Source organism: Thioflexithrix psekupsensis (assembly GCF_002149925.1).
In the GTDB taxonomy this organism is placed as follows: Bacteria; Pseudomonadota; Gammaproteobacteria; order Beggiatoales; family Beggiatoaceae; genus Thioflexithrix; species Thioflexithrix psekupsensis.
Genome location: NZ_MSLT01000012.1, coordinates 115,344 through 173,014, shown reverse-complemented (window position 1 = coordinate 173,014; position 57,671 = coordinate 115,344). Strand labels below are relative to the sequence as shown.

The window sequence follows — 57,671 nt, the reverse complement described above, 5'->3', positions numbered from 1 at the left end:
ACTTCTTTAATATAATTGACCCGTTTTATGCCGCGCATATTGGCAATCATGTCTTCAACCGCGCTGACGGTGCGGCCGCGAAACATGTCCACCGCAGCCGCAGCCACCGCATCTAAATAAGATTGGGTAAAATAAGGCACATTATGCGATACGCCCAGTAATAGACCACTGCTTAAATCCACCACCGCACAGCCTAAAGCTGAATCTACATCTTTGACAATGTCAGTACAAATTTGATTAATGCTCATGATCGCTCCATGTTTTATTATACGCCTATTAAAAACCACAAAAAATTTATCAACAAACACTTTAATTTTAGCGAATGTTTTTTTTACAACGCAAATTCTATTCCGTTACAAAAAGCCGCTTAACATCTTTTCACGACCTATGGCATTGTACATGGATTTTCCTTAAAACGTTAGCATTTAGCATGTAAGGCGATCATGAGCGCGCTAATGACTAAAAAGCGGTTCAGATCGAGATTATTTCTGTTTGGGTGCTTAATTTAGCCAAAAAATTTTAGGACTGAACTTTTTTGCTGCTATGCACAAAAGCAAGTCCACATCAGAGAAGACCAGCCAATAATGCTGACAACTTGCTGATCAAACACAATTAAAACTTGACAGCGTGTCCAAATTGGGCTATAAATTGTGCAATGCAACAAAAAATCCAGTCCAACCCACACCCGTCTTTCAAACATAACCTTCCACTCTTTTAGGAGCGATCTATGGAAATGCAATTCGTGCAATGGTCTCGTCTCAATCAGACCGTCGCTGAGTCGGTAAAAAAGACCAGTACCGTCAATAAAAACTTGATGATGAGCCTCAGCCAGCAACAAATGGACATCATGGGAATTTACATGGAAGGCGGCATCAAACAGATGCAAACCCTTACCCGGCCGCCACGCGATCTCCAAAGCACATTAACCACACAAACGGAATTGTTACAAGAATTTAACAAAAAATTGTTAAATAATTTTCGCGTGACTTTTGAAATTGTCATGGATGCCCGCCAAGAGATGAGCAAGTTATATCAAAAAAACTTGCAATCCCTGCGCAACCAATGGACACGCCCCGAAGCAGAACGTGAGACAATAGCCTTAGAACAGATGGCTACACCCGCGCCCATTGTTGCTGTTGCTGCCGCTGCCGAAACAGTCGCACAAGCAGAACAAGCGGTCATCGACATGACTCCAGCAGTCGTCACCACAGTGACAGAAGAAGTCACCACGGCGGTTGTTGAAACCGTCACCACGGCTGAAGCCACTGTCAGCACTGCGCCTGTTGAGATTCAAAGTGAAATTCAAGTTGAACCCGCTAAAACAATAGCAGAAAAAGCCACCGCCCCAGCGCGCCCTGCATCCACACGCGGTCGTGCCAGAAAAACTCGTTAAAATTCATTAACTTGATAATTTCTGAAAATTTCCCACGTCCAAAAGAAAAGGGACAACCCAAAACAGGTTGTCCCTTTTTGTTACTCCCCTGTGATTATTTCACGGCGCGATTTTCGATCAAATCCTGTACAACAGTTGGATCAGCCAGCGTAGAAGTATCACCTAACGCATCGATCTCGTTGGCAGCGATCTTACGCAGAATCCGACGCATGATCTTACCAGAGCGGGTCTTAGGCAGACCGGGTGCCCATTGAATCACGTCAGGGCTGGCAATGGGGCCGATTTCTTTACGTACCAATTGCACCAATTCTTTACGTAAGGCTTCGCTGGGTTCAACGCCAACCATCAGTGTGACATAAGCATAAATGCCTTGTCCCTTAATATCATGCGGATAACCGACTACAGCCGCTTCAGCAACAGACTCATGCAGCACTAATGCGCTTTCTACTTCAGCTGTTCCCATCCGATGACCTGACACGTTGATCACGTCATCCACACGACCTGTAATCCAGTAATAACCGTCTTCATCTCGACGTGCGCCGTCACCTGTGAAATAAGTGCCGGGATAGGTTTTCAAATAAGTGTCGATAAAGCGTTGGTGATCGCCATAAATGGTGCGCATTTGGCTTGGCCACGCACGGGTAATTACCAAGTTACCTTCTGTCGCGCCTTCCAACACTTCGCCTTCATTGCTGACCAACGCAGGGACAACGCCGAAGAAAGGACGAGTGGCTGAACCGGGTTTTAACTTAGTCGCACCGGGTAATGGCGTAATCAAAATGCCACCGGTTTCCGTTTGCCACCACGTATCCACGATAGGACAACGGCCTTCACCGACCACATTATAATACCATTCCCACGCTTCAGGATTAATGGGTTCGCCCACACTACCTAACAAACGCAAGCTGCTACGGCTGGTTTTCTTCACCAATTCTTCACCTTGTCCCATCAACGAACGAATCGCGGTGGGTGCGGTGTAGAAAATATTAACTTGATGTTTATCAACCACTTGCCAGAAACGGCCAGCATCAGGATAAGTCGGAACGCCTTCAAACATTAACGTGGTTGCGCCATTCGCCAGCGGTCCGTAAACAATGTAAGAATGCCCCGTCACCCAACCCACATCCGCAGTACACCAATAAACATCACCGTCATGGTAGTCAAAAATGTACTTGTGCGTCATGGCGGTGAATAACAAATAACCCCCGGTGCTGTGTAAAACACCTTTGGGTTTACCGGTAGAACCTGAAGTGTACAGTGTAAACAAGGGGTCTTCGGCATCCATTTCTTCCGCAGGACAATCCGGTGAAGCCGCAGCCAATTGCTCGTGATACCACACATCACGCCCTTCTTTCCATGCCACATTGCCGCCAGTGCGTTTAACGACAATAGAAGTACGAACATTGGGGCAGCTTTCTAAGGCTTTATCCACATTGGCTTTCAAGGGAACACGGCGGCCACCGCGCATACTTTCATCAGAAGTGATCACCACTTGGCAATCGGAATCTTGGATACGATCCCGCAATGCGTCAGGAGAAAAACCACCAAAGACGACAGAATGGATCGCCCCAATCCGAGTACACGCCAACATGGACGCAGCCGCTTCAGGAATCATGGGCAGATAAATACAAACTCGATCTCCGCGTTTAACGCCCAAGTTTTTCAGGGCATTGGCTAAACGAGAAACTTCTTCGTGCAATTGGCGGTAGGTGATGTGTTTGGCTTCATCGGGAGAGTCGCCTTCCCAAATGATAGCGGTTTGATCGCCGCGAGTTTCCAAATGGCGATCTAAACAGTTGTAGGAAACATTGACCTTTGCGCCTTCAAACCAACGAATTCGACCTTCAAAATAGTCGTTGTCTTGAACTTTGTCCCATTTTTTGAACCAAGTCACGAATTTTTCGGCTTGTTCTGCCCAGAAACCCTCTGGATCGTTGACCGAACGGGCGTACATTTCCAGATATTGATCATTGTTGATCAATGCCCGTGCGGCTGCGTCGGGGAGGATATCATAGACTTTGCTCATAGGTTTGCGCTCCTTTGTTCTAACTTACTGTTTTCCTTGAGTAAGCGGGTGGATAAGTGATTGGGGTTTGTATTCAGGAATTGATGTTATTTCAAGCGTGGCCTCAACGGTTGAGACTGCTGTCGCACCTAATTGTCATCATTGTTTTTTTTTATCGTTTAGGTGTGTACATTCTAAGGGCTGTTGTTGATACTGTAAAGTTGTAAAGTGAAAATACTGCCTATTTTTTTGCAAACGTCCTAAAATCGGGTAGCCCATCACGCCACAGCAAGAATAAAAGAAATCCCCCACGCTGTAAAGACTGACCGCGATTGAGCCTCTCATGCGCTGGCTGTTCTCACATTTCTTGTCACCATTGGGACTGATCGATAATTCCCTGTAAATAACGCGCTACGCTCGATTGCAAAGATTGCCATAACGTTTGGCTTGGTGACATCCATGCGATTTGTCCCGTTTCTCCGGCGGTAAAAACAGGTAAATGGGGAGTGGTTTTAAATTCAGCAATGGCCACAAAACGGGGTTGTAAATGTTCGTATAATTCTTGTGGATTATTGCCTTGATTTTCTGTTGGTTCTGCGCGCCGTTTCACAGCCAATTGGCCGCCGCCTAAAGCGGTTAATGCAGGATAATCAATGGTGGAGCTGGCGGTGGGTTTAATTTGCACCAAATGCGCTTGCCATTGTTGATGCGGATCGCTGTCGCGCATAAAATGAATCAAAGCCCCTTCTTGACCGCGGAATGCGTCAATATCTTGCTGCGCAATAGACAGCATAATGTGAAAACGATTGGCCTCTGCAATGCTGAATAATTCAGTGCCGCGAGTTAAATAACGCTGCAAATTGTCCTCTAACCGTCCCATTAACACCTGTCCATCGTGTGGCGCGTGCAACATTAAGGCTTTTATTTGCTGTTCTAATTCGCGCATTTTACGCTGCAATTCCACTAATTTTTCTGCTTCAGCTTGATATTCAGCTAAATGCTGTTGTTGCAATAACTGTTGTTGCTTTAATTCAATAATTTTAATTTGCTGATGTAAATCATCATAATTCGTTTTTAAATCAGGATTTTCCAAGATTAATAATAAATCACCTTGTTTAACCGTCTGTCCTGTTTGTACTAAAATTTCGCGTAACGTGCCTGAGGTATCCACACGGATCACCGTTTCCTGCGCATAATCCACCACCGCAGGCACAATCAAACGCGGCGACCAATGGGTATGCAGGAAAAGAAAAATAACCGCGCCAGCGATGCCAAAAATAAAAAAAAGGCGCGTTAAAATAGCAGTGCGTTGCGGTAATTGCGGCCATTGCAGCGCAAAACGCAACAACGGCAATATCACCATCGCAACTGCGGCCAATACCGCTAAAATAAAGCCCGCACCATGCCATAATAAATGTGCCAATACCACTAAAGTAATGGTCACCAACCATCGCCAAATTAACGCACTGATTCCATAAAAACGAATAAACCATGCTCGCGTTTGATGTTGCAAAGGATCGGGAATATTTCGCCCTTGCACATAACGTTGATTTAAATAAATAACATATTTTTGTCCTAAGGTATATAAATTAGGAATATTCACCATATCCGTGAGAATATAATAACCATCAAAACGCATTAAAGGATTAGCATTAAATAATAACGTAGCAATACTGGCAATAACAATGACATTATAAGCTAAAAAATTAAGCTGTCCTGTTTCAGTATAAACCCATATCCACGCCGCCATTGCCGCTAAAAATAATTCAATATACATCCCCGCAAAAGACACATGAATTCGCTGCCAACGAGACGTTAATTTCCAACTTGAGGTGGCATTGACATAACCCCCAATAGGCGCAAATAAAATCAACATAATGCCTGCTTGATGAATATAACCCCCATAGTTTTTACAGACTAAACCATGAAATAATTCATGTAATGTTTTAATGATTAACCATGCCGCAATTAAATAAGCTGCATTATGAATGGATAATAACTGATCGGCCGCTTGGGTAAAGCGATCAAAATGACTGGCCATTTGCCACAATCCTGTAATGACCACCAACAGCCAAATCACAAAAAATTTCCAACCTAATAACGGACGTAAATAAGGCAGTAAATAAGCCAATAAACGATCTGGACTGCCTAAAGGAATTTTGATAAATAGCCAGTTTAATGCTTGCGCTAAAACTTGGAATTTATCTTTTTTCGCATCAGACAATTGCCATGTGTCGTTTATTTTTATATAAACCAATTGGTTTTGAATTAACCAATGCACTAATAATGGTAATTGTTGTGGGTCTAAATTACCTAGATGTTGAGCGATTAATAACTCCCCATCTTTTTCGCCATCTAAAGCCTGTAATAATTGATATTCGTCTAATCCAATACGAAAGTAAGTGGCATTTACAGGGTCTTCTAATAAATAACAGGCTTGATTGCCATAACTTTGTAAAGAAAATTGTAAATCTTTACGCAGTTTTAATAAAGGCAATTTAACTTGAGACATTTATTGTATCCACCATGACCCATTAAACGGATTTAAATGAGCCATTTTTAATACAGAATCCATATAATAACGGTGATTTAAAAAGTATAATGGTAAAAATATAGCTTCTTGTTCGATTAGAAAATGTTCTGCATATTGATATAATTCATAGCGTTGCGGCGACGCAGATAAAGATAAAGAGCGTTGCATTAAGGCAATAATATTAGTATATTTATCCGTCATTAATGGAGACAATAACGCCGTATTTAACACATCATATAACCAACTGTGCGCATCGGGATAATCGCCGCACCACGTCAGTTGTAATAAATCACTCTCCCAATTGCCTTGAGCAATATGCTGCAAATAATCCGCAGTGGCATAAGGTTTTAATTCTAGCGTTAAATTCAAATGATATTTTAATGAGTGCGCAATGGTTTCTGCAATTTTTATCGATTCTGCTTCATCTGGTAATAATAAAGTTATCACTGGCCATTTATCTTCCAATTGTAACTCGGTATTAACTTTATCTAACCATAATTGAGCCGCTTCTGGGTCAAAAGAAATGCCAAAAGGTTCAGGTATTTTTTCTGTTTCGCCCAATAATAACGGTGGCGTAAAATGAAACGCAGGGCTATGTGGTTTATTCAGTAAATCTAATGCCAATTGTCGATCAATACTGGCACTGATCGCTTTACGAATTAAGGCTTGATCCATCGGGAATTTTTGGATATTAAACAAATAAGAAACCGTACAGAATTGAGGAATATAATGCTGGGTTAAAGAATAAGACATAGATTGATCAGTATTTGTATTGGTCTTGGCTAATATCATTAAGTCAATTTCTGGATTAACCCATTGTAATGTTAAATGAGGAATTTTGGCTTGCATCGGGTTAAAAAAATTATTATTAGGCGTTAAATTAATCACTCCCTCTGCAATATGACTCAATTGATAAGGGCCACTGGTCGGTAATTGTTTAATGTCGTTTAAAGGAGTTGCTTCTGTTTTTAATAAAACAGCAGGCAATGGCATATAAGGCATTAAGCTGGTTAAAGTTAAAAAATAAGGCGTAGGTTGCATTAAAGTAAACATTAATGTTTCTTGATCTAATGCCCGCACACCCAATTGGGTAAAATCTTCTAATTCTCCTTGATGAATCGCTTGAGCATTTTTTAATGGATAAAGCCAATGAACAAAAGGCATTTTATTTTCAGGTTTTAAATGAAAATGCAAAGTATCTACCATATCTTGTGCAGTGATTGGTTCTCCATTATTCCAGCGTAATTGCGGACGCAAATGGAAAATATAATGTAAGCCGTTATTGCTGATTGACCAACGTTGGGCTAATGCAGGTTCTATTTGATAAGTTTCTGGATTTAATTGGGTCAAGCCTGAGAATAAATAAGCCGTTAATTGTAAATCACTTTCTATCGTGGCTTGACTGGGATTAAATGTGGTTAATGGCGCAGTCAATGGCAAACGGATTTGTTGCAGTTCTGTGTCTGCTAATTCAGCCATCGAAGCCTGATTAAATAAATATAAAATCAGTCCTAATAAAATACATAAAATAAAATAGATAATATTGTTTTTTTTCATGAGAATAAACCTTTTTAATTGAGACCTAATTCCCCTCCTAAAGGAGAGGAATTAAGGGCAAATGTTCTACTCCGTTGCCACCGCGTGCGTGGGTATTGTAATCCATTCACTCCACGAGCCGACATACAAACGCGCCCCACCCAAGCCCGCAATCTCCATCGCCAACAGATTATGACAAGCCGTAACCCCTGAACCACACATGCAAATCACTTGCGAAGCATCATGCCCATCCAAAATTTCAGTAAAACGCTGGCGCAACAAATCAGGCGATAAAAATTTTTGTTGTGCATCCAAATTGCCACCACAAGGCACACTCTGCGCACCAGGAATATGACCTGCAATCGGATCAAGCGTTTCTTGCTGACCGCGAAAACGCTCCGCCGACCGAGCATCAAGCAGACAATATTGCTTGAAATCTAAGGCTTCAATCGCCGCCATATCAACCCATTGATGCGCATCAGGTTGTGCAGCAAACACCCGCCCTTCGCGCGCAACAACTTCATCTGTCAACGCGTAACCCGCCGCCTGCCACGCGGGCAATCCCCCATCCAATAACGCCACCGCAGGATGTCCAAGCCAGCGCAACAACCACCACAGCCGCGCCGCAAAAAATCCCCCGTCAGCATCGTAAGCAATCACTTGTGTGTGGCGATCAATCCCCAATTGACCTAACTTGTGAGCCAGCGTTTGCGCGTCAGGCAACGGATGCCGACCTGTTGTCGCCGTTTTGGGGGCAGATAAATCTTGATTTAAATCCAAATAATGCGCAAAGGGAATATGCGCCGTGCGATATAAACGCTCCCCTTCTTTTGCATCGGTCAAACTAAAACGACAATCGATAATCACCCAATTGGGATCGGATAAATGATCGGCTAAAATTTCGCTGGAAATAATGGTATTATAAATCATAATGATAAGCGTTGAATATTAATAAGAATAAAGTATCTAAACCCAGAAAATACATCACGAGTTTAACAACAATATTGCGAAATGTCGATAGTTTTCATTAACAGAAAGGAATCACACCGTGACAAAAGAAACCATTGTCAGTGCAGTGGCACTGGGTAAACAAGTCCACGCCCCAGAAGGAATTTTAACATTACTGAATGCCGTTAATTTATCTATTGATGCGCATGAAGCCGTGGCGATTTTGGGCGCGTCAGGTTCGGGTAAATCCACTTTATTGGGTTTATTAGCAGGATTAGATCAACCGACGCAAGGTTATGTGTCTTTGTTTGGACAAAATATCACCGAATTAAACGAAGATCAACGAGCGCAATTACGTGCAGGCCGCGTAGGTTTTGTTTTTCAATCTTTTCATTTATTACCTGCATTAACGGCTTTAGAAAATGTCATGTTACCGATGGAATTAGCGGGCATTGATGGCGTGAAAAATAAAGCCATTTCAATTTTAGAGCAAGTGGGTTTAATCTCGCGTTTAAAACACCTTCCCTCACAATTATCAGGAGGAGAACAACAGCGGGTGGCTTTGGCGCGGGCTTTTGCGGCACAACCCAGCGTGTTATTTGCCGATGAGCCAACGGGCAATTTAGATCAACAAACGGGACAGAAAATTATTGATTTATTATTTTCTTTAAAACAAGAACAAGGCACGACTTTAATTTTAGTGACGCATGATGCTAAATTAGCCCAGCATTGTGATCGTCGTTGTTATTTAAATCAAGGTCAATTGCAGGAGGCCGAATGAACGCATGGCAAATGGCGTGGCAACACTTTTATCGGGATTGGCGCAATACTGAATTGCGCGTGCTGGTCTTGGCCTTAATGATTGCGGTTTCTGCGGTGACTGCGGTGGGCTTTTTTACCGATAAAATTTATCAGTTAATTGAACAACAAGGTGCGGAATTATTAGCGGCTGATTTTGTCGTTATTTCTGCCCAAGATTTTCCTGATGAATGGTCAGAACAAGCCCAAATAGAAGGATTAATGACAGCTAAAACATTGTCTTTTCCTAGTGTGATTTTACATGAAGATGACACGGTTTTAACGGCGATTAAAGCGGTGAGTGAACATTATCCTTTACGCGGACAATTACGTTATGCGATTTCATTGGATGCGGCTGATGCCATTACGGATCAATTACCGCAAAAAGGAGAAATTTGGTTAGAATCTCGTTTATTGCATCAATTTGGGATTGAAATAGGAGATCAATTAAGTATTGGTACGCAATCATTTAAGGTGTCTGGTATTTTAACTTATGAACCTGATCGCGGTGGTTTTTTTAGTCAATTTGCACCACGAGTATTAATGAATTTATCGGATGTGGTTAAAACAGGATTAATTGGCGAAGGCAGTCGGGTGCAATATCGTTTATTAATTGCAGGGCAAGAACAAGCCTTAGAAAAATATCGCCAATGGCTAACACCACAATTAAATTCTGCCCAACGAATTGAAGATTTAAACGATGCGCAACCTGAATTGCGCAGTGCAATTGAGCGGGCAGATCGTTTTTTAAGTTTAGCGGCTTTGGTGGCGGTGATTTTAGCGGGCGCGGCGATTGCGGTGGCTGCGCAGCAATTTGCCCGTAAACAGGTCGATGCCAGTGCCATTATGCGTTGTTTGGGGGCAACACAAGGGTTTCTTTTGCGGTTATATTTATACCGTTTATTACTTTTAGGGATATTGGGTGGCTTATTAGGTTGTTTATTGGGTTTATTGGCACAAATGGGATTGGTGCATTTATTAACGCAATTCTTAAATCGTCCAGAATTACCTTCACCTTCTGTTTATCCGCTTATTTTAGGATTAATGACGGGATTTATTACTTTATTTGGTTTTGCATTGCCGCCGTTATTAAAAATCCATTCGGTATCTCCATTACGGGTTTTACGACAAGATATAACAGTGACACCGCCGCAAGTTTGGCAAGTTTTAGGCTTGGCTATTTTAGCCATGAGTGTGCTGATGTTATGGCAGGCGGGAGAATGGAGATTAGCCCTTACTTTTATTATAGGCACTTTGGCTACATTAGCATTATTATTACTGGTAGCGAGTTTATTGGTTTTCAGTTTGAAACATCTGCGAGAAAGCACGCACATTAGCTGGAGATTTGGTTTGGCTAATTTATCTCGGCGAGCGCGTTCTAGCAGTGTGCAATTAACGGCTTTTGGTTTGGGAATGATGGCGTTATTATTATTAGCCATTGTGCGGATTGATTTATTAAACGCATGGCAAGGGCGATTGTCTGAAGAAGCACCTAATTATTTTGCGGTTAATATTCAGCCTGAATCTTTATCTGATTTTGATCAATTTTTAACGCAATCTGAAATTAAACATACGGGATTATTTCCAATGGTCGTTGGGCGATTTGTGGCGATTAATGGGCGCGAATTAGATGTGAATGATTATGATAATCCTCGCGCCAAACGCATGTTATTGCGCACTTTTAATTTATCCAGCCACGCCACTTTACCCGCGGATAATCAAGTGGTTGCAGGAGAATTTTGGTCAGCAGGTGCGACACAAGAATTATCAGTAGAACAAGGGTTTGCACGATTATTTGATTTAAAATTAGGCGACACGTTGTCTTTTCTCGTTGGGGGACAATCGGTGACGGCGACCATTACCAGTTTACGCACGGTAGAATGGGAGTCTTTTAATGTGAATTTTTTTGTTTTAGGCACGCCTGATTTAACCGAGAATTTACCGCGGACTTATGTCACCAGTTTTCATTTGCCCAATGAGCGAGAATGGTCAGTTCATTTGGTGCGGCAATTCCCTTCTATTACTTTGTTTGATTTAAAAGCATTAATGCAGCAAGTGCGCGGAGTCATTGATAAAGCCAGTTTAGCGATACAATATGTGTTTTTATTTACGTTAATAGCGGGAATTATTGTGTTATATGCGGCGATTGCGGCCACGCATGAAGAGCGGTTGTATGAAAGTGCGTTACTGCGCACATTAGGCGCGACGCGAGGGCAGATTTTAGCGGCTTTATTGGCTGAATTTATGACCTTAGGGGGGTTGGCGGGATTGTTAGCGGCGAGTGCCTCGGGATTGATTAGTTATGTGTTGGCTATTTATGTGTTTGAATTAAGTTATCATTTTAATCCTACATTATGGCTTATTGGCATATTCGGCGGGATGTTTGGAATTGGTTTAGCGGGATTATTAGGCACTTATGGCGTGTTGAAACATCCACCATTACGTTATTTACGCTTGAGTTAGTTTCATTTTTTTTATCCAAAAATAGAGACGCGAAAATGCGTCTCTATACTAATGAAATCTAAAAAAGATGTTAAACTCACCGATTTAAGAAGCATAAAATGGAGAAAGGCATGTTATACTCAAGCAGTTTAAATGAAAAAGCCCGCGTAGCGACATTCGGAAGCTACGCGGGCGGGGTCGGATCAGGGATTTGCTGCCACCTTGGACTTGATCCACGCAAAGGCTTCCTGAACATCATAATTTCCACTGTGAGAAACAAGATAGGGCATTGCGTAACTCACGTCCCTGACGGATGCGTCATTTTTAATGGCGTAGTATAAAAGGCTTTGCATCGCAAAGGAGGTGTCACGGTCAATCATGCCATGACGCACATACCAATAAGGTGCTGTATCAGCCACGGTATTGAGGTAAGACAGCGGATTGATGAGCTTGAGCTGGGTTGCCAAATTATTGTTAGAATTCAACAAGTATTGCGTCCAACTCACCCCCGTATCATCAATGCCGGAGCCATCGCCCGTGATGCTGTTGTTGGCCCAAGTCCATTCGTTAAAGTTGGAGTATTGCACGCTGGCAGAGCCAAACAAGTTCGTTTCGCCCGAAATGGCAGTGTTCCCGGTGACACCCACCGCGTCAAAGGCAACGACCGATTTCAAGGACTGGATCGTTGCCACAAACGCAAGGAACTTGGCGTAATCGATATTAGTCACCGTAGCACTGGTGCCGCTGCCACTGAGTGTCAGCCAGTCGTTAACGATGTTTTTCGTGCTGGGTGCAACGCCCGGACGACCACCGACTCTTAATGAAAAATTCCCGCCTAGCGTCGGAACTGCGGTGCCCTTGGCGATCTGACGCTCAATTTCAGCCTTGAGCAAGGCTTGCGTGGCACCTTTTAAGCTGCTGTCGTTTAATGCCATGCCATTCTCCAGTGTCAGGGCCAGATTATTGAGATAGGCCGGAAAAATGGTTTTCAAAGCAAATGAGGCGTTTACTTGCGGGCCGGCAGAGTAAGCCACGTTGTTCAAGGAGGGCGTGTTGCTGTCCGTGCGCGTCGCGTTATATTCCCACTCGTAACCCGCATCGGCATTACCCAGATTGTTGATCGGGCAGTAAGCAACGGCGGCAAAGACATCATCTTTGAGGGTGCTGGTGGCTGTGGCACCGGAGCCTGCTATACCGGCGGCACCAATTTCGGCTAGGAACGGTAAAAAGTCCACACTATTGCCGCTAGCCGAGACGACAGCCGTCAAGCCACCACCCCCGCTGGTGCCAGTGACAATAATGCGCTCTGCTGAACCCGGCATCGCGCTGTCGTTGAGGCGTAAATAGCGAATTGCTGCTTTGGCATCGACCACTGGCGCAGGGGCTTTTCCCGTCCAAGTGCCGTCTTCGGCGCGCGCCCCCCGGCTACGGGTGCCGACGTTGATCATGACGTAACCCGCCTTCAACGCGGCACCCACGTTGTCGCTGTCGCCTGTACTGGTAAATGCCTTGCCTTCTGTGACCGAAGTTGTCACCGGGCTGGCCATCCAGCCGCTGTTGCCCACAAGGAAATACAGTGGTGCCTTCTGATCGCTGACCAAGGCATCTGATACCGAGACGATCATAGTTTGCATGGAGTAGGGGTCGGTGAGTGTCTGGGCACCACCAGACATGCCTAAGGTCGTTGCGGATTTGACCGGTTTGGCGACATAAACAATTTTGTACTGACGTAGTTTGGTGGCTATGCCATCGATCGTCACGTTGATGGTCGTGTAGTTGGCGGCATCAAATTTCAGGGCGGCGTTTTCCGCGTCAACTGTCGTGTCAACGACCGGAGTGGAGGCAGTCTCCTCGCTTGAGTCGTTACAACCAGCAATGAGTCCTGCGGTAAGCAGCGCAGTAATGGTGCAGCGTTTGAAGTGACATTGCATAGGGTTTTCTCGATCTTTACTGTGGATTATGGTTGATTGCATGTGTGCTGTGACGGCACATGGCTCTTTAAGCCCGCATCGTTCACCGCTGATTGATACGCTCAAATCTCAGCGCATCTTACGTCTGCCTATCCACTTGTACAAGTCTTTTTTGCTAGGCTCAGTAATTCTCAATTTAAACCCTACCAAGTAACTCAAGAATTACACCTAGAGAGTGCTTCAAGCATAAAACCCGTTAAATTCCGCAATATCCACATTTCTACCGCCCCCCTGCCCCCTCCTGCTAGGAGGGGGAGAAAGAGGAAATTTTTTAAGTGCTTGTTTTTGTTTTTATTCTAACTCCCCCTCCTAGCAGGAGGGGGGTTGGGGGGCGGTAGAAATGTAAAAACTCTGAACGCTTTTAATACCTGAATATTTTTATTTAACGACTTATATTCCTGTTAAATTAAATCACGGCGTGTCTGCCCATAAATCGCCATTCCCAACAATAACATCGCCATCGTCAACAGCAACAAGGGTAACTCCCCTAAACGCACATAAGGCGTAACGCCTTGTAAAGGTTGCACTTCTCCCGTTAAAGCATACACTTCAAATTGCGGAGAACGCGCAATAACCTGTCCTGAAGGCGCAATAATCGCCGAAATTCCCGTATTCGTTGCCCGCAACAAATAACGCCCCATTTCTAAAGCGCGCATTTGAGCAATTTCTAAATGTTGATGCGGTGCAATTGAATTTCCAAACCACGCATCATTACTGACATTAACCAAAACACTTGCCTCTGGCAATGCCGTACGAATTCGCTCGCCAAAAGCCGCCTCATAACAAATAGAAACACCTATCATTTGCCCTGCGGCGGTTAAATTTTCTTGATAAAAGTCTCCCGCTGAAAAAGAAGACATGGGCAGTTTTAAAAAATCTAACCATTTATCAAACCAATTCATTAATGGAATATATTCCCCAAATGGCACTAAATGATTTTTATGATAAAAATTAGGTGCATCACTTAAACTTAAAACACTATTATAATAAAGTCCTTGTTCATCCACATAAGGCATTCCTAATAAAAAATCAGTTTGATATAAAGCCCGTTCTTGCATTAATATATCTAAAATTTTTTGAGTAAATTGAAAATGATAAAAAGTGGTAATTGCTGTTTCTGGCCAAATCACCACATCTGCACTGCGATGTTGTTGAGTTAATTTTAAATAACGTTCAATGGTTTCTAATTGATAGGCTTGATTCCATTTAAATTCCTGTGGAATATTACCTTGAATTAAAGCCACCGAAAAAGGCGAATCAGAAGATTTATACCAGATTTGTTGCGTTAAAATCCAACCGCCGCCCCACACGCCTGTAAATAATAAAATAGCCAACAACGTTTCTTCCATTTTCCACTGATTGGCTCTGACCATATACGCCAATAAACCTGCGGTAAAAGCCACGGCTATACTGACCCCATAAATACCAAAAATCGGCGCAAATCCACGCAAGGGCGTTTCAATTTGACTATAACCTAAACTTAACCAAGGAAAACCTGTCAATAACCAGCTTCTTATCCATTCAAATAAGACCCAAAGACTGGGTAATAATAATAAATATTTACCGTAATGAATATCGGGAAAAAACCGCGCAACAAACCATCCCAAAATAGCAGGATATAAAGCCAAAAAAGCCACAAAAGCGACCGTTAATAATATCGCAGAAATCATGGGCATATCTGAAAAATCAGAAAAACTCACATAAACCCAAGAAACCCCCACCCCAAAAAATCCCACCCCAAATAACCACCCCCGCCAAAAACAACGCGCAGGCGTAACATTTTGCCAAATAACGAATAACATAGCAGGCGCAATAATCGCTAAGAAAAACCACGAAAACGGCGCAAAAGCAAATGGTAATATTGCTCCTGCGATGAGGGCTAAAAAATCACCTAAAATAGAATATGTTGTTCTCGTATTCACAGCGTTATTTCAACCTAAAAAATAGAATAGGGATAGGGTGTTAAAACGACTTATTTCTTGCTAAGAAACAACGGACTTGCAGTAAATCTTCTTCGGTATCAACACCTATACTGCTTTGTGCTTGTGCCAATTCCACATAAATGCGGCCATCGTGAAATAAAACCCGTAATTGTTCTAAAGATTCTTGCTGTTCTAAGGTGCAAATTGGTAATTGAGTATAAAGCTGTAAATAATCAAATCGATAAGCATAAATACCTAAATGGCGCACATGTCCTGTATTAATTTTTTCTTCTTTACACATCGCCTTATCCCAAGAAAAATCAGACCGCACCCAAGCAATCGGCGCACGGCTAAAATAAAGTGCAAAACCTTCTGCATTTAATACGATTTTAACAATATGCGGATTAAAAAGCATAGCCCATTGCTCAATGGGTTCGCCTAATGTGGCCATATTGGCTTCCGTTTTTTTCGCTAATGCAACAGCCACTTGTTGAATTAATTGTGGTGCAATTAAAGGCTCATCACCTTGCACATTAACAATTAAAGTGTCTGGCATTGCACCCGCTAAATAAGCCGCTTCAGCCACGCGATCTGTGCCTGAAATGTGTTGGTGATGAGTTAAATAAACTTCAGCCCCAAATGCTTTGGCGACTTTCTCAATTCGATCATCATCTGTGGCAATAATGACCCGCGCCGCACCACTGGCAATAGCTTGTTGATAAACATGCCAAATCATGGGTTTACCATGAATATCTAATAAAGGCTTACCGGGCAAACGAGTTGAGCCATAACGCGCTGGAATAATAACCCAAAAATCAGGAAGTAAGGTATTGATAATTGGCTGATCCATCGCTAATTTTTCCTTAATAAAGCGTTTTAGTGTGAAGTAAAAACATTGCAAAGTGATGAAGGGTGACTTGAAAAAAATGATGACGGATTATAAAGTATTTTTTCCTAAAATTAAATTTTAATCCCCACTTGTTGTACACTAAAAGCTGTGTTAGACTTTTGGTTATACACTTCTAAGTTTCTCGCATGGGATTATTTTAAGTCGTGCAACACATTAAACCATTAGCAGCCTTATTGATGGCTTATTTTATACTGATTATTTGGCGTGATATTTATGCGTTTTCTTGCGTTATTTTAATTATTCCCATGATTGTCATGAGTATAATGATGATTGGTTTATTTCAATTTGCTGCAAAGAAAAGATGGTGTTTAGCCACTTGTTATTTTCAACCTTCCTCATTATTGTATCAAATCTTTACGGGAAAAATTTTTGTTTTTATTCGTGCTATTTTAACGGCTTTATTTTTGACTGTCGTTTTATTAGTACAAATGGTGTTGTGGGAATGGAAAATTTTGGTTATTCTATTGATGAATCTATTTCTACTATATGGGCTTTATCACTTTATTTTAAGCAGTTTAAAACTTTCTATTCACCCCCAAATGCGTTTTGTCATTGCGAAGAATTGGACAGTGTCTATCAATTTATTAATGATGATTTTTGTATTGGCGGGAGTTCAATATTATTCTTTTATTCCTGATTATTTAGACCCTTCTTTAGCAAAAACCTTGAATAATGCCACAGTGCATTTAGTTTCTGAATGTGATATGGTGCGTTATCTGTTGCAAATGGGAGCGGAAAAAGATGCGTTTTCATGGTGGTTAATGGTGACAGGTAATGAATGGATTTCTGATCAGGTGATTAGTGGGATAGTTTGGACACTTTTTTTATTAAGTGGTGGCGTTGCTGTGTGGGGATATAATCGTTATTTAATTGAAGTGGCTGATTTGTTTTTGGTAAAGGAGGAAAACAGTGAAATCACAAGCCATCACAACCACTAAACATTCCGTTTTCTGGTGGTCTTTTTTATTGCTCTGGTTATTGTAGCCACTTTTTATGGCGTAATTAAATACCAGATGACACCGCGAGTCTCGGTAGCAAACAATACGGTTATTTTATCGGATAAATTGGCTGCTATTGTCGAAAGCAATTTTCCCCATTTCTCCAAAAAAATTGATCACGCGCTGACTGAAGAAGCAGCGACAGAATTAGATGAGAGTGTTGATCGAGAAATTGATGCGGTTTTTGAAGCCGTTTATGTTCAAATTCCTAAATTTGCTGATTTTCATTATTCCCTAACGGGAGAATATACCCAATTGTTATCTATGGTGACTCATGATACCGATAAGAAAGCCTTAGAAATTTTATTTAATGAAGCGAATTTTGATGAACGCTTAAATCAAGCATTTGCTAACGTGGGTGATGATGCCAATGTGATTGTAACAAAGGCGTTAGAAAAAATTGATCATCAGGCTAAAGCAGATTTTGGTTTTACTCAAGATGAAATGGGTTTAATTAATCAAACCTTGCGCATCACGCAAGCAGATGTGTTGAAACGTTTTGATTTTTCAGTAAATTCTGTGCGTTTTGCGGGCGTAGGCGTGGGCGCGTGGTGGCGATTGGCGCGGTGGGTGCGCAAGCCGCTCGCTTAATTGGTCAACGAACCAGCGGCAAAATTGTCACCAAATTGGTCGCTCGCACCGCCGCCAAAGCCACAGGAATCGGCAGTGGGGCTGCCACAGGTGCGGCAGCAGGAGCAGCCGCGGGTTCAGTCGTTCCCGTCGCAGGCACCGCGATAGGCGCAGCGGTCGGCGGAATCATCGGCGCAGTGGCAGGTTGGTTAATTACCGATCAAGTGGTTTTGAAATTAGATGAGTTATTAAACCGCAGTGAATTTGAAATCGAAATTCGTACCGCAATTGATGAGCAGAAAGTTTTATTAAAACAAACCGTAAAAGCTCAATACCGTTCGCAATTTCAAAACATCGCTGAACAACATAAAAATACTTTTAAAACTGGAATCACCACCAGAGAATTAATGAGCAGTGGCAAAACGGTTTAATTAAAACGCTTACGCCATTTTTCTTAAAAATAAGGACAGTCTATGGACAGCAGTGCAATTGATGAATTACATACCATTGCCGACTTTGTGCGTTGGGCAGCGAGTCGTTTTAACGAGGCACATTTGTATTTTGGTCACGGAACAGACAATGCGGTGGATGAAGCCGTTGCTTTGGTTTTGCAAACTTTACATTTAGGTCAAGAATTACCGCCTCTATTATGGCAAGGACGTTTGACTTATCGAGAAAAAACGCAATTGTTAAATCAGTTGCAATTACGCTTAGAAAAACGCATTCCTGTCCCTTATTTAACGCAACAAGCTTGGTTTGCACAATTGCCTTTTTACGTGGATCAGCGGGTGTTAATTCCCCGTTCTCCCATTGCAGAATTAATTGAAGCGCGTTATGCACCTTGGCTGGAAATAGAACAGGTTAATCGCGTGTTAGATTTGTGTTGTGGTAGTGGTTGCATTGGCATTGCGACGGCGATTAAATCTTTTCCCGAAGCGGAAGTTGATTTAGTCGATATTTCTCCCGACGCATTAGCGGTGGCGCAAAAAAATATTGATGAGTATCAATTAAACGATAAAGTGCATATTGTACAATCGGATTTATTCACCGAATTAGCGGGCATTCATTACGATTTAATTGTGACTAATCCGCCTTATGTGGATGCGCAGGCTTTAGAAGAAATGCCTGAGGAATATCATCATGAGCCGGTATTGGGTTTGGCTGCGGGGGAGGATGGTTTGTCCTTTGCGCACCAAATTTTAGCCCAAGCCAAACGCCATCTCACGCCGCATGGCATTCTGGTGGTAGAGGTCGGAGCCAGTGCGCCGGCTTTGATTGCGGCTTATCCTGATTTGCCTTTTTTATGGTTAGAATTTGCTCGCGGGGGAGAGGGAGTTTTTTTACTCACTTATGATCAATTACCTGATTGATTAAATTGGATTTAAAAGCAATTATAATGCGCCACCACAACTGCTGCCTTGTCCTGCGGTGCAGGCGTAACAATGTTCGGCGACACGAATGGTTTGATTGTGGTTTATTTTTTCTGTCCATTCGCTCAAATGTAATGGTTTATTATCGCTAGAAAGTATGGGCAATTGTAGCATTTGATTAAAATCACAATCATAAATATAACCCCGCCAATCTACGCTTAATAAACGACGACACATGACTTTATCCAAATTATCCGAACAATAATTATTGCGTAATAATTCGAGATAATTATTAAATTGTCGCGTCGAAATTAACCAACTGCCAAAACGTTGAATGGGCATATTGCATAAGGTGAATAATTGATTAAAAATAATCCCATATTTTTCTTGTAAAAAAAGACGATAATCACTTTCCAATTGAGTTTGGGATGGCGGAAGAGTGGCATCGGCGGGATTAAACACCAAATTTAAAATAAGTCCCGTATCGGCTTGACCATATCCCAGCGCGTTTAAACGGCGTAAACCCGCAATACTGCGGGAAAAAACTCCGTTACCTCGTTGTTTGTCCACATTTTCTTCTAAATAACAAGGCAGTGAAGCCACAATTTCAACGCGATGTTCGGCTAAAAAATCGGCTAAAGACAATTGATCAGGTTCGCTTAATACCGTCAAATTACAACGATCAATAATTCGCAAGGATAACGCTCGTCCAAATTTAACCAATTGACGAAAATGGGCATTTAATTCAGGCGCGCCCCCCGTTAAATCTAAGCAACGAATGTGAGTATTTTGACGCAAGAAATTCATGATCACTTGTGCTGTGTCTGCGTCCATTTTTTCGGGGCGTTTTGGCCCTGCATTCACGTGGCAATGCTGACATTGTTGATTGCATAAATAACCCATATTAACTTGTAATGTTTCTACATGTTCACGCTGAATAATGGGGAAATCACTGGGTTGTAATAATGGTAAGGTAGAAAGCATGAATTTGAAATTCCTGTGTGATTTTTTATTGGAATTAATTTTATTCTTTGGCCTTGAGTGTGAATAATTTCGCATAACGTTGTGCGGCTAAGAAAATATCGCGCTGCCCAAAAACACCATAAACCACCGCCACTGCATCTACTCCAGTTTCTAATACGCTGGGGGCATTTTCTGGCGTAATGCCACCAATCGCCACAATTGGACAAGAAAATAACGCTCTGGCTTGACGTAATAAAGTGAGAGGCGCAGTCACCGCTCTGGGTTTAATTCGAGAGGGGAAAACGCTGCCAAAAGCGATATAATTCGCGCCATCGCTAATGGCACGCTCGGCTAAAGATAATTGATTATAACAAGACGCGCCAATAATAACTTTATCGCCTAACATTTCTCTGGCAGTTAAAATACGGCTATCTTCTTGTCCTAAATGCACCCCATCTGCGCCTATTTGTTTGGCTAATGAAACATCATCATTGATAATTAAAGGAACTCCGTAATGACGGCATAATTTAAGTAAAGATTGGGCTTGTTCTAATTTACGTAATTTATTGGTGTTTTTATCTCGATATTGCACCACCCGCGCTCCACCAATAATGGCTTGTTCTACATTATAAGCAAAACAGTGGTCGGGAATTAAAGTCCCATCCGTAACCGCATAAAGTCCTTGAATAGATAATGACATATAATACATCTCGCATTGGGTTGAAATTTTTCATGGTGACAACCATTGACAATATAACAGAATCGCTTTGTCCTCTCGTTTAATTTTTTCAAGGGCTTGTTCGTTTTCTCTCTCGCTTTTGCAACACTGTCTCATTCCTGTCTAAAACTGTTACATAAACGTGACATGTTTCGCTATGCTTTATTGAAAATAAAGATAAATGATAAAATAATTCGTTTTATCTTAATGAAAAATAAAGTCTTTTTCCAAACTTATAAAAATAGAATTGGAATTGCTCAGGCCGAACCGTTTTGTCGGTTGTTGCTGGGGTAAATTCATTTCTATCATACAGTTGCCATCACAACCTAAAGCAAATTTTTATTTTTCTTAGGCTAAAAAATACCACCAAAGTTTGGAGAATGCTTATGACCTCTGTTTTCTGGAAAAAAACTCACTTATCGGTCGCTGTGGGCAGCGTTTGTTTGGCGTTGAGTTCGGTCAGTCAGGCGGTTGTCCTGGTGGGCGGGGACAATGGTTGGGAAGTCAGTTTTGATGGAAATGTCAATAGCTTCTTAGTGTTAGAGCGTCCCGATGCCAAACCAGACAATGTTGTCGGCGGCACCATCAGCGGTGATCAAGATTCGGCACGGGTGCGGACGGGATTATTACCCGCCGTTTTCGCGTTCAACGTCCGTTCACCGATTGTTAATGGATTACGTGGCAGTGCGCGCATTGGTTTCTACCCCCAAGTACAAAATGCAAAAACAAAAAATCAGTTCGGTTCTCAAGTCGATTTTCGGGAAGCCTTTTTTAAGGTGGAAGGGGAATTTGGTGATGTATTGATGGGGCGTGCGTTAAGCCTATTTCAAGGTAAAAACTTGTTGACGGACATGACCTTATTTGGTTTGGGCGTGCAAGGTGGCGTGGATGGCGGCGGCACGACATTGGGACGCATCGGTTATGGTTATGTGTATCCGCAATTTAATGCAGGTATTCGCTACACCACACCTGATTACAGTGGTTTTAAATTGAGCGCGGGGATTTTTGATCCCAGTAAGATTGCGGGCGATGTGTCTGCGACAGAGACTGATATGCCGCGTTTTGAAGCGGAATTGTCTTATGGCGCACCCCTCGGTAATGGGCGTATTTTGGGCTGGGTGAGCGCAATGACGCAAAGTGCTGATTTCGCTACGGGTGGTGATTCTGTGCGCTCTTCAGGGATTGCTGGGGGGATTTCTTACGATTTAGACATGGGACTGGGTTTTGTGTTGTCTGGTTACGTGGGCAAAGGCTTAGGTTCTACGTTGATGTTAGATTCGGATTCGTTGGACAGCGTGGGCGAGGAGCGGGATAACCACGGCTTTTTGGCACAAGCCACTTATACCATGGGTAAGACAAAGTTGGGCTTGAGTTACGGAGAAAGTGATACAAAAGAAACCCGCGCCGATCAATTGGTGCGTTTAAGCACAGGCGCACGTCAAATTGAAAAACAAAGCTCGGTGACTCTGGGTCTTTATCACGATGTAAATGCGTGGTTGAAGATTGCGGCTGAATATAACTATTCTAAAAATGAGTGGTATGGCAGCGGCGGTGCCCAAGATTCTAATGCCCTCGGATTGGGTGCGTTTTTCTTGTGGTAATCGAAGGCATCTTGCTTTTTTGGAATTGGTTATGACGTAGAGAGACCATAGGGTGTCTTTCGTGGGGGCAAAGCCTGTCGGTTTGCTCCCATCGTTTTGTGCGGCAAATCCAGCCATTACAAATGCCGTGGGGCTGTTTTTGGATCGCGGCCTTTGCTTTCTGTTTGGGAATCGGGATCGACCAAAGGCGTTTGTACTTTATCAATCACTTTATATTGCCGCGTGTCCCAAAAATCTTCTCGTTGATAACGGTTCATATAGGCTTCGACTAATTGACCATTAGCCGATAGTTCTTTGTCTAATAAACCAAATATTTTATCGATAATTTCAAAAATTCGCGCCTGTTCTTCGGGTAAATAGCGTTGTAATGGAAAATAATCTTCTTCTTGTTGGGGAGCGGGATTTTCTGTATTTTCATCAGTGTGGCGCGGACTTCTCTCTTCTAACCAGTGCATTTTTCTTGCAATATCCAGTAATTGTTCGGCTTGTGCTTGCTGTTGTTGTGTGCCGCGAGTCATGACTTCGTGTAACAAAATGCGCACCGCTTGCGTTTCGCCTTCGTTCGCCAAGCAACTGCGAATGTGTGCCAATTGTTGCTCAATAAAGTCATAAGGGGGGATGGGGGGCTGTGAAAAACCACGCGCCGATTCAGACTTTTTTGTGGGTAATTCTCCCCATACGGCACTCGACATTTTAGGCGGTGCATTATTTTCGGGAGAAAATGATTTTACGGTATCAATAGGATAATGAGGGGCGGGAGGAGAAGGATTTTTTGCCCGTCTCAATAACAGCAGAATTAGCATAAACAATAACACCACAATAATCAGTAATAATCCTAAAATAGTCACTATAATCCATAAAGGTAATTGCGGCATACTGTTTTTTAATTCGCTCACCCACGCAGATTGTTCTAACCATGTTAAGTATGACATTTCTGGCTTAGGAAGTTCTACAAAAACAGGTGACGGGGGAGGAGTCGGAGGAATCGGCGGCGGGGGCTGCACTTCGGTTGTCACTGTCGTTTGTTCTACGCGATGAGGCGGCGGGAGGGAAAGAATCGGACTCAATGGCGGCCGTTGTTCTTGGCGTTGGGAAATGGTTTCAGGAACAGCAGCAGGCGGAGTCGCTACGGGACGAGTTTCTGTAACCACAGTTTCTACGCGTTCAACGGCAGCGACAGATGTTGAGCGGGGACATTGTATTTCTTCGCCACTTTTGCGAGCGGCACGCCATTGTTCGGTTTGTTCTGAGAATTGCCGCCGGGCTTCTGCGGCGGTTAATTTTTGTATTTCTTGAATCGTGGGGATACGCAACAATTCTCCCGTCTTCAATGGAGAATTTGAATTGCATTCAACACTAAACGCATGAGGATTAACCGCTAAAATCGCTTGCATGGTTTGGTAACGAGACACGGTATCATTGGGACGTAGTTTTAACGCAATATCCCATAATAACTCACCACTTTTGATAGGCCCGTAAATTTCGATAGAATCGGTGGCGAGGGGTTGTGCCAGTAAATAAGGCAGTTGTAACAAGCCCACTATCAATACCAAGTACATGGATAATTTTCTGCTGCACATCATTATTTGCCTGATTCATTTAGAATTTTGTTTAAGCGGGTTGATTCGGTTTAATAAGCCATCGCGCTTGGCTAAATGATACGCATATTAACACAAGTCTTTCAATATGAAAAAAATGAACAAAATAATACATAAAATAAAGGCACACTCATCTCTGAAATGTGCCTTTATCTTTGGGCAAATATGGCCTGTTATTTAAACGTGATTATTCGATTAAATAAACCGCTTGAGTTTCGCCCGTGGGATAAGTAATGACGATGTCTTCAATACGGTCTCCATTGAGGTCATCGGTGGTAGAAAACTCCACACCGGCTCGCTCTGCTTTACCGCCAACCGTCACTTCGTAATCCAAAACGCCCACCAATACCCGTGTTCCTAAGGTGAAAGTCACTAAACCATCTTGTTGCAACTCGATTTGTTTGGCGTTGCTGCCTTTAATCGAGAGATTCATTAACAGCTCAGGATAAGCGGCCATAGGATACACATATTGTTTACGTTTTTTCCCCTTGCGGTCAACAAACACATAACCCGACAAGCGACGGTTCAAAATGTAAGGCGAAGCCACCGAAAAACCCCCTACACTCATCTCAGCCGTCACCACTTCTGATCCCAAAGCCGCTCGCGCACAAGCTCGTTTTGATTTGTGTTGGGTCATTTTGACGGCCAGTTGTCCCGTTATGTTGAAGGTCAGATCGCTCAAGCCGTTTTGTTCCAACGCCATCACAAAACTGGTTCCATGTTGTGGGGTGGCATAAGTAACAATACGTTGTCCGCGAGTGGTGATAAAAATTACCCGACCATCCGTCGTCATTGAAACACCCGCCGGCGCATTTTCTTCGGCTTGTTCCACCTCAACAGGAACAACCGCGTACACATTATCCCCTTGATCCACTTCGATGTGTCCGTCGTCCACATTTTGCGTAATATTTTCACCGGGGAACATCACTTTGATGTCTTCTAATACCGGCGGCGCATCTTCAACAATGCTCGTTTGGGTCAAATCCACCGCATCAAAAGTAACGTTCATGCCTTTGACTCGTTTAGCTTTTTTGATTTTTGGGAAGGCGGGAGTTAATTTCAATTTCACTGGGATGTCTTTCTTATGACGGAATTTCACTCCCGGACCAACCACCAAACGCGCACTCACATCGAATTTGACATTGACAATCACCGTGTGCGCCACACGAACAGTACCTTTAATCACACGATTTTCGATAACCACCGGTTTATCTGGCGTACCAATGACCGTGACATCTTCCACTGGCACTTCTGGATCGCTGGGTAACTCTGTCACCACCGGTAAATCAACCGCCATACGTTCGCCATAACTCAACGCCGTTAATGCGGCCGTTTGATCGACGGCAAAGAAACTTTGTACCAATTCGCCATTTAGCTGATAAACGCGCACTTCGCGCCCACCCGCTAAACTCACAATAATTTCCGCAATCCCATCTCCAGATACATCGCCCACAGTCAGCAATAAGCCTTTTAAATCAGGAAGTTGGCAACCTGCATTGGCATTTTCGGAGTCATCATCAGTCGATTCACTGGCACAAGCTCCCAAAGTGCTACCACTGGCTAAATGTGCAGGAACGGCATTTTGAGACACTTCAAGTGTTTTACGACCTTTATGGCAAATTAAGGCTTTTTCTGTCTTATCTGCTTTTTCCTCGCCATCTTCTTTGTCGTCGTCTTTATCGCCGTTGTCATCCTTATCATCTTTATCATCGTCGTCATCATCGTCATCGCGTCCATCTCGAATGGCACGGCGATTGGTGACAGCGATATTCTCTAAGTCACTGAAAGCAGAGAACTCTCCTAATAATTCTCCATTCATCTGATAAGCGGCAACCTGATAAGTTTCGCTGGTTTCTGCTAAACCAAGCACAATAGCCATTTGATCCGCCTGCGTCACACGACCAACCGCCACCACCACACCCGGTGCTTTATCGCCATTCGCTAACGCACGGAAAGAAGTCAATAATTTTCCTTCGGCATCATACACATAGACATTGTCCTCTGTGCCAGAAACGGCTTTAGTCACAATCAATTCCGCCTGCCCATCACCCGTCAAATCGCCCACCGCAAAATGAAACGGAGTCGCTTCTTGGAAAACAGGCACCGCACGAATGGCTTTACCATCGGCTTGATACAAATACAAGCGTGAGCCGGGACTTTGTTGTGCGACAATAATTTCTGTTTTGCCGTCTCCATCTAAGTCACCAAATTGCGTGTTTGCGCCTTTGTCGTTGCTGTTGGTGGCAATAGAGACAAAATGTTTCCCTTTGGCATTGAACAAATAAACGTCGTTACCTTTAGCCAATTGGCTCACAGCCACATCGCTGGATTGGTCTTGATCAAAATCAGCCGCACTCAGAACAATCCCCTGACTGTCAAAACCCGGATCAAAGCGGTAAATGGGTTCTCCCACTTCAGTCATGAAAGAGACCCGGTTATTAGTTTTACAAACATGCGCCCCAGTCACAATAACCCGCTCACCTGCAATCGTACCACCGGCCACTGTGCGCAATACGGTTGATAACACAGGATTTTCATCGTCTAAGGTAATTTGTTGCGTTTCAAAGACATAACCTGCTTTTTCGCCGGTTAAAGGATAAGTTCCCGCGCTTAAACCCACCAATTGATAATAGCCATTGGCATCACTGGTGGTTTTCCATTCGCCCAGAGACACTTCTACATCACTTAAAAATTGATTGGCTTCATTCAGCACTTGGCCTTCTACAATGAATTCTAAGGTGATTTGGGTGCCGGGTTGACCGGGGTCATCCACGATTACGGGAGGGGAGGGAAGGGTGTTTGAATGCCCGACGGCATCAATGGGTATTGGTTCTGCGTTAGGTGCAGGTTCTGTGGTATCTTGCGCCATTGAGCAGTGCATACTCAAAGCCAGAAAACACAGCAACGGGGCGTTAAGAGAAAAATATCTCGCCATAAGCGTTCAGTGCTTCCCCTCTGCCAACGCACGGCATCGCCGAGATCGTCGAACAGAGACGATTCACATGCCTCCTGATTTAATTACAGTTGAGTTGTAGCCTGATTATTTGTGTTAAGAAAAATCTACACAATGTCTAAACAATATACCGTACTTTTAAGAAGAGCAAGCAGAACAGCCTGACCCAACCCCCTCATTTAAAATTAAATAAATGGATTTGTGCAAATTTGTGCAAAAAAGACTTTACAAAATAGTGAAACTCACCTAGAATGCAACTTTCCTTATGCCGGGGTGGCGAAACTGGTAGACGCGCCAGACTCAAAATCTGGTGGTGGTGACACCGTGTCGGTTCGACTCCGACCCTCGGTACCAATCTTATACCTTCCGTAATTCCAAATCTGTTCCCTTTCTGGTCAAACCTAAAGACATCGGCGTTGCCTACCCATGAAATTGTTATGACAGTCGTTAATAACAACCGTTAATGAGAGTGTGGCAACGGATAAAAGGTTGGTATTTTGCGGCGATTCGGTCGATAATACTGGTCTAGTCACCTGATGCCCACAGCCTGTTAAATTATTTTTCCGGAAACGGCGTATGTTTATTGAATATACCTTTACCATAGACGATGGAAAGGTGTTACATTATCGCGTTGAATTCGACCGAACACGTGAACACCTTCTTGATCCCGCGTCCTATCCTGATTGGACAGTTTTAGAATTTCACCAATGTCCCAATTGCCCGTTGGACAAAACCACGTTTTCCCATTGCCCTGTGGCAATTGATGCTTATGAAATTCTGCAAGGTTTTGCCGATGTCATCTCGTGCAACGAGGTAGATATTCACGTCAAAACGCCTGAGCGAGAATATTTTAAACGTGCCGATGCCCAAACGGGTTTGCGCGCTATTATTGGTTTTGTCATGGCCAGTAGTGCTTGTCCTATTTTGGCACAAATGCGCGGCATGGCATTTTTTCACCTGCCTTTTGCATCTATGGATGAAACCGTTTTTCGCGTCACATCCTCTTATCTATTACACCAATATTATCGCCATAAAAAAACAGGCGAATTCGATCTTAACTTTGACGGCTTAAAACAACGCTTTAAAGAAATGCAAACGGTGAATTATCATTTTTTAGAGCGAATTCGTGCTGCCAGCGAGGCGGATTCTAATTTGAATGTATTGGCGACTTTATTCACCATTTCTTCTATGCTTTCATTGTCATTGGAACGCCATTTGCGCGAAATTGAACATCTTTTTGATTAAAAAATGGGATTGTGCGGTAAGAAATTGGCTTTAGCACGGCCTTTTTTGCACACCGCACCTTGCTTTTTTTTGACTAAAACCCAGTGATTATGAGAATATGAGAAGATGAGTCACACTGTTAATAAGCGGCATCTTTGCGCGTGCTATCGGGATTAATTCATTTAATTAATCGGGTTTCATTTGCTATCCTTCGGTAAGCCAAACAATGTTTGATCAAGGGAAAATGTTTATTGAATACACCTTCAGCATGGATGATGGCAAGGTGTTGAATTATAAGATTAATTTTGAAAGACCCCGTGCGGATATTTTGGATCGAGAAGATTATCCCACTTGGACAGAATTGGATTTTCACCAATGTGCCAATTGTCCTTTGCGTCCAGAGGATTATTCGCATTGTCCGGTGGCGATTGATGCCAAAGAGATTATTTTGGGTTTTCGGGAGATTTTATCGTGCAGCGTGGCGGATGTGCGCGTATTAACGCCCGAACGGGAATATTTTAAACGCTGTGATGCGCAAACCGGTCTACGGGCTTTAATTGGATTTGTCATGGCCACCAGTGCCTGTCCGATTTTGTCGCGGATGCGCGGCATGGCGCATTATCATTTGCCATTTGCTTCGATTGAAGAAATTGTTTTTCGCGCCACCACTTCTTATTTATTAACCCAATATTTCGTACATCAAGACGGGCGAGAAGCCGATTTAGAATTAACAGGCTTAAAACGTCATTATGAAGAATTGCAAACGGTTAATTACGATTTTCTGCAACGCATTCGTGCTGCCAGTGAGGCGGATTCGACTTTAGATGTGTTGTCTACTTTATTTTCCATTTCTTCATTTTTATCTGGCAATTTAGAGCAGCATTTAAAGAAATTAAAACCTTTATTTGCCGAATCTCCTAAAGTAGATGTCTGAAGCGCGTCGTAATCAATATGATCGACACCACTGTTTAGAACAGGGACAACGCGCCGAAGACCAATTTATCGCGCTGATACAACAACGCGGTTGGCAGGTGCAGCGCGCATCAGAACATGCAGATAAGCATGAGCATTGGGATTGTGTGATAGAAAAGCCGCCGCGCCGTTTCAAGGTGGATGTCAAAGCCATGAAGCGCATTCGGCGACAAGATGTCACCGTACAAGATCAATGGTTGTGGATAGAACTGCACGGCGTGCGTCCCAGTGATCGCGGCTGGTTGTATGCAGGACAGGCTGATTTGTTGGCGATTGAACAACAGACACATTTTTTACTGCTGAAACGGCTTGATTTAATTGATTTTGTGGATCAATTCGTGGATCGTCAGAAACAAGTTGCCACTGCGGATCAAGCGCGGTATTGTGTTTACTCTCGCCCCGGCCGTGTCGATCAATTGACTTTGATAGAAATTAAACAATTATGTCGCTATTTGCAAGAAAACAAATCAGAAGAAAATAAACCTGCTTATTATCTTCTTGAAAAAATGATAAATCCATAGCGTCGGAATCTCAGAATTAACGCGGTTTAGTCGATTCTTTACGCAATCTCCAGCGTTCTAAGGCTTCGGCTAAGGCATCTAATTTAATCGGTTTAGACACATAATCATCCATTCCTGCGGCCAAACATTTTTCTCGATCTCCGCGCAGTGCGTGTGCGGTCATGGCGATAATGTAAGGGCGTTGATCGGGGGGCCAGCGTTTATGAATATGTTTTGTGGTTTCTATGCCGTCTAATTCAGGCATTTGAATGTCCATAAATACCACATCATAAGCGTGATGTTCAATGGCTTCTAATGCCATTTGTCCATTATCGACAATATCCACTTCATGTCCCAATCGCCGCAAAATTAATTGCGCCACTTTTTGATTGGTTTTATTATCTTCCACTAATAGTAAACGCACATCAGGCAATAATGAATCATTGACTTCTTCTTCAGGCTCATTGAATGGTTCGGATAAGTGCAGCGGTTTCACCACCACTGTAAAGTGAAAAGTAGAGCCAATTCCTACCTGACTTGTCACCCATAATGTGCCGCCCATTAATTGGCTTAATTGCCGACATAAAGCCAATCCAATTCCCGTCCCGCCATAACGTCGTGTTGATGAGGTATCGACTTGGCTAAAAGATTGAAATAAACTGCCTAAACGTTCGGGTGGAATGCCCACGCCTGTATCTTGCACAGTGACATATAATTCTAAACGAGAACTGTCTAAAACGCGGCTAATCACTTTTAAACGAATTTCTCCACTATCAGTAAATTTCACTGCATTATCTAATAAGTGCGATAACACTTGTTGAAAACGGTTGGGATCGCCTGCGATTCGGGTGGGCGTTTGTTCGTCAAAAGATAAAGATAAATCAATCGGTTTATTTTTTAATTTGCTGGCTGTTTTTTCTAAGCAATTTTCGATTAATTCATATAGTTCAAATTCTTTAACGTCTAATTTTAACGCGCCTGATTCGAGTTTAGAAAAATCTAAAATATCGTTAATTAATTTTAAAAACGCATCACCACTGACATGAATGGTTTCGACCAATTCGCGTTGTTCATGAGACAAGGAGGTTTCTAATAACAATTGGCTCATGCCAATGACCGCATTCATGGGCGTGCGAATTTCATGGCTAACATTGGCTAAAAAGTCACTTTTAACGCGGCTGGCCGCTTCGGCTTCTTCTTTGGCGTAAAGCAATTGGGCTTGCGTTTGTTCAATATTATTAAACACCCAAAATCCCAATAAAATAATCACCATCACCGCAATAATGCCAAGCACTAAAAGCCAAAAAATGGCTTGTTGATAAGTTTCTGTGGCATTTTGTTCTGCAAGACGGGTTTGTTCGCGTTGATAAGCGAGAAATTCATCTAATGAATTTAAAATCATCTTCTGCATGGGCAGAATGATGTCATAAGATTTTTCTGCTTCGTGATTTTTGCCTTGCAAACGGTGATGAATAAACAATAACACATGATCCAAAGCCCGCATTGCAAATTGAGTGGCACGAGTTAATTGTGCGGTTTCTATATCGCTTAATGGTTGGCGTTCTAATTGTTCAGAGGCATCTAAAAATATATCGGTTAATTGTTCAAAACGATCATAGGCTTTTCGTTGTTGTGTGGTGTCGGATAATAACTGTATCTCGTATAATTTTTGCAGCCATTCTTGCGCCGCATTGTACATGCGTGTGGCTAATTCAATTTTGACATTATTGTGTTTAACAATTTGTTCTAAATGCGCGTTAATGGTCTGCAAACGAAACCACGCCATAACGCTCAGTGCCAGTACCAAAAAAAGGACACTAATGACGGTAAGCGTAATAATATGTTTATTGTGAAGGCGTTTTTTCATTAATAAGCAAAGAAGGGTATGAATTAAATCTTATTTTAACGGCAGCGAACGCGATAAATTTTTTGTGGTAATGATTTGCCTTTTAAATTAGTGGGAGGCATGGCTTCGGCGTGATGGGCGGTGGGGAGATGTTGCACCATCTGATACACGCTATCAGAAATAATGACTTCTCCCGATCCCGCTAAATTGACCAAACGAGAAGCCACATTTACGCTATCGCCAATAATGGTATAATTCATGTAGCTGGGAGAACCCACATTACCCACAATCATATCGCCTTTATTAATGCCAATACCTAAACCGACTTTAACGTGATAAGTATTTAACCATTCTTGTTCTAATGCAATAAATTCTTGCTGCATTTCTGTGGCCGCTGCTAAAGCGCGACAGGCATCGTCGTCCTGCGCAAATGGCACGCCGAAACCAATTAATAAGCAATCTCCCGCCATATTAAACACCGTTCCATCATAGCGATAAGCCACTTCAGTCAGCATGGTAAAAAACGCATTTAATAATGCCACCACTTCTTTCGGTTTTAACATTTCTGACATCGCGGTAAAGCCACGCAAATCAGCAAACATCACCGCGGCTTCTTGACGAGTTTGTAAATCGACGAGAAATGTTTCTGCGGCTTGTTCGGGATGCTGCAAAATTTCATCGACTAAATTGGGAGAAACATAGCGTTTAAATAAATTCTTTAAATAAGTTTGTCGCTCTTCTTCTAAACGCATTCGGGTATTTTGATAACGAATTAAAGAACGCACCCGTGCCATTAATTCTTCTCGATTAATGGGCTTGGAAAGAAACTCATCCGCACCCGCTTGTAAACCATGAATGCGATCATGTTGTCCATCTAAGGAAGTAATTAAAACCACAGGCGTTAATGCACTGTGAGGATTTTGCTTAATGCGCTGGCACACTTCAAAACCATTCATTTCAGGCATCATCACATCGGATAAAACCAAAGTTGGATTTTCTGAAGACAATAATGACAAGGCATCTTTGCCGCTATTTGCGGTAATGACTTGATAACCTTCAGCCATTAAATAACGGCTAATTAATAGTGAATCGTAAGGCTGATCATCAACCACTAAAATTTTTGTTTTGTGGGGGTCGGGATCGGGAGCCGCTAAAGGTAAAATGACAGGAAAAGGGACATTTTCTTTTAAGACCTCATTTTTTTTTTCCACTGCCAAATCAGTAGGGATTAAAAGGGGAGGTTGATGATTTTCTGCATGTGCTGCCGTATTAGTAATTTTAGTAATTGGGGTGGGTTCTTCTTGTCCTAATAAACGGGCTAAAGCCACTTTAACATGTTGGTATAAGGTATCTAATTCGGTAAATAGACTTTCCACGTCAGCCAATTGATTCTCGCGGCCGCATTGTTCTAAGGAAAAACACAATTCAGCCAATTTATTTAAGCCTAAATTACCGCTGCTTGATTTTAAAGTATGGGCGCAATGGCGAATGCGTGCGGCATCTTTTTCAGCGATAGCTTGACGACATTGCGTCATTAATTCTTCGGCATCAGACTGATAAGTTTGGGTTAATTCAACAATTAATTCAGGTATATCTTCGCCCACTAATTCGACTAAAGTGGAATGAATTAACTCATATAATCCTTGAATTAAACTTTGATCTAATGCTGAAGCGGTAGACATTTTTTCTACGGCTACAGGCACGGTTTCAAGTTGTTGAATTTGTGAAGTGGTAGAAGCGGAAGCATTTCGTCCCAAATAAGGTTCAACACCGCGAATAATTTGGGTTAAAGCCCCTTCTAATATTTGATATTCTTGACTTAATTCTGCCAATAATAAATGACTGTTTTGACCAATTGCTTGTTGTCGCCCTTGATTTTCTAAGCGTTGCAACAAATCCGCTAAACTCACTGCCCCTAAATTGCTGCTGCCTGAGCGCAAACTATGGGCTAAACGAGTGACGCGCTCTGGGGAGCGTTGTGACACGGCTTCTTTCAGTTGTTTTAATTGCGCTCGACTTTCTTCCAGAAAAGTACTGAGTAAATCGTGCATTAATTCTGGATTATTAATATCAATAAAAGCCTTTAAATGCAATTGAATTGCTTGGGCTAATTGATTAATTTCTGGCTTATCATTTTCCTCATGGACAATCTGAATCACTACATTTTTAGATTCAGCCATTGCCTTTTCTGAAGAAAGGGGTTGGTGACCTAAAGTAGCGTGCAAAATTTGGGTTAAATGCTGATATTCTAATTGCAATTGTTGCACTAAAGGCGCGATGCCCACTAAATCCCGTTGGCGGCCACTTTGCTCTAATTGTTTGCAACAATCCGCTAAGAAAATCGCCCCCAAACTGGCACTGCTTGATTTTAAACTGTGCGCGGCACGCTCCAAACGCTCGGCATCTTGTACTAATTCGGCTTGAATAATTTCCTTTAATAAAGGCGCGCTACTGCTTAAATAAGTTTCTAATAATTCGCGCATTAATTCTTCATCATCACCCAATAAATCCTCTAAAGCCTGTTTAACTTGGTTTTGTAAAATATCAAGTGGCGTGGTTTGATAAACAGGAACAGCCGCTTGAGGTTTTTCAGGAATGGGAATGCTAATTTTTTCCGTTTTCTGCAAATGTACGGGCGCATTCAAAGTGAGCAATAATTGTGTTAATGCGGCTTCAAAGTGGCGATATTCAATAACAGTTTGTTCAATGGAAGTATTGAGAGCGGATAACTTTTTTTCTCGCGCTTGCTGCTCAATAAATTTACATTGTTCAGCCAAAGAATCCGCGCCTAAACTGGCACTGCTTGATTTTAAACTGTGGGCAGCAATTTCTAATTGTGGTGCATCTTGTGTGGTGATGGCTTGTTGCAATTGCGTCACTAATTGTTCGCTGCTTTGCAAATAAGTTTCGATTAATTCAACCACCAATTCAGGCTCTTCTTCTCCCACCAAAGTGAGTAAAGCCTTTTTGGCGTGTTGCTGTAATGTGGCAACCCGTTCGTGGTTTATTTTTGGGGTAGAAGAGTCACGCATTGGAAGCTCAGGAATAACGGATTTAACGGGAGAAGATTCGGGAATTGTGGGCGATATAACAACGGGTATCGCCGATTCAGTAACGGCTTTAATGGGGCGACGCAACGGACAGCGTTGCAACGCTAAAACCAATTCCTCAGCTCGAATGGGTTTGGTGACGTAATCATCCATACCCGCTGCCAAACATTTTTCTCGATAACCGCGCATGGCGTGTGCGGTCATGGCCACGATGTAGGGGCGTTTTTCGGGTTGTGGCCAGCGTTCTAAAATTTGTCGGGTGGCTTCCATGCCGTCCATTTCTGGCATTTGCACATCCATTAAAATCACGTCATATCTTTTCAATTCTAAAGCCGCTAGAACTTCTCGCCCATTATTAGCAATATCGGCCTCATAACTAATTCGTTTTAATGTTAATGAAGCAACCTTTTGATTGGTCACATTGTCTTCAGCTAATAAAATCCGTAATGGGCGTTGCTGTCCTTCTAATAGATTTGGTGTGCTATTACTAGAATTTAATTCGCTTTCTAAAGCAGGTTTACTTGCTCTTTCTTTCTTATAAAGTACATCTAATAAGCAAGTAAATAATTGTGATGTTTTAACAGGTTTGGTCAAATAAGCAACAAATAATCCTGTATCAAAATCAGCCTGTTGCCGTCCCAATGAAGTCAGCATAACCAGTGGTAACGCGGTGGAAGGATGCTCAGTACGAATGGCTTTGGCTAATTCATGTCCACTCATCGAAGGCATTCGCATGTCTAAAATAGCCAAATCGGGAAAGCTATCTTTACGAGAAAGTTTGCGCAATGCTTCTCTGCCATCCACGGCCTCCTCGGTGATAATTCCCCACGATTTCAATTGCAGCGTTAAAATGCGGCAATTGGTATGATTATCATCGACCACTAAAATGCGTTTATTCTGTAATTTAAGTCGGGCTGATTCTTCAAAATCAGCCGTGTGTTGTGCCACTGCCTCAACGATAATGGTAAAATGAAAAGTAGAACCATGATTCATTTCACTTTCTACCCAAATTCGTCCCCCCATTAATTCGCATAAATGGCGACTAATCGCTAAACCTAATCCCGTGCCACCATATTTGCGTGTCATTGACGTATCGACTTGGCTAAAAGAACGGAATAAACGATCCATACGATCTTTAGGAATGCCAATTCCCGTGTCTTTAACGGCAAAATACATTTCTATTTTATTATCGCCAAGATGTTGGCTAGAAATCATAATGATGACTTCGCCACTGTCAGTAAATTTAACCGCGTTGCTTAATAAATTGACTAAAATTTGGCGTAAGCGCGTCATATCTCCGCATAAAAATGCAGGCACTTGATGATCAAAGAAACTGGCTAATTCTATTTTTTTCTCCGCCGCTCGCGGAGCCACTAAGTCTAAAGCCGATTCTACGCATTCGCGCAAATGAAACGGATGCGCTTCTAATTCTAATTTACCCGCATCAATTTTTGAGAAATCTAAAATATCATTAATCAGTGACAATAAGGCATCGCCGCTGGTGCGCACGGTTTCTACGAAATCGCGTTGTTCTGCTGTCAATTGGGTTTCGGACAATAAACTGGTCATGCCAATTACCGCATTCATAGGTGTGCGAATTTCGTGGCTCATATTGGCGAGAAATTCACTTTTAGCTTGACTGGCCACTTCGGCGGCTTCTTTGGCCTCTTGTAAATCTTGCACCATTTGTTCTAATTCGACATTAATGGTGGATAATTCGGCCGTACGTAATTTGACTTGTTCTTCTAAATGTTCTCGGTGGCGCGCTAAAATATCATCTCGGTTTTGAATTTGCGATAACATTTCATTAAATGCATCCACTAACATGCCCAATTCGTCGCGCCCATAACGAATGGCGCGAATGGTATAATCACTGTTGTGAGAAACCCGATCCGCAATTTCTACCAGATGTAAAATAGGACGAGAAATTAAAGCCTGTAATCGTGCTGAAATCACAAAGGCAATTAATGTTGAAATGAGCAAAATAGTGAAAATAATCCCCGTATATTCCCACAATAAGCCGTAAATTTTTTCTAAATCAGATTGAATATAAATCGTGCCAATATCTTTATTATTTACATTAATGACATCGAATAATTCAAAACGATTGCTAGAAAAACGATGACCTTCTGGGGCAACTAAAGGGGCTTTAAAACGAGTGTTATTATTTTCTCTGACATATTGAGCAAACACATCACCTTGGGCATTGTATAAAACTGCCGCCACCACATGCGGTTCTGCACTTAATGCACTTAATGTCACTGTCGCCGAATCGGCCTCAAAAAAACTTAAAGAAGCGGTGGTATTTGCTCCCAAAATTTTCGCTAAAATACCGTGATCTCGAATCATCGCTGTACGCAGTGAATTTAATTCGTTAGCGGCAAAGAATATGGAAGCCGTTAGTAAAGCAATGCTGTTGGTCAGCATGACAATTAAAATCAATTTGCGTTTGATGGATAAATCGGCAAAAACTTTCATGGTAAGTTTTCCGAACAAGCGGCTAAAGCTGAACGTGTAATTTTGGAAAGATTGAGCAAATTGGCATCAGCTTTCAAACCAGTTTGATCGATGGCATTGGGATTAATTTCTAAGCGCACCCGTTTGTTTGAATTAAAAAATCGAATCATTCCCCCAGATTCGATAAAGCGATCATGTTCAGCCACGGTTAAGATGGGATAACGGCAGGTGAATTGGTAAATATCAGCAAAATATTGCTGCTGCGAATCGCTAATAAACAAAATGTGACAATCACTGACTTCCAACCAATGCGCAAGACGATGCACCACTAAATTCCGTCCTCTGGCTTGTTGATCTTCAATAGCCGCCTCCAATTGCAGACCAAAAGGATCATCCCCCAAAAGACAAATAGAAAACGGAGTTTGCTCATCTTCAAAAACAGACGGCGGCCAATGGATAAAATTGGCAAAATTATATAAAAATACTGCCTTCAATTGATATTCTTCTGCAAAAGAAGGCGTTGCCCCCACGCGATAAGGGGTAAATAACGCTAAAAAAAACAATACGAAAAGACAAGCCCCCGCACGCCACTGCGGTGAGGGTGAGTGGATTTCACGTATCCCCATCAAGTGTATTTCCTTGCCGCGCCGGGGGGGAATAGGACATGACGAATTTAAACCAAGCATCGTTTTAAACTGCGATCCAGCACGAGGTAATGTTGAATGTCAAAGCCATCAGAGCGCGTTGTGTATATCATTTTTTCTTTAATCAAACTTTTTATCCATCACACAATAATAAAGTGAATCATCTGTCGAATCTTAACCATGAAACGAATCATTTGATTCGATTTGATTTGATGTCAGGTACGGTAACGCCATTTTATTACAAAAAACCAGACATTTCTGTATCATATTTAATATTGACATAATCATCCCGTCCACCCTGGTGGGCGAATGCCTAAACGTAGATCAGATAGACTTGCTCATCATAACGGATAGTTTACGGTATTGGAAATGGCGAAGTAGATAGCATGAGAAATAAATCTCGGGCTTTGTTGCCATTTTGGTTGGCTAGAGCCGCTTGGATAGCCTGAACTAATTCCATTTGTTCATCGGATAATTGGGGATGCTGCTGCTGCCAGGTGTGCAACCATTGTTCGACTTCAGTCAAGTAATAGGGATTCAAGCGTTGTTTGGCTGCGCGGTAAGTGTCATCTGCGTAGAATAAAGTAGAACGCACATCACCCGTCTCAGCCGCATGGCGTGCTTGTTCCAACGTGGCTTTTAAGGCCTCTGCGGCTTGGGTATCGTAGTGATGCAATGTGTGCAATACATTTTCTGCCCTCACAAGTGCTACAGCCATGGTGTGGGCGGCAATCGCGGCTTCTTTGGCACTGAGGGCGTGTTCTCGTGCGCTTTGGACGTTACCCGCAGAAAAATTCAGTTCAGCATGGCTAAGTTTAAAAGTCGCCATTTGCACTTGTTGATGGGCATATTTCTCGGCTTGCACCAATTGGGCGGCCTGTAGGGCTTGGCGAGCGTCGCTCATTTCCTGCGTGGGGAGTAAAGTGGTGCAGCCCGCAAGTGTAAAAATCGTCGAAAACAGAAAATAATGGATGGTTCGCATGATAAATTCCAAACCAATCTGTTGGGTTGTTGGGGCGACACGGTCAAATTTGGCTGTATGTGGCTGTTAGGCTTCGCCATGGCCAGTGTGCGGATGTTCAAAAAATGCACCTTCCAATTTCGCGCCCGTTAAATCGGCATCGGCTAAATTGGCTTTGTATAAACAAGCACCGGTTAAATAGGCTTCAATCAAGTTGGCTTCTTTAAGGTTTGTTTTAAATAAATTGGCACCCGTTAAGTTAGCACGAAATAAGTCAGATTCGTATAGATTAGCACGAAATAAGTTAGCCTCTGAAAGATTTGCCTCCGAAAGATAAGAAGCCAATAAATAGGCTTTGGTCAGATTCGCCTCGGATAAATTCGCTCCTGTCAAGTTGGTTTTTGACAAATAGGATTCACTCAAATTCGATTCGCTCAAGTCGGCTTTGCTCAGATTGGTTTGGGTCAAATTGGCTTCGGAAAGATTTGCGCCAGAGAGGTTTGAACCCGATAAGTTGGCATGGCTTAAATCGACTTTGCTGAGGTTGGCGCGGAACAAATCGGCTTTGGTCAGATTTAATCCTGATAAATTTGAGCCAGATAAATCTGCCCATTCAGAGGCTTTGGCACGCCATTCGTTCCATGCTTTCACCCCTTGTTGAAGGATGGCGAGATGTTCTGGTTTTGCCATGTTGATAAAATCCTTAGACCTGCACGAGTAGGCCAACAGTTTAAATGCAAGTCAATGATCTTGTCACGGTGCATGGTGAAACACGCCTATAAGCCGATCCTACAAATTAAATTTTGTTGGATTAAGTCGTTAAACAAAAATATTCAGCGATGAGAAAGTGTTCAGAATTTTCACTTTTCTACCGCCCCCTGCCTCCTTCCGCTTGCTGGGAGGGAGAAAGAGAAAATGAGGTTATTTTGTTAAATTTTAATCATAAAAACAACCTAACTACTCTCCCTCCTAGCAGGAGAGGCTTTGGGGCGGTAGAAATGCGAATAGTCCAAATTATTTCTGTTTTGGTACTTGATTATCGGATTATTTTATCGGCGCGTTAATTTTTTATACATTATCCCCAGTTTAGGCTGAAGTAATATTTTTATGCGTCATGCACAAACAAGTGCGATTGTGTCCTTGTTCTTGCGCGCTGTGTAAGGCACTGTCGGCATCGGAAATTAAGGTGGCTAATGTGGTTTCTGCCACGCCTTCGGAGGAGGTTAAGCCAATACTCACAGTGACTTCTAAGCCTTCTGGGTTGAGACGGATAATTTTCTCGCGCAATTCCTCTGCCAAACCTCTGCCCAGTTCTAAAGTACAGTTGGGCAGCAGCACGGTAAACTTCTTGCCCGCAAAACGCACCACCATCGCTTCGGGCGGGAAAAATTCGTTTAAGAACTTGCCCACCACGTGCAGAATGTGATCGCCGATCATGTGACCTTGCACTTCGTTGATCACTTCAAAGTGGTCTATGTCAATCATCATCATACACACATGGGTCTGTTGTTGAATCAGTCCAGGCCCCTCGTCGAGTAGATAACGCTTGTTGCGTACGCCCGTTAAACTGTCTGTGGTCGCCAAATGGTACATGTCACGAGAAAAGCGTTTTAATACGTTATATTGGTGTTTGACCAATAGCAGCGATTTGACCCGCGCAATCAATACTTCTTCGATCACCGGCTTGGTAATGAAATCGTTTGCACCCGCGTGGAAAATTTCGGCTTGGCATTCTTTGTTATCTTCGATGGTGATCACCAACACGGGCATTTCTTGCCGTGAATAGTGCAGTTGGGTACGAATGGCATAGAGCAGGTCGCCCCCTGTCATTTGTCCTTCTAAGAAAAAATCAGTGAATACAATATCAAAACCACTGGTGTTATCGCCGACGTTATCGGGGGTGGCTTTGGCTTTTTTCAGTAGGGCTAAGGCTTCTTCGGCACTGGTGGTATGGGTGATGTAGAGGCCGTGTTTTTCCATCAGCGTTTGGGTGGTTTGTGCGGTGCTGGGGCTGTCTTCAACGTACAGTATCCGCCCCACTAAGCCAGAATGGCGTTGCGAAACGTCTTTGATGAATTCGACCAGTTTTTTGTAGCCTAATGATTTGTTGAAATAATCGGTGACTCCCGCGGAAAATCCTTCGCGTAATAGCCGCGTGTCCGCGTCACTTGACACCACAATCACGGGGGTGAGGTGTTGTTTTTCACTCTTGCGGATTTCATGGCAAAGGTCTAAACCATCCAAGCCGGGTAACAGCAAGGAAGTGGTGATGAGATCAAATTTTTCTCGGTGTAAATATTCCAAAGCCTCTTCTGCACTGCCACAAGTGACGATGTAGGCATCGTGCATTTCTTTTTGCAGGATGTGTGAGATGATTGACCGAGCAACTTCGGAACGATCAACAATCATGATGCGACTGGTTTTTTGCATGGGGTTAAACTTAATCAGGTGTATCGTTATTTTACCGGCCGTTGATCGTCCCGCGCATCTTGAGAGATGTTTTCTACTGGGGTGATGCGTGATGACGTTGGGCGTTGAGTCAAAGTTCTACAGAATGTAGGGTCACGTCTATGCGCTTTGATTTTAAGGATTTCAGTCTATAGGGTAAACGATTTTTTCGCAGGCGCAATGGGTTAAGGGTTGTATGGCTTGAATCATTGCTGAATTATAGATAGATCGCAAGTTCTTGTGGTTTATTTTTTAGTTTTTTGGGTGTTTTATCATGATGAATTTAATGGAATTGGTGCGTCCTTTTTGGGCAATTTGTCGTTTACAACGGGGGCCGCAGGATTTACCGGCGGCTGGAGTGTTATTGGGATTGGTGGCGATACTGCATTGGATAGTCAACACATTTTTGTTTTTAAGTCAAACACCTGCTTTACGGGCGGTGGGGTTAAGCGGTTTGGAAGCGGTTGGGTTGATGGTGTTGATGTATGGTTTATTGTGGTTTTTGGGTAAGACAGCGCGTTTTGTCCAAACGGCTACTGCATTTTTTGGTTGTGCGTTGATCATTGAGGGGATGAATTTGCCTTTTGTGTATTGGTTTGTGCAGGCGCAACGCGATGAAGCGGACATCAGTTTGCCTTTGTTGGTGATTTTGGGATTAACAATATGGTTATTGGTGGTGTATGGGCATATTTTGCGTCATGCTTTAAACGTCTCAATGGGTATGGGCATTATGCTGGCATTTACCTTGTCGGTGTTATTAAGTACGTTATTGCGTTTTGGTGTGGGGAGTTGGGTTTAGATAATACTCATTGATGGATTTGATAACGAACATTTTTAATTCCATGTATTTTATTACTTTAACCCACCACTTAAACGCTTTTTTTTTAATTTTAATTTTATTTCAATAGTTTATAATTATTTTATTTGAGATACATTTTTATTCTGAAAACGGCATGATAGCTGCTTAAAAATCAATCTGTATATTAGAAGATAATACCATAAAGTTTAACATTCTATGAGAGAATGCGAGTTGGATTTTGCGTGTTTTATCTGATGATACTTAATGTTTGGTTTTAGGAGTACAATAACTTCTACGTTTTGAGGATAAAAAATGAGATTTCATTCTTCGCCTTTGTTGAGTGTTATACTGTTGTTAAATGCAACAAGCCTTTCTGCACAACACGAAGACGGTACTTTAGATGTCAAAAATTTACTCACGTTAGACCTAGATGGTTTAATGGGCGTAGAAATCATCAAGTCGGCTTCCAAATATGGTCAAGAAAGCAGTGCAGCCCCAGCAGCGGTGAGTGTCTTGAAAGCCGAGGAAATTAAAACCTATGGGTATCGCACCTTAGGAGATTGGCTGTCGAGTGTGCGCGGATTTCATACGGGAAAAGATGGCATTTATCCTTACTTGGGAGTGAGGGGGTTTGCGCGGCCAGGTGATTATGGGACACGAATTTTATTATTAGTTGACGGCCATAAGATGAATGATAATATTTTTGGTACGTCAATGGATCTCCCCGCTAATCTCGATTTAGATACGATTGATCGCATTGAGATTGTGCATGGCCCGAGTTCTTCATTATATGGTGCGGGCGCGTTTTTAGCGATTATTAACGTTTTTACTAAAAATCTTCGTGCTTCTCCCGAAGATAAAAAACCTAAAAACAGTGAGTTCGGAGTCACTGTAGATTCGCAAAATGCGCATACTGTGCGAGCATCTTACAGTAAAGCATGGGAAAATGGCGTAGAAATATTGCTTTCTGCCAGTCAAAGCGATGATGTTGGACAACATATTTATATTCCTGAATTTGATCAGGAAGACGGCAGTGATGGAATCGCGCACCGACGCGATACTGAAGACGTAAAACGTTTATTGGGTAAACTAAAATATAACAATTTAACCCTCACCACGTCTTATATTCAACGTCGTAATGGTTACGAAATCCCTTTGTATTATTCTATATTCGACACCCCCAACACCGTGCAAGACATGCGCGCTTATACGGCACTACATTATGAAAAATTGGTCACGCCCGATTTAAACATGCACTTTCACCTTTCTTATAATCAGAGCCGTTATGTATGACATACTTATCTAAGCGATGAAAATAATGATGAGGCACTCACTGGCATAGAAAACCGCTCACGATTCACAGGACGGGCTTGGAAAGGCGAGTGGCAGTGGGATTGGACGTTGGGGCAGCATCGTTTAACAGGGGGACTAGAGTACCAAGCCAACGTCTCTCAAGAAATGCACAACGATGATATTTATCCCGTTTATCACCCTTCGTTTCACTACGAAGCACGGGATCATTATCGTGCGGCTTATTTACAAGACGAATACACTTTAAACGATAAGATCAGTTTCAGTGCGGGCTTGCGTTATGACGATTATGACGGTTTAGGCAGCACAGTGAACCCTCGTTTGGCCGTGATTTATCGCCCGAATAAGGATTTATCGATTAAGGGAGTGATGGCGCGGGCATTTCGTGCGCCTTCTGTGTTTGAAAAATATTACGAAGATGGTTATTTGTTAAAACGCAATCCATCAGGACTTGATGCAGAGACCATTCAAGCTTACGAAGTGATTTTTGAATACCGTATGAATCCATGGATGCGCGGAGAATTGTCTTTGTATAACTATGAGATTAAAGATTTAGTCGAGTTTAATAGCGATCCCGTGGACAACATTCCCTTTTATGACAATTTGGGACATGCCAAAACCCGCGGCGTAGAATTTCAAGTGCAAAAACACTGGGAAAATGGCACGGAAATGCGTTTAGGATATGCGTGGCAGGATGTGCGGGATCAGGATGATAATATTCGCTTATCGGGTTCCCCGCCGCATTTGTTGAAATGGCGGGGCAGTTATCCGTTGAGTGAAAATTGGCGATTGGCGGGCGAAATGCGTTATGTGGCCAGCAGTTATAGCCATCATGATTCCAATGTGCGTTTACCGGCTTATACGTTGACGGATATTACTTTAAGTGGAAATGTGGATGAACACTGGCAATTAGGGCTTAGTCTTTACAATGTGTTTGATAAAAAATATTTTTATCCGCTGTCCAGTGATTTCCCTATTGATCGCTATGCTGGCGAGGGGCGTACATTACGATTAAAAGTGGATTATCAGTTTTAATCATGGTGATGAGGCGTGTTTTTTTTATCGGTATTGATAAGGGGGGGAGTGGATACGAATGGTTTCTCTAATGTTGCTGTTTTTTCTAAATAAACTTGTTGCAATTGCCACCATTGTTGTGCCTGCCGTTGACGTTGTTGGACTTGTTTAAAAAACTGCTGTTGCTGGCGAATGCTCATCATAAATCCTCCCAAATAAACGGATCGATATTTACAGAATTAAAGAATTTTCAAAATGGATTCTTGCCCGTCGTTTATTTTCAGCAGATTTCTTATTCTTTAATTGAAAATTCTGAAATTCTGTAAATTCTGATTCTGACAGACTTGATTTTGGTCTATCAACCCCATCATTCTGCTATAGTTTTTAGCAAAAGTGAACTGATTCATCAAATAGGACACCTCCCCATGATCTTCAACCACCGCCACAGTTTAGGCACACAACTTAATTGGCTAATTGGTCTCGTGTTGCTGATACTTGCTGCGTTGTACAGTAGTATTTTTTATGCGTTAGAACAGCAGCGTCAAGCTGAAATGCTCAGTAAAACAGAATTATTGTTGCGCGTATTAGTAGAGCAACGGATAGAAGATTTAGCGAATGATTTATTCGGTAATTATCGAGATTCTATGCAATTAACGTTGCAGCAAATGAAAAATATCGATAATTTATTAAAAATAAGTACTTATTATCCTGATGGTCGTTTATTTGCCAGCACGAATCAGCAAGAAAATGATTTATTTAAAGCCAATGATGCCAAAGAATGGCAGGATCAATTACCATTAATTAATATTCAAACGTGGCAAAATTATACCGTCTTGCGTTATTTACAACCGCTCGATGTGATTGGGGAGCGGGTGGGTTATGTAGAAATCTTTTATGATTTAACTTTATCACAACAACAACAAAATCTCAGCATTACTTTTTTAATCGGCTTATTTATTGCGCTCACATTAACCTTATCTCTACTTATCAATAGAGCCTTAAATAAATTAGTATTAGCTCCATTAAATCAACTGCGTTCAGCCATGCAAATATTGGCTAATAATCAGCCCGTAGAAGTGGTGCAATTAAGAACGAATTCTGAATTAAAAGACATGTCAGATAGTTTTAACATTATGATGGCTGCTGTGATTCATACGCGCCATTTAATTGAACGCCAAGTGGAAGAACGCACGGCACAATTAGGCCAAGCCAATCATGAAATTCGCTTATTAAACGAGCAGTTACATTTAGAAAATCGTCGCTTAGGCTCTGAATTAGCGGTCAGCCGCCGTTTGCAATCCATGTTATTGCCAACGGATCAGGAATTAGCCACCATTGATACCTTAACCATTACAGGAATGATGACTCCCTCACAAGAAGTGGGCGGCGATTATTACGATGTTTTTCAAACCAAAGATCATTTAATTTTTGGTATTGGCGATGTCACAGGACATGGTTTAGAAAGTGGCGTATTGGCCATGATGACACAAACGGCAGTAAAAGCCTTATTTAGCCGTGATGATTTATCATTAATGGAATGTTTAATTGCGGTGAATAAAACCATTTTTAGTAACGTGCAACGCTTATCGACAGATCGCACATTAACTTTATTATTAATGGCTTATGATACCAAACAACACCAATTAACTTTTACGGGACAACATGAATCGGTGTTGTGGATTAAAGAAGGCGAATTAATTTGTTTAGATACGATTGATTTAGGTTTTCCTGTGGGATTAGAAGAAGACATTAGCGATTTTGTGAATATTTACCAATGTCAACTCAATCCCAATGATGTGATTGTGTTATATACCGATGGCATTACCGAAGCCGAAAATGAACAGCAAGAATATTATGGATTAGAACGTTTAATGACCGTGGTCAAAGAAAATTGGCATTATTCGCCTTTGTCTTTAAAACAAGCGATTTTAAATGATGTTTGGGCGTTTATTGGCAATCATACCTTATTAGATGATATTACCTTGCTGATTTTAAAACGGGTTTAAGATCAAAGCGTTTCCCATTCGGTCAAGGTTTGCATGACCAGCGCGCTGGCCGCGGGTAAAGCCGCGGCAACGGCGGGTGATAACTCCTCGCCCCAGGTCAAATTTTCCGCCTGAATCCCAATTAAAGCCCGATAACGCGGCAAGCGTTCGGTCAGTGTGACAATAGTTAATACATCCATCAAGCCCACTTCATGTACCCCGCGTTGATGTGTATTCAAAAATCTATCCATTTCCGCTCCCACATAACGCCGCAAACTGCCCGGCGGCGCGTTCAACTGCGCGGCATCCAGTACCAACAAGGCTTCATGGTTTTCAATTTCCGGTGCCAATGTAAAACTTAATGTTCCCCCGTCAAGCCATGTTACATGAGGTAAATTGTAATTTTTTTCCATATCACGCAACAAATGAATCCCTACGCCTTCATCAGAAAGTAATATATTACCAATTCCCAATATTAATGTTTTCATTTTGACCTCTCATGTTGATTTCACTGCATTTATTCCCCAAACCTATTATAATACCAAACAGGTTTTAAATTTTCTTTTTCTTCATTCAACACGTTGGATAATAGTATGAGCGAACAGACTTATAATGAACTGCTTTATGATTGCGTATTAGGTTATGAATTTCAACCGTCAGAATTGGCGATAATGTCCCGTTTATTTGGGCTTAATCCACCGCCTGTGGCAACAGCGAGAATTTTGGATATTGGCTGTGGGGATGGCACGCATATTATTGGGGTGGCGCAATCTTTACCCAATAGCCATTGTGTGGGCATTGATTATGCGGCAAATGCCATTGCGATTGGGCAAAAAACAATTGATGATATTGGACTTAAAAATGTCACGCTGCATACGGCTAATTTATGTGATTTGCAAGTGGATTTAGGGCAGTTTGATTACATTACCGCACATGGTTTTTACTCTTGGGTGTCAGAAGAAGTGCAGCAGGCTTTATTGCGCTTTTGTCAACAGCATTTAAGCGAGAATGGTTTAGTTTATCTCAGTTATAACACTTTACCCGGTTGGCACGCAAAAAATATGGTGCGCGATATGATGAAACACCACGTTTCACCCAGCCAATCGTTAAGCGAACAGGCGCAATCCGCACGGCAATTGATTCAATTCGCCGCACAATTACATCAGGAGGGTAAAAATTATTACGCCCAATTTTTAACCGATATTAACGCGCATTTAAGCGGTTTACCCGACAGTTATATTGTGCATGAATATTTAGCAGAGGAAAATCATCCTGTTTATTTTCAAGATTTCATGCGTACCGTGTCTTCTTTTCAACTGAATTATGTCACTGATATAGAATTTAAAAAATACCAGCATTTGCAATTAAAGCAGTTTTTAGAAGAACAATTGCAAGTGCGCGATGCGTTGGCACAAGAACAATATGTAGATTTCTTGTTTAAACGGGAATTTAGAAGCAGCATTTTATGCCGTCAAGGCATCACCGTGGCGCGTGAACCCCAATTAGCAGTGTTAGAAAATGTTTATTATGCGGCTGAATTAGGCTATCAAGTTAATCCTAATCAAGCCGATACCTTAACGTTTAATACCGCTAAAGGTCAGCGGTTTGACAGTAATGATTCTTTACTCAATGCAGCATTGTCTTTATTGGCAGAACATTATCCGCGTCGTTTGTCTTTTGCTGAATTGTTACAACAGGCGTGTCAGCGATTAAATGTGTTTTTAGATTATGCTACGTTTAGTCAGCAATTATTGCCGCATTTATGGCAATTATATTTAATTGATGCCATTTCACTTTATACCGAAGCGCAATCTCCTGCTGATGTATTAAGTGAATATCCTGTGGCTTCGCCATTAGCGCGTTGGCAGGCACGCCAAGGTAAAGCAGTGGCTAATTTATTGTGCAAAACAGGCGAATTAGACCCATTGGCTCTCTCTTTATTGGCGCAATTAGACGGCAGTAAAACGAAGACGGATTTAATCGAAGGTTTAGTCCAGCAATGGCAGCGTGGTGAATTAAATATCGGCGATCCCAATGCGCCCCAAAAAATCACTGAAGAACAAGCCAGAGCCACTTTAGCTCCTTTTGTCGAGCAAATGTTAGTGGGATTTTTAAGAAATGCGTTATTAATCGCTTAATGTTTTCATCTAAAACGTGATGACTATAGGAGTTTAAGCCATGCCAGAATCGCCGCAAAATGATCCCCAATCCCATGAGGAAATGATTCCCTATCGTTTGGGAGAAAGTACGGAATTATTAGTGTGTCAAGGCGTGGAAGAACATCGAGATATTGCCCTGCGCATGATGCAACAAACTGAATGGCAAATTGATATTTTTACCCGCTATTTCGATCCGCGTATTTTCGGAACGGAAGATTTTGGCGAGGCCATTGAACAATTGGCACTGAATAATTATCGCTGTCGCATTCGTATTTTATTGCAAGAGCCTAAACTCACTGCCACACGCGGCCATCGCGTTTTGGAAATTGGACGACGATTAAGCAGTTATTTTCAATTTCGCCAAACCGACGAGATTCATCGCAAGTTGCCTTATGCGTTTTTAATTGCAGATGAAACCGCATACATGTATCAAACCCATGCCGATGCGTTAAAATCAGAAGTGAATTTTTGCGACGGGGCGCGGGCGCGCCAATTAACAGAACAATTTGAAACACTATGGAATGCGGGCGAATCCAGCCCATGGCTACGCGTCCATGTGTTGTAAGCGTTTTTGTAAAAATAAGGAGTTTTTCTAAAAAATGCCCACTGAACCATTAAAAGTATTATTTGTCTGTATGGGGAACTATTGCCGTTCACCGTCGGCTGAAGGTCTGTTTTTAAAAATGCTTCAAGAGCAGGGATTGACGACACGGGTACACGTTGACTCGGCTGGCACGCACGATTATCACGTGGGGGACGCGCCCGATCCCCGCTCACAACGCGCCGCAAAACAACGCGGTATCGATTTGAGCGCACTCCGCGGTCGCCAAATCGATGAGCGCACCGATTTTGCCGAATTTGATTATATTCTACCGATGGACAAACACAATCACGCCAATTTATATGCCATTTGCCCACCCGAACATCGGCATAAAATACGCCTATTCATGACGTTTGCCCCTGAACGCGCTGTTGCAGAAGTCCCTGATCCTTACATGACGGGAGAATTTAGTTATGTGTTGGATTTGTTAGAAGCAGCTTGTGCGGGTCTATTGACGGATATTAAGCAACGGTTGGAATAAGCAGCACTTCTATAAATCCTTGTGAACGGTTAGCGGGCGCGATAAGTGATACGTCCTTTAGAGAGGTCGTAAGGGGTGAGTTGTACGGTGACTTTGTCTCCTGTCAGGATACGGATATAATGCTTGCGCATCCGTCCAGAAATATGCGCGGTCACGACGTGTCCATTGTCGAGTTGGACGCGGAAAGTTGTATTCGGTAGGGTTTCAATCACCGTACCTTCCATCTCAATACTGTCTTCTTTTGCCATAAATGTCGTTAAATGTCTATCACACGGGTCAACTGAGGATAAAAAGTAAAATCGATTCTTGATCGCGTGTCTTAGAAAACCGCTAAATCATTGAATCATTGCGGCCGCTATGCTAACAGATAACGGCTCAAGTCACAATTTTTTCGCACACAAACTTTTAGACAGGTTTTTACTGCTTTGGAGAGTAGAATGAATTCATGGTTGAACAGTGTTTGGTTACTGCCCTTGCGTATTTTTATCAAGGTGCTGTTGGTGATGGTGAGTTTGCTGATTATTTTTACGTTGATTGGGATGATGGCCGGGGGAAACCCTCACTTTGCTAAAACCAGCACTGACCCCTTAGAATTGGAGTATCAGTATGTGACTGGCGCGGCAGAGAGTAAAAATTATTTGTTACAGATTAATATTGATGGGGTGATTTTGGGGATTGTGCCGGAGGGTTTGCCGACGGCACCGGGTTTGATGGGATTTTCGGTGACTTATGGTTATGCGGTTCGAGAACAGTTGGTGAAAGCCGCGGAACAAGATGAGATTAAAGGCGTATTGCTGCGCTTACAAACCCCCGGCGGAACAATTTTCGGTTCACGCGCTATTTTTGACGGGATTAAATATTATCAAGAGAAGACGAATAAACCTGTTTTTGCTTATGTAGAAGGTTTATCGGCTTCGGGTGGTATGATGGCGATGGTGGGCGCAGACAAAATTTATGCTGATCACGGCAGTATGGTGGGCAGTATTGGGGTGTTGGGGCCTTCTTTATTTTACTTTAATAAGCCCACAGCCTTTGATGGCGGGTTATTAGCGGGGGGGATTGTGACGGAGGGCGGAATTGAACAAACGTTGGTTTCCGCAGGGCGTTACAAAGATTTGGGCAATCCCTTCCGTCGAATTACAGCCGAAGAACTCGCGCATTTACAAGCCAGCATTGATGAAGAATACAATTATTTTGTGGAACATGTGGCGGTGGCGCGGGATATTTTGCCTGATGTTTTACGTAATGAGTTAGGTGCGCAAATCCTAGGAAATGCGCAAGCAGAACAGTATCATTTAATTGACGGCACGCTCAGTTATCACGATACGTTAGACCAATTGGCGCAACAAGTGGGATTGGAAAAGAGCGATTACCGTGTGGTGACTCCACATACAGAGCCAGTGGGTTTATTGGGACAACTTTTAAGAATAAAATCTATGTTCAGTACGCACACCACGCCACAGCAAGTGACTCAGCATCTTTGTGATATGGTGCAGTTGCCGTTGGCTTATTATGGTGATCCGCGGGGGTTGTGTCGTTAGGTGGGGTGTTGGAGGGCTTCAGCCGCGTGCAAGGTTGGAATGCAACGCGGCTGAGAAAAAATTAAACTAAATATAACAATAAGTTATTTACAGCTTGTTGCGTATTCAGTTTCGATAACGGCTGTTCCCGCATCGTTGTAAGTCTCTACTTTTGTATCTGTACAAGTTTTTCCATTGGCACTGTATGATTGGCCAGGGGTAAGCATAAAAACTTGCTTTGATTCGTTAAGGTCTAAATCGAATCCCAAAGTTCCCGCACGTTGCCGCATTTTGACGTTAAAAAAGGCAACTTGTACATTGCCAAATCCAGAAATTACCGGCACCATCACACAAGGCACTTGCAAACTTCCATCAACTGGATTGTATTGCGAAATGCAGGGGTTAGTATCAGATGAAGTTGTGGTACTTGGTATCGCTGTTGGGGTGCTTGGGGTCGGTGTTGGGGTTGGTGTCGGGGTTGGCGTTGCAGCACTTCCGCCTTTGAGCGTCACTTCATACAACTGGTCGCCCGGTTGAATATTGGTGATTGCCAGTTTAACAAACGGTCTGCTGGTATCCAACTTGACAGTATCGCCTTCGTTACCAGAACTGTCCTTAAAAGCAACTCCGTTGATGTTGAGATAAGCCACACCATTTTTTGCAAGTAACTCAACATTATTGATTCTATCAGAATTCCAACCAATAACATTGCCAGCGTTGTTTCGATAGGGATCGTTGAATACTATCCCACCTGAACCGTAATAATTATATGCGCGAATAAATAACGCGCCAGTATTATCATTTTCCACCTTATACAGGGTGATGGTTTGCTGGTTACCGGGATTATACCAAAAAGCATTCACATCCAACTCAAAGTTATCTGTGAGGTTCACATCAAACTCGATTTGCCCGACGCGACCTGCTACGGCCGTAATGTACTTAATCCGCTCTTCGGGTAAGCAACTGCTCTTGTTGTCGGGACAATAACTTTTAACTTCAAGATTTTCCCCTACTCTTGTGCCGACTTCCAGCGTGGCGGGGTCTATCAAAGTGTTGGCTGAGGCTTGAATCGCCACACTGGCGAGTAACCCTACACAACCCACTACAGCAAAATTTTTCATCAATCGCATGTTCTAAGCTCCAAATAAGTCTAACAAAAATCTTGACAACGCTGTCAACGTAAGACTATGATAAGCGCAAATTGGGATTAAATAACACCAACAAAATGGCTCTATTGGCACTACTTTTTGGAGGTTTTCCATGCAACTCCACGAAAAATTAAAAGTGATGCGTTTATGTAAAAATTGGTCGCAAGAAGAAATGGCGGATAAATTAGGTTATTCTGTGAATGGATACGCAAAAATTGAACGCGGAGAAACTGATCTGAAACTGGAAAAACTCAGTCATATTTCTGATATTTTGGGAATTGAATTGCAACAATTATTGGGTTTAAACGAAAAAAATATTTTTAATATTATTGATAATTCCCCGCCGCAAGGCAGTCAAAGTTGTAACGTTTATCTTACAGAAAGCCAATGCGCTCATGAATTGGAAAAATATAAATTACTATTGCAAGAACGCGACAAAGAAATTAATTATTTAAAACAAGAAATTGAATATTTAAAAGAGTTTGTTTCTCTACTAAAAAATAACCCATCGTAAGCGGTGAAATTCATATCAAATTCCACCGCTATTATTTTCTCCTCATTCAGCGGTAAATTGCCTTTAATGAGAATGAGAATCTGAAATCGGTTTCACTGAAACGGCTTTGCTTTCTTGTAAATAAGCGGCTTCAGCGGCGGTTAAATCGACTTCATCAAATCCCGTAATCATAGGCTTTACGTGGGCGGCAAAAGAATGACCTGTAGACAGCAGATACACATGCAGCAAAACAAACGCTACAATTAAAAACGCTGCACCCACATGTAACACTGCAATCCATTCAAAAGTCATCAACGCATTAGGCAACCATTCTCGCCAGTATTGATACGTGAAATAAGCCAAGCCTGTCAGCCAAATCAAAGGAAATAACACCAGCTTTAATGACAAATAAGCTAAGGCTTGTAGTGGATTATGTTTACGCCAGAAGGCTTTGCGATACGGATGCGGTTCAGCGCGAAAAATACCATAACTGTAAAAACGAAACACTTGCCACAATCCCTGATGCGTCGGCAAATAATGCCGCCACGTGCCAGTGGTCAGATGCCAGAAAATCGCAAATATCCATAAGATAATCAAAGTAAACGCTCCCCAAGTATGCCACACCACCGCAGTCTTAAAACTGATAAGGGAATGCAAGCCATGAATCGCAAAGCCTGTAAAAAATAAGCTAAAAATTAAAAAAGCCTGCGTCCAATGCCAAAATCGCTCAAAACGACTGTAAACTTTAACGCTATGTAAACTCATGACCGATGTCTCCCCGTCAATCCGCGCAATGTTGCATGTCCTACAATTCCCAGTAAAGCCGCTAATAACAACCATAATCCATAACGATCAATGTCATAAGGTGCATCGCGTCCGGGTAAATAAAACCCTTCTACGTTTTGTAAACGCCCTGCTTTGCTGTGACACTCTCCACAATCTAAAGCCTCTTCTTTAGGCGCGACCATGTGTGTAATCGGCCAATAAGAATAGGTATCGACAAAGCCGTATTCACCGCTATAAGGAAGATTATTTTTTTCCATTCCCGTTTTAATGGCGCGAGCAAAATCATAATTTCCCCAGAATGCGTCCTTATCATTTCCCCATAAGTGCATGTAAACTAAGGTATTAAAGCCTTTGTCATAAGGTTGAATGGTGTGCATGGGTTTAAAAGGCCAGATTCTTGATTGGGGATCATCGGCGCGTCCGTTGAAACCGTTAATGTCAATCGGCCCCTTGTTGGGATCGAAAACGGTGTCAATGGTTGTATAATTCATTTGTCCATCGAACCACGCATAATGTGGCACAAAATTCTCCGCCCATTCAAAACTGCCCTTAATTGACTTATAAGTGGAGCGGGCTTTGCCGTTGGCTTGAACGTAATTGTCTTCTTTGTAACCTTCTCCGTCTTTCGTTTTACCCGCAGTGCGCCAATCCCATTTGACATTGGTGGCGACTCCCCCGCGTGCAATTTTTGGAATATGACAGGTTTGACAAGCGACTTTATTCACGTGATCGTTTAATTTCATTGCCACCACGCCATCGACAGGATGCGGGCTGGTACCATGACACGACTCACACGTGGCCACATCTCGCCGCATACCGGGTTTTGCTGTGCCTTCGGTGTCTTTGGCGACGACCTGATAACGGCTGCCTGCCCACACGTGTTTATCGCTGACATGGCATTGAGTACAGGTAAAATTTAAACCGTCAACATCCATGTGAACATCCAACGACCGATCTGGACGCTCTAGCGATGAATCCAAATCACCGTGTTTTACGCCATCACCACCGCCCCCATAAAAGTGGCAACGACCACAATTATCGCGGCCGGGCAAGCCGACATTTTGGGCGACAGTATTCCATTGAATGGGGGGTTTTTCCTTAAACATCACAGAACAGGCTTCGTTACCGGGGCTGTTGGGCGTTTTGTAATAAGACCCCGTGCGATCATGACACACTAAACAATCAATATTATTCGGATTATTAAAATCAAAGGTTTCATCTTTCCAACCATAGCCTGCGTGACATTGCGCACACATGCCTTCATTGCCTCTGGCATTGGTACAGAAGGTATTCACCAGATGTTTTTTACCGAGTTTTTGTCCTGTTTTGGGGTGGGTATATTCCCACGTCCAATGGATAGATTTCATCATGTGTTCGCCCGCTTCGGTATGACACGAGAGACAGGCTTTGGTGACGGAAGGGCCATCTGTAAACGGCTGCTGTAAGACTTCAAACTTGCTGTGATCAGCCGTTGAAGTACTGGAATGACCCGGTGTCGGGGGAGAAGGGGGATTGTCTCGAAAGTGCATGTTGGTGTGGCTGTCGTCATCAGCCAATGTCATACCTGACAGCACGCACAACACGAGAAACAACCCCATAGAAAATGGAATAGACCAGAATCGCTGCATGATTCATTCATCCTGAGTTTTGGGGGTTTAATGGGAAAGCTCAGTATAACACAGCGATTTTAAAAACGATTTAACCTAGATTAGTAAACTTGTCATTATTGGGTCACAAAAGAAAAGTCCGTTTTTTTCAACCCCTCACAACAAATCATCACTAGAATGTATCACTTGTACGCCTACATTTTTCATGTCTTGTACAAATTGCGCCCCCCACGCTTCAAACCCCGGCACGGAAGAACAGGTGTCTTCAATTAACACCAATTTATCCAATTGAGTCTCTCCAAAATTCGCCACAATATCGCGCACGGTATTCGCCACACAATGCGATAAGGCTTGTCCAGAAATAGCCACTCTATCGGCCGCTTTTAAGGTTTGAATTAACGCCGTATTTAATTGAGTATAAGGGTCTTTGGGATCGGGAACATCGGCGCGAACAGCACTATAATGTTCTGTCCAAATATTATCCCCTTTATTAATATAATTAGCGATGGCAAATGATTGCTGTTCCCATGTTCTAATCGCTTGTGCGACGGGTTCAACCACATTATGTCCAGCCGTACCGATGAGACAATGCGGCGGCCAAATAGTCAGTTGATAACGGCCATTTTTCGCTAAAGTTTCCACATAATTTAAAGCACGGTTTTGATGTTCTGGTTTAGTGGTTTGCCAGCGTTTTTCTTGCACATCTTCGGCCGAAATTTGCGTAAATGGGGTGGGATGTTCCCCATTTTTATCTATCCAAAAAATAGGGTGCGCAATATCGACCAAATGGTGCGTATCTAATGTGACATGAATGGCTTCAATATGCGCCGAATAACGCTGTAATAATGCGGCTAAACGCAAACTGTCCTCATCAGCACCCGGTACGTACAATTGACCTTGGGGATGAGCAAAATCATTTTGCGGATCAATTAACAAAAATTGTAATTTCATCATGAAATCCTCATTATTAAGCGTTACATTTCAAATCAGTTTTGCATTGGAAAAACCGCTGTCACAATACAAAATACCTGTATCCCTTCACCCCGCCCAAATGCCGTTAAATCCTCTCCTGATGTAGCTGTGATACCAATGTCATCCACAGTTAATTGTAATAATTGACTTAAACTGGCTTTTAATTCGGGGATTTTAGGAGAAATTTTTGGCTGGGCGCATTCGATGGAAAAAGAAGCGTGACAAATTTGCCAACCGTTTAAATATTTTAAGGCTTCGGCTAAATATACTCGGCTGTCCGTCATTCCTTGTTGACACAAATCATCACTGATCTTGCCCAGAATATTCACGCCAGTAATGCCGGAGATGGCATTGGTGAGCGCGTGTAACATGACATCGGCATCACTGTTGCCTTCTAAACCACGCTCTCTCTCAAAAATCACGCCGCCAAGAACCAACGGCTTATCCCCATCAGCATATTCAAAACCATGACTGTCTTGTCCAATAGCGGTTTTAATGCGCATTATAATTTCCGGGTTGTTTCCATTAGGCTAAAAAATAACGCAAAGCATCGATCACCGCCCGATGATAAACGGGTGTACTGACCACGACACCTTGATTATGTTTCATGGTTTGATCGCTGGCGAATTGTAAACGTTGCCCTAACATATCACTGGCTTTGCCGCCGGCCTCTTCTACCAACAACACGCCCGCCGCATGATCCCAAATTTTCTCGCGGTAATCGGGTTGTGTCGGGGAAGGCAAACGCAAATAAAGCGCAGCATCGCCTCGCGCCACCACACCATATTTCGCTTGGCTGTCTAATTTCAGCGAATCGGCATGTAATCCTGCTTCTTTGATGACTTTTTTCTGCAATTCATGGTCGCCATGCTCAATGCTCTCGGCACAGCGCAAGCGTTTAGGGTCACGGCCATCGACCAAGTGAATGGGTTTTAATTGTAAACGGTGACTGTTGAGCGAAGCCATTAATGCGCCTTCGCCGCGCACAGCTACGAATAGACACCCCACGCCGCGCTTGGGATCGTCGTAATCAACAGGCAACATCGGACAAGCCAATACGCCCACTTTCGGATCACCATTCTCAATCAAGGCAATCGCAATGGCATACTGCTCGCGTCGTAAAAATCCCTTCGTGCCATCAATGGGGTCTAACGTCCAAAAACGTTCTTTATTCACCTCTCCATTGCCCAAATCAATCCACTCACACACCCGCTCATTATTGGCTTCGGGAACGAAACGTTGAGTAAATGCGGTGATTTTTTCTAATAACGGTAAATTTTCAGGCAATTGTAACGAACTGGCATTTTCTTCACCCACGATAATATCGTTAGGGAAAACAGTACGTAAATGCTGACAAACTAGGGCTTGCGCGCCAAAATCAGCAATAGTCACGGGGCTTTTGTCCCCTTTTTCTAAAGTATCTGTGGCTATTAATTCATTTTGCACGTCTATACAAAAAGCAGCC

47 protein-coding genes and 1 tRNA gene (2 of these 48 cut by a window edge) are annotated in these 57,671 nt (G+C 42.6%); 21 read left to right on the top strand and 27 right to left on the bottom strand.

Going from position 1 to position 57,671, the window contains the following annotated elements; all coding sequences use genetic code 11:
* Positions 1-248, bottom strand: the 5' portion of a protein-coding gene (locus tag TPSD3_RS05915; protein ID WP_245391534.1) for a hypothetical protein. Its footprint begins 157 nt before the window's first position; 248 of the gene's 405 nt are visible here — the first part of the coding sequence; its start codon is at positions 246-248; its stop codon lies off the left edge, out of view.
* Positions 249-727: 479 nt separating this feature from the next.
* On the opposite strand from TPSD3_RS05915, the gene TPSD3_RS05910 reads away from it, so the two are divergent.
* On the top strand, positions 728-1,393 hold the full coding sequence (locus TPSD3_RS05910; protein WP_086487658.1) for a phasin family protein: 666 nt from the start codon (positions 728-730) through the stop codon (positions 1,391-1,393).
* 94 nt (positions 1,394-1,487) lie between these two features.
* On the opposite strand, the gene acs is transcribed toward TPSD3_RS05910, so the two are convergent.
* The 4 genes from acs to TPSD3_RS05890 form a co-directional block, all read right to left on the bottom strand.
* Positions 1,488-3,419 carry an acetate--CoA ligase gene (gene acs / locus TPSD3_RS05905; protein WP_086487657.1) on the bottom strand — a complete coding sequence of 644 codons (1,932 nt, stop codon included), beginning with the start codon at positions 3,417-3,419 and terminating at the stop codon, positions 1,488-1,490.
* Positions 3,420-3,768: 349 nt separating this feature from the next.
* Positions 3,769-5,910, bottom strand: a complete 2,142-nt coding sequence (locus TPSD3_RS05900; protein WP_086487656.1) for a site-2 protease family protein — start codon at positions 5,908-5,910, stop codon at positions 3,769-3,771.
* Positions 5,911-7,488 carry an ABC transporter substrate-binding protein gene (locus TPSD3_RS05895; RefSeq protein WP_086487655.1) on the bottom strand — a complete coding sequence of 526 codons (1,578 nt, stop codon included), beginning with the start codon at positions 7,486-7,488 and terminating at the stop codon, positions 5,911-5,913.
* A gap of 66 nt (positions 7,489-7,554) precedes the next feature.
* Complete coding sequence (locus tag TPSD3_RS05890; protein ID WP_086487654.1) at positions 7,555-8,397, bottom strand: sulfurtransferase; 843 nt, start codon at positions 8,395-8,397, stop codon at positions 7,555-7,557.
* Positions 8,398-8,515: 118 nt separating this feature from the next.
* Here TPSD3_RS05890 and TPSD3_RS05885 point away from each other — a divergent pair, with 118 nt between their 5' ends.
* Together TPSD3_RS05885 and TPSD3_RS05880 are read left to right on the top strand one after the other, a co-directional pair.
* Positions 8,516-9,196, top strand: a complete 681-nt coding sequence (locus tag TPSD3_RS05885; protein WP_086487653.1) for an ABC transporter ATP-binding protein — start codon at positions 8,516-8,518, stop codon at positions 9,194-9,196.
* Positions 9,193-11,676, top strand: a complete 2,484-nt coding sequence (locus TPSD3_RS05880) for an ABC transporter permease (RefSeq protein WP_086487652.1) — start codon at positions 9,193-9,195, stop codon at positions 11,674-11,676. Before TPSD3_RS05885 ends, TPSD3_RS05880 begins: the two co-directional genes overlap by 4 nt.
* A gap of 182 nt (positions 11,677-11,858) precedes the next feature.
* Here TPSD3_RS05880 and TPSD3_RS05875 read toward each other — a convergent pair whose 3' ends face one another.
* The 3 genes from TPSD3_RS05875 to kdsB form a co-directional block, all read right to left on the bottom strand.
* A complete protein-coding gene (locus tag TPSD3_RS05875; RefSeq protein ID WP_217884392.1) occupies positions 11,859-13,628 on the bottom strand; it encodes a subtype B tannase in 1,770 nt (589 codons plus the stop codon).
* Positions 13,629-14,026: 398 nt separating this feature from the next.
* Entirely contained in the window at positions 14,027-15,547 is a 1,521-nt protein-coding gene (gene lnt, locus TPSD3_RS05870) for an apolipoprotein N-acyltransferase (protein WP_086487650.1), read from the bottom strand.
* A 40-nt stretch (positions 15,548-15,587) separates the two neighbouring features.
* Positions 15,588-16,397, bottom strand: a complete 810-nt coding sequence (kdsB, locus tag TPSD3_RS05865) for a 3-deoxy-manno-octulosonate cytidylyltransferase (protein ID WP_086487649.1) — start codon at positions 16,395-16,397, stop codon at positions 15,588-15,590.
* A 203-nt stretch (positions 16,398-16,600) separates the two neighbouring features.
* On the opposite strand from kdsB, the gene TPSD3_RS05860 reads away from it, so the two are divergent.
* From TPSD3_RS05860 to prmB, 4 genes are all read left to right on the top strand, one after another.
* Positions 16,601-17,395, top strand: coding sequence for a hypothetical protein (locus TPSD3_RS05860; RefSeq protein ID WP_086487648.1), 795 nt, complete (start codon positions 16,601-16,603; stop codon positions 17,393-17,395).
* A 75-nt stretch (positions 17,396-17,470) separates the two neighbouring features.
* Complete coding sequence (locus TPSD3_RS05855; protein WP_086487647.1) at positions 17,471-18,046, top strand: hypothetical protein; 576 nt, start codon at positions 17,471-17,473, stop codon at positions 18,044-18,046.
* Positions 18,004-18,456, top strand: coding sequence for a hypothetical protein (locus TPSD3_RS05850; RefSeq protein ID WP_086487646.1), 453 nt, complete (start codon positions 18,004-18,006; stop codon positions 18,454-18,456). Before TPSD3_RS05855 ends, TPSD3_RS05850 begins: the two co-directional genes overlap by 43 nt.
* Positions 18,457-18,498: 42 nt before the next feature.
* Positions 18,499-19,395, top strand: coding sequence for a 50S ribosomal protein L3 N(5)-glutamine methyltransferase (prmB, locus tag TPSD3_RS05845; RefSeq protein WP_176329755.1), 897 nt, complete (start codon positions 18,499-18,501; stop codon positions 19,393-19,395).
* A gap of 21 nt (positions 19,396-19,416) precedes the next feature.
* On the opposite strand, the gene arsS is transcribed toward prmB, so the two are convergent.
* Both arsS and thiE read right to left on the bottom strand, forming a co-directional pair.
* The gene (gene arsS, locus TPSD3_RS05840) at positions 19,417-20,379 is read right to left on the bottom strand and encodes an arsenosugar biosynthesis radical SAM (seleno)protein ArsS (protein ID WP_086487645.1); all 963 of its coding nucleotides are present in this window, start codon (positions 20,377-20,379) and stop codon (positions 19,417-19,419) included.
* A 40-nt stretch (positions 20,380-20,419) separates the two neighbouring features.
* Positions 20,420-21,058 (bottom strand): thiamine phosphate synthase, encoded by a 639-nt coding sequence (gene thiE / locus TPSD3_RS05835; RefSeq protein WP_086487644.1) that lies wholly within the window; start codon positions 21,056-21,058, stop codon positions 20,420-20,422.
* A 404-nt stretch (positions 21,059-21,462) separates the two neighbouring features.
* Between thiE and TPSD3_RS05830 the strand changes: the two genes are divergently transcribed.
* The gene (locus TPSD3_RS05830; protein ID WP_086487643.1) at positions 21,463-22,677 is read left to right on the top strand and encodes a porin; all 1,215 of its coding nucleotides are present in this window, start codon (positions 21,463-21,465) and stop codon (positions 22,675-22,677) included.
* A gap of 116 nt (positions 22,678-22,793) precedes the next feature.
* Here the strand turns inward: TPSD3_RS05830 and TPSD3_RS05825 are convergent, their stop codons facing one another.
* Together TPSD3_RS05825 and TPSD3_RS05820 are read right to left on the bottom strand one after the other, a co-directional pair.
* The gene (locus tag TPSD3_RS05825; protein ID WP_086487642.1) at positions 22,794-24,260 is read right to left on the bottom strand and encodes a FimV/HubP family polar landmark protein; all 1,467 of its coding nucleotides are present in this window, start codon (positions 24,258-24,260) and stop codon (positions 22,794-22,796) included.
* A 202-nt stretch (positions 24,261-24,462) separates the two neighbouring features.
* Complete coding sequence (locus tag TPSD3_RS05820; RefSeq protein ID WP_086487641.1) at positions 24,463-27,210, bottom strand: FG-GAP-like repeat-containing protein; 2,748 nt, start codon at positions 27,208-27,210, stop codon at positions 24,463-24,465.
* Between the two features lie 285 nt (positions 27,211-27,495).
* On the opposite strand from TPSD3_RS05820, the gene TPSD3_RS05815 reads away from it, so the two are divergent.
* The 4 genes from TPSD3_RS05815 to TPSD3_RS05800 all read left to right on the top strand — a co-directional run bounded on the left by TPSD3_RS05815 (position 27,496) and on the right by TPSD3_RS05800 (position 29,945).
* Positions 27,496-27,582 (top strand) — tRNA-Leu (locus TPSD3_RS05815).
* A 222-nt stretch (positions 27,583-27,804) separates the two neighbouring features.
* Entirely contained in the window at positions 27,805-28,473 is a 669-nt protein-coding gene (locus TPSD3_RS05810; protein ID WP_086487640.1) for a DUF6901 family protein, read from the top strand.
* 223 nt (positions 28,474-28,696) lie between these two features.
* A complete protein-coding gene (locus TPSD3_RS05805; protein WP_245391533.1) occupies positions 28,697-29,386 on the top strand; it encodes a DUF6901 family protein in 690 nt (229 codons plus the stop codon).
* The gene (locus TPSD3_RS05800) at positions 29,379-29,945 is read left to right on the top strand and encodes a hypothetical protein (protein ID WP_086487638.1); all 567 of its coding nucleotides are present in this window, start codon (positions 29,379-29,381) and stop codon (positions 29,943-29,945) included. Before TPSD3_RS05805 ends, TPSD3_RS05800 begins: the two co-directional genes overlap by 8 nt.
* A 16-nt stretch (positions 29,946-29,961) precedes the next feature.
* Here TPSD3_RS05800 and TPSD3_RS05795 read toward each other — a convergent pair whose 3' ends face one another.
* From TPSD3_RS05795 to TPSD3_RS05770, 6 genes are all read right to left on the bottom strand, one after another.
* Positions 29,962-31,791, bottom strand: a complete 1,830-nt coding sequence (locus tag TPSD3_RS05795) for an ATP-binding protein (protein WP_086487637.1) — start codon at positions 31,789-31,791, stop codon at positions 29,962-29,964.
* Positions 31,792-31,826: 35 nt separating this feature from the next.
* A complete protein-coding gene (locus TPSD3_RS05790; RefSeq protein ID WP_086487636.1) occupies positions 31,827-37,298 on the bottom strand; it encodes a sensor histidine kinase, YfiR-like protein-associated in 5,472 nt (1,823 codons plus the stop codon).
* A complete protein-coding gene (locus tag TPSD3_RS05785) occupies positions 37,295-37,903 on the bottom strand; it encodes a TOL_0243 family YfiR-like periplasmic protein (RefSeq protein ID WP_245391560.1) in 609 nt (202 codons plus the stop codon). The genes TPSD3_RS05790 and TPSD3_RS05785 overlap by 4 nt, the downstream gene beginning before the upstream one ends.
* A gap of 373 nt (positions 37,904-38,276) precedes the next feature.
* Positions 38,277-38,903: a DUF4398 domain-containing protein gene (locus tag TPSD3_RS05780; protein ID WP_086487634.1), complete on the bottom strand. Its 627-nt coding sequence runs from the start codon at positions 38,901-38,903 to the stop codon at positions 38,277-38,279.
* A 66-nt stretch (positions 38,904-38,969) separates the two neighbouring features.
* Entirely contained in the window at positions 38,970-39,572 is a 603-nt protein-coding gene (locus TPSD3_RS05775) for a pentapeptide repeat-containing protein (protein WP_086487633.1), read from the bottom strand.
* 396 nt (positions 39,573-39,968) lie between these two features.
* Positions 39,969-41,312, bottom strand: a complete 1,344-nt coding sequence (locus tag TPSD3_RS05770; protein WP_086487632.1) for a GGDEF domain-containing response regulator — start codon at positions 41,310-41,312, stop codon at positions 39,969-39,971.
* Positions 41,313-41,604: 292 nt separating this feature from the next.
* Between TPSD3_RS05770 and TPSD3_RS05765 the strand changes: the two genes are divergently transcribed.
* The 3 genes from TPSD3_RS05765 (at position 41,605) to TPSD3_RS05755 (ending at position 44,475) form a co-directional block, all read left to right on the top strand.
* Positions 41,605-42,129: a hypothetical protein gene (locus TPSD3_RS05765; RefSeq protein ID WP_086487631.1), complete on the top strand. Its 525-nt coding sequence runs from the start codon at positions 41,605-41,607 to the stop codon at positions 42,127-42,129.
* A gap of 312 nt (positions 42,130-42,441) precedes the next feature.
* Complete coding sequence (locus TPSD3_RS05760) at positions 42,442-43,422, top strand: TonB-dependent receptor plug domain-containing protein (RefSeq protein ID WP_086487630.1); 981 nt, start codon at positions 42,442-42,444, stop codon at positions 43,420-43,422.
* A 45-nt stretch (positions 43,423-43,467) separates the two neighbouring features.
* Positions 43,468-44,475, top strand: a complete 1,008-nt coding sequence (locus TPSD3_RS05755; protein ID WP_086487629.1) for a TonB-dependent receptor plug domain-containing protein — start codon at positions 43,468-43,470, stop codon at positions 44,473-44,475.
* Here TPSD3_RS05755 and TPSD3_RS05750 read toward each other — a convergent pair.
* Positions 44,472-44,657, bottom strand: a complete 186-nt coding sequence (locus TPSD3_RS05750; RefSeq protein WP_140048497.1) for a hypothetical protein — start codon at positions 44,655-44,657, stop codon at positions 44,472-44,474. The two genes, TPSD3_RS05755 and TPSD3_RS05750, sit on opposite strands and share 4 nt — an antisense overlap.
* Positions 44,658-44,879: 222 nt before the next feature.
* On the opposite strand from TPSD3_RS05750, the gene TPSD3_RS05745 reads away from it, so the two are divergent.
* Positions 44,880-46,460, top strand: coding sequence for a SpoIIE family protein phosphatase (locus tag TPSD3_RS05745; RefSeq protein ID WP_086487627.1), 1,581 nt, complete (start codon positions 44,880-44,882; stop codon positions 46,458-46,460).
* A gap of 2 nt (positions 46,461-46,462) precedes the next feature.
* Here the strand turns inward: TPSD3_RS05745 and TPSD3_RS05740 are convergent, their stop codons facing one another.
* Entirely contained in the window at positions 46,463-46,927 is a 465-nt protein-coding gene (locus TPSD3_RS05740; protein WP_086487626.1) for a hydrogenase maturation protease, read from the bottom strand.
* Positions 46,928-47,032: 105 nt separating this feature from the next.
* Here TPSD3_RS05740 and TPSD3_RS05735 point away from each other — a divergent pair, with 105 nt between their 5' ends.
* The 3 genes from TPSD3_RS05735 to TPSD3_RS05725 are packed head-to-tail and all read left to right on the top strand — an operon-like array spanning position 47,033 to position 49,680.
* Positions 47,033-48,577 (top strand): class I SAM-dependent methyltransferase, encoded by a 1,545-nt coding sequence (locus TPSD3_RS05735; RefSeq protein ID WP_086487625.1) that lies wholly within the window; start codon positions 47,033-47,035, stop codon positions 48,575-48,577.
* Positions 48,578-48,617: 40 nt separating this feature from the next.
* Positions 48,618-49,163 (top strand): DUF7931 domain-containing protein, encoded by a 546-nt coding sequence (locus TPSD3_RS05730; protein WP_086487624.1) that lies wholly within the window; start codon positions 48,618-48,620, stop codon positions 49,161-49,163.
* A gap of 34 nt (positions 49,164-49,197) precedes the next feature.
* Positions 49,198-49,680 carry a low molecular weight protein-tyrosine-phosphatase gene (locus tag TPSD3_RS05725; RefSeq protein WP_086487623.1) on the top strand — a complete coding sequence of 161 codons (483 nt, stop codon included), beginning with the start codon at positions 49,198-49,200 and terminating at the stop codon, positions 49,678-49,680.
* Between the two features lie 29 nt (positions 49,681-49,709).
* Here the strand turns inward: TPSD3_RS05725 and infA are convergent, their stop codons facing one another.
* A complete protein-coding gene (gene infA / locus TPSD3_RS05720; RefSeq protein WP_086487622.1) occupies positions 49,710-49,928 on the bottom strand; it encodes a translation initiation factor IF-1 in 219 nt (72 codons plus the stop codon).
* A gap of 189 nt (positions 49,929-50,117) precedes the next feature.
* On the opposite strand from infA, the gene TPSD3_RS05715 reads away from it, so the two are divergent.
* Complete coding sequence (locus tag TPSD3_RS05715; RefSeq protein ID WP_086487621.1) at positions 50,118-51,221, top strand: S49 family peptidase; 1,104 nt, start codon at positions 50,118-50,120, stop codon at positions 51,219-51,221.
* A gap of 83 nt (positions 51,222-51,304) precedes the next feature.
* On the opposite strand, the gene TPSD3_RS17480 is transcribed toward TPSD3_RS05715, so the two are convergent.
* Positions 51,305-52,330 (bottom strand): hypothetical protein, encoded by a 1,026-nt coding sequence (locus TPSD3_RS17480; protein ID WP_086487620.1) that lies wholly within the window; start codon positions 52,328-52,330, stop codon positions 51,305-51,307.
* A 130-nt stretch (positions 52,331-52,460) separates the two neighbouring features.
* Between TPSD3_RS17480 and TPSD3_RS05705 the strand changes: the two genes are divergently transcribed.
* Complete coding sequence (locus tag TPSD3_RS05705; protein WP_086487619.1) at positions 52,461-52,862, top strand: helix-turn-helix domain-containing protein; 402 nt, start codon at positions 52,461-52,463, stop codon at positions 52,860-52,862.
* 63 nt (positions 52,863-52,925) lie between these two features.
* Here the strand turns inward: TPSD3_RS05705 and TPSD3_RS05700 are convergent, their stop codons facing one another.
* The 5 genes from TPSD3_RS05700 to TPSD3_RS05680 all read right to left on the bottom strand — a co-directional run.
* Positions 52,926-53,606, bottom strand: coding sequence for a cytochrome b/b6 domain-containing protein (locus TPSD3_RS05700; RefSeq protein WP_086487618.1), 681 nt, complete (start codon positions 53,604-53,606; stop codon positions 52,926-52,928).
* A complete protein-coding gene (locus tag TPSD3_RS05695) occupies positions 53,603-55,255 on the bottom strand; it encodes a tetrathionate reductase family octaheme c-type cytochrome (RefSeq protein ID WP_217884391.1) in 1,653 nt (550 codons plus the stop codon). The genes TPSD3_RS05700 and TPSD3_RS05695 overlap by 4 nt, the downstream gene beginning before the upstream one ends.
* A 135-nt stretch (positions 55,256-55,390) precedes the next feature.
* Positions 55,391-56,188 carry a cysteine hydrolase family protein gene (locus TPSD3_RS05690; protein ID WP_140048496.1) on the bottom strand — a complete coding sequence of 266 codons (798 nt, stop codon included), beginning with the start codon at positions 56,186-56,188 and terminating at the stop codon, positions 55,391-55,393.
* Positions 56,189-56,220: 32 nt separating this feature from the next.
* Entirely contained in the window at positions 56,221-56,709 is a 489-nt protein-coding gene (ispF, locus tag TPSD3_RS05685) for a 2-C-methyl-D-erythritol 2,4-cyclodiphosphate synthase (protein WP_086487616.1), read from the bottom strand.
* 22 nt (positions 56,710-56,731) lie between these two features.
* A protein-coding gene (locus TPSD3_RS05680; protein WP_086487615.1) for a 3'(2'),5'-bisphosphate nucleotidase crosses the window boundary here: on the bottom strand, positions 56,732-57,671 show its 3' portion. 50 nt of this gene lie beyond the right edge of the window; the window shows 940 of its 990 coding nt (coding positions 51-990); the start codon falls outside the window, past its right edge; the stop codon is at positions 56,732-56,734.

Coding starts and splice junctions, on each gene's coding strand:
- TPSD3_RS05705 (WP_086487619.1), top strand. CDS start 52,461: ATGCAACTCCACGAAAAATTAAAAGTGATGCGTTTATGTAAAAATTGG.
- TPSD3_RS05890 (WP_086487654.1), bottom strand. CDS start 8,397: ATGATTTATAATACCATTATTTCCAGCGAAATTTTAGCCGATCATTTA.
- TPSD3_RS05910 (WP_086487658.1), top strand. CDS start 728: ATGGAAATGCAATTCGTGCAATGGTCTCGTCTCAATCAGACCGTCGCT.
- TPSD3_RS05735 (WP_086487625.1), top strand. CDS start 47,033: ATGAGCGAACAGACTTATAATGAACTGCTTTATGATTGCGTATTAGGT.
- TPSD3_RS05830 (WP_086487643.1), top strand. CDS start 21,463: ATGACCTCTGTTTTCTGGAAAAAAACTCACTTATCGGTCGCTGTGGGC.
- TPSD3_RS05895 (WP_086487655.1), bottom strand. CDS start 7,488: ATGAAAAAAAACAATATTATCTATTTTATTTTATGTATTTTATTAGGA.
- ispF (WP_086487616.1), bottom strand. CDS start 56,709: ATGCGCATTAAAACCGCTATTGGACAAGACAGTCATGGTTTTGAATAT.
- TPSD3_RS05695 (WP_217884391.1), bottom strand. CDS start 55,255: ATGCAGCGATTCTGGTCTATTCCATTTTCTATGGGGTTGTTTCTCGTG.
- TPSD3_RS05810 (WP_086487640.1), top strand. CDS start 27,805: ATGTTTATTGAATATACCTTTACCATAGACGATGGAAAGGTGTTACAT.
- TPSD3_RS05770 (WP_086487632.1), bottom strand. CDS start 41,312: ATGCAAAAAACCAGTCGCATCATGATTGTTGATCGTTCCGAAGTTGCT.
- TPSD3_RS05780 (WP_086487634.1), bottom strand. CDS start 38,903: ATGCGAACCATCCATTATTTTCTGTTTTCGACGATTTTTACACTTGCG.
- TPSD3_RS05700 (WP_086487618.1), bottom strand. CDS start 53,606: ATGAGTTTACATAGCGTTAAAGTTTACAGTCGTTTTGAGCGATTTTGG.
- prmB (WP_176329755.1), top strand. CDS start 18,499: ATGGACAGCAGTGCAATTGATGAATTACATACCATTGCCGACTTTGTG.
- TPSD3_RS05690 (WP_140048496.1), bottom strand. CDS start 56,188: ATGATGAAATTACAATTTTTGTTAATTGATCCGCAAAATGATTTTGCT.
- TPSD3_RS05805 (WP_245391533.1), top strand. CDS start 28,697: ATGTTTATTGAATACACCTTCAGCATGGATGATGGCAAGGTGTTGAAT.
- infA (WP_086487622.1), bottom strand. CDS start 49,928: ATGGCAAAAGAAGACAGTATTGAGATGGAAGGTACGGTGATTGAAACC.
- TPSD3_RS05725 (WP_086487623.1), top strand. CDS start 49,198: ATGCCCACTGAACCATTAAAAGTATTATTTGTCTGTATGGGGAACTAT.
- TPSD3_RS05900 (WP_086487656.1), bottom strand. CDS start 5,910: ATGTCTCAAGTTAAATTGCCTTTATTAAAACTGCGTAAAGATTTACAA.
- TPSD3_RS05800 (WP_086487638.1), top strand. CDS start 29,379: ATGTCTGAAGCGCGTCGTAATCAATATGATCGACACCACTGTTTAGAA.
- acs (WP_086487657.1), bottom strand. CDS start 3,419: ATGAGCAAAGTCTATGATATCCTCCCCGACGCAGCCGCACGGGCATTG.
- TPSD3_RS05730 (WP_086487624.1), top strand. CDS start 48,618: ATGCCAGAATCGCCGCAAAATGATCCCCAATCCCATGAGGAAATGATT.
- TPSD3_RS05785 (WP_245391560.1), bottom strand. CDS start 37,903: ATGGGGATACGTGAAATCCACTCACCCTCACCGCAGTGGCGTGCGGGG.
- TPSD3_RS05745 (WP_086487627.1), top strand. CDS start 44,880: ATGATCTTCAACCACCGCCACAGTTTAGGCACACAACTTAATTGGCTA.
- TPSD3_RS05880 (WP_086487652.1), top strand. CDS start 9,193: ATGAACGCATGGCAAATGGCGTGGCAACACTTTTATCGGGATTGGCGC.
- TPSD3_RS05855 (WP_086487647.1), top strand. CDS start 17,471: ATGACACCGCGAGTCTCGGTAGCAAACAATACGGTTATTTTATCGGAT.
- arsS (WP_086487645.1), bottom strand. CDS start 20,379: ATGCTTTCTACCTTACCATTATTACAACCCAGTGATTTCCCCATTATT.
- kdsB (WP_086487649.1), bottom strand. CDS start 16,397: ATGGATCAGCCAATTATCAATACCTTACTTCCTGATTTTTGGGTTATT.
- TPSD3_RS05775 (WP_086487633.1), bottom strand. CDS start 39,572: ATGGCAAAACCAGAACATCTCGCCATCCTTCAACAAGGGGTGAAAGCA.
- TPSD3_RS05795 (WP_086487637.1), bottom strand. CDS start 31,791: ATGAAAAAACGCCTTCACAATAAACATATTATTACGCTTACCGTCATT.
- thiE (WP_086487644.1), bottom strand. CDS start 21,058: ATGTCATTATCTATTCAAGGACTTTATGCGGTTACGGATGGGACTTTA.
- TPSD3_RS05760 (WP_086487630.1), top strand. CDS start 42,442: ATGAGATTTCATTCTTCGCCTTTGTTGAGTGTTATACTGTTGTTAAAT.
- TPSD3_RS05825 (WP_086487642.1), bottom strand. CDS start 24,260: ATGATGTGCAGCAGAAAATTATCCATGTACTTGGTATTGATAGTGGGC.
- TPSD3_RS05765 (WP_086487631.1), top strand. CDS start 41,605: ATGATGAATTTAATGGAATTGGTGCGTCCTTTTTGGGCAATTTGTCGT.
- TPSD3_RS05740 (WP_086487626.1), bottom strand. CDS start 46,927: ATGAAAACATTAATATTGGGAATTGGTAATATATTACTTTCTGATGAA.
- TPSD3_RS05820 (WP_086487641.1), bottom strand. CDS start 27,210: ATGGCGAGATATTTTTCTCTTAACGCCCCGTTGCTGTGTTTTCTGGCT.
- TPSD3_RS05790 (WP_086487636.1), bottom strand. CDS start 37,298: ATGAAAGTTTTTGCCGATTTATCCATCAAACGCAAATTGATTTTAATT.
- TPSD3_RS05750 (WP_140048497.1), bottom strand. CDS start 44,657: ATGATGAGCATTCGCCAGCAACAGCAGTTTTTTAAACAAGTCCAACAA.
- TPSD3_RS05875 (WP_217884392.1), bottom strand. CDS start 13,628: ATGCAATCAACCATAATCCACAGTAAAGATCGAGAAAACCCTATGCAA.
- TPSD3_RS17480 (WP_086487620.1), bottom strand. CDS start 52,330: ATGCGATTGATGAAAAATTTTGCTGTAGTGGGTTGTGTAGGGTTACTC.
- TPSD3_RS05715 (WP_086487621.1), top strand. CDS start 50,118: ATGAATTCATGGTTGAACAGTGTTTGGTTACTGCCCTTGCGTATTTTT.